This is a genomic window from Sulfurimonas sp. (assembly GCF_026988655.1).
In the GTDB taxonomy this organism is placed as follows: domain Bacteria; phylum Campylobacterota; class Campylobacteria; order Campylobacterales; family Sulfurimonadaceae; genus Sulfurimonas.
On record NZ_JALSKT010000054.1, the window covers coordinates 1 to 44,666 of the forward strand.

51 protein-coding genes are annotated in these 44,666 nt (G+C 35.2%); 13 read left to right on the forward strand and 38 right to left on the reverse strand.

The annotated features are described in order from the left end of the window. Window positions 1-1,014: Na+/H+ antiporter NhaC family protein (locus tag MV052_RS05515; RefSeq protein ID WP_297441747.1), on the reverse strand; the 1,014-nt coding region annotated here is incomplete at its 3' end. Window positions 1,015-1,056: 42 nt separating this feature from the next. Next, a complete protein-coding gene (locus MV052_RS05520) occupies window positions 1,057-1,680 on the reverse strand; it encodes an acyl-CoA acyltransferase (RefSeq protein ID WP_297441748.1) in 624 nt (207 codons plus the stop codon). 108 nt (window positions 1,681-1,788) lie between these two features. Here MV052_RS05520 and MV052_RS05525 point away from each other — a divergent pair, with 108 nt between their 5' ends. Further along, complete coding sequence (locus MV052_RS05525) at window positions 1,789-2,442, forward strand: L,D-transpeptidase family protein (RefSeq protein ID WP_297441750.1); 654 nt, start codon at window positions 1,789-1,791, stop codon at window positions 2,440-2,442. Here MV052_RS05525 and argS read toward each other — a convergent pair. From argS to MV052_RS05555, 6 genes are all read right to left on the reverse strand, one after another. Beyond that, the gene (gene argS, locus MV052_RS05530; protein WP_297441752.1) at window positions 2,439-4,034 is read right to left on the reverse strand and encodes an arginine--tRNA ligase; all 1,596 of its coding nucleotides are present in this window, start codon (window positions 4,032-4,034) and stop codon (window positions 2,439-2,441) included. The two genes, MV052_RS05525 and argS, sit on opposite strands and share 4 nt — an antisense overlap. 3 nt (window positions 4,035-4,037) lie before the next feature. Next, window positions 4,038-4,268 carry a twin-arginine translocase TatA/TatE family subunit gene (locus MV052_RS05535; protein ID WP_297441754.1) on the reverse strand — a complete coding sequence of 77 codons (231 nt, stop codon included), beginning with the start codon at window positions 4,266-4,268 and terminating at the stop codon, window positions 4,038-4,040. Between the two features lie 64 nt (window positions 4,269-4,332). After that, window positions 4,333-4,953 (reverse strand): guanylate kinase, encoded by a 621-nt coding sequence (gmk, locus tag MV052_RS05540; RefSeq protein WP_297441756.1) that lies wholly within the window; start codon window positions 4,951-4,953, stop codon window positions 4,333-4,335. Continuing rightward, entirely contained in the window at window positions 4,953-6,032 is a 1,080-nt protein-coding gene (locus MV052_RS05545; protein WP_297441758.1) for a hypothetical protein, read from the reverse strand. Before MV052_RS05545 ends, gmk begins: the two co-directional genes overlap by 1 nt. Window positions 6,033-6,086: 54 nt before the next feature. After that, window positions 6,087-6,851 carry a flagellar biosynthetic protein FliR gene (fliR, locus tag MV052_RS05550; protein WP_297441760.1) on the reverse strand — a complete coding sequence of 255 codons (765 nt, stop codon included), beginning with the start codon at window positions 6,849-6,851 and terminating at the stop codon, window positions 6,087-6,089. A 5-nt stretch (window positions 6,852-6,856) separates the two neighbouring features. After that, window positions 6,857-7,501 carry an ABC transporter ATP-binding protein gene (locus tag MV052_RS05555; protein ID WP_297441763.1) on the reverse strand — a complete coding sequence of 215 codons (645 nt, stop codon included), beginning with the start codon at window positions 7,499-7,501 and terminating at the stop codon, window positions 6,857-6,859. A 152-nt stretch (window positions 7,502-7,653) separates the two neighbouring features. Here MV052_RS05555 and MV052_RS05560 point away from each other — a divergent pair, with 152 nt between their 5' ends. Then, on the forward strand, window positions 7,654-8,085 hold the full coding sequence (locus tag MV052_RS05560) for a hypothetical protein (RefSeq protein ID WP_297441764.1): 432 nt from the start codon (window positions 7,654-7,656) through the stop codon (window positions 8,083-8,085). Window positions 8,086-8,154: 69 nt separating this feature from the next. Here MV052_RS05560 and tsf read toward each other — a convergent pair whose 3' ends face one another. Both tsf and rpsB read right to left on the reverse strand, forming a co-directional pair. Next, entirely contained in the window at window positions 8,155-9,207 is a 1,053-nt protein-coding gene (tsf, locus tag MV052_RS05565) for a translation elongation factor Ts (protein ID WP_297441766.1), read from the reverse strand. 2 nt (window positions 9,208-9,209) lie between these two features. Beyond that, window positions 9,210-9,989, reverse strand: coding sequence for a 30S ribosomal protein S2 (rpsB, locus tag MV052_RS05570; RefSeq protein ID WP_297441768.1), 780 nt, complete (start codon window positions 9,987-9,989; stop codon window positions 9,210-9,212). 234 nt (window positions 9,990-10,223) lie between these two features. Between rpsB and MV052_RS05575 the strand changes: the two genes are divergently transcribed. Continuing rightward, window positions 10,224-11,753, forward strand: a complete 1,530-nt coding sequence (locus MV052_RS05575) for a DUF3373 family protein (RefSeq protein WP_297441770.1) — start codon at window positions 10,224-10,226, stop codon at window positions 11,751-11,753. A gap of 43 nt (window positions 11,754-11,796) precedes the next feature. Here MV052_RS05575 and MV052_RS05580 read toward each other — a convergent pair whose 3' ends face one another. Genes MV052_RS05580 through mqnP form a run of 8 tightly spaced genes read right to left on the reverse strand, consistent with a single transcriptional unit; the run spans window position 11,797 to window position 17,476 of the window. Continuing rightward, window positions 11,797-12,267, reverse strand: a complete 471-nt coding sequence (locus MV052_RS05580; RefSeq protein WP_297441771.1) for a peroxiredoxin — start codon at window positions 12,265-12,267, stop codon at window positions 11,797-11,799. Window positions 12,268-12,287: 20 nt separating this feature from the next. After that, window positions 12,288-12,767: a DUF420 domain-containing protein gene (locus tag MV052_RS05585; protein ID WP_297441773.1), complete on the reverse strand. Its 480-nt coding sequence runs from the start codon at window positions 12,765-12,767 to the stop codon at window positions 12,288-12,290. Between the two features lie 4 nt (window positions 12,768-12,771). Beyond that, a complete protein-coding gene (locus MV052_RS05590) occupies window positions 12,772-13,371 on the reverse strand; it encodes a DedA family protein (protein WP_297441775.1) in 600 nt (199 codons plus the stop codon). After that, window positions 13,368-14,390, reverse strand: coding sequence for an undecaprenyldiphospho-muramoylpentapeptide beta-N-acetylglucosaminyltransferase (gene murG / locus MV052_RS05595; protein ID WP_297441777.1), 1,023 nt, complete (start codon window positions 14,388-14,390; stop codon window positions 13,368-13,370). Before murG ends, MV052_RS05590 begins: the two co-directional genes overlap by 4 nt. Before the next feature lie 10 nt (window positions 14,391-14,400). After that, the gene (locus MV052_RS05600; RefSeq protein WP_297441779.1) at window positions 14,401-15,567 is read right to left on the reverse strand and encodes an FtsW/RodA/SpoVE family cell cycle protein; all 1,167 of its coding nucleotides are present in this window, start codon (window positions 15,565-15,567) and stop codon (window positions 14,401-14,403) included. 6 nt (window positions 15,568-15,573) lie between these two features. Continuing rightward, on the reverse strand, window positions 15,574-16,098 hold the full coding sequence (locus tag MV052_RS05605; RefSeq protein WP_297441781.1) for a hypothetical protein: 525 nt from the start codon (window positions 16,096-16,098) through the stop codon (window positions 15,574-15,576). Beyond that, on the reverse strand, window positions 16,095-16,619 hold the full coding sequence (locus tag MV052_RS05610; protein WP_297441783.1) for a hypothetical protein: 525 nt from the start codon (window positions 16,617-16,619) through the stop codon (window positions 16,095-16,097). The genes MV052_RS05605 and MV052_RS05610 overlap by 4 nt, the downstream gene beginning before the upstream one ends. Next, on the reverse strand, window positions 16,616-17,476 hold the full coding sequence (mqnP, locus tag MV052_RS05615; RefSeq protein ID WP_297441785.1) for a menaquinone biosynthesis prenyltransferase MqnP: 861 nt from the start codon (window positions 17,474-17,476) through the stop codon (window positions 16,616-16,618). Before mqnP ends, MV052_RS05610 begins: the two co-directional genes overlap by 4 nt. Window positions 17,477-17,590: 114 nt before the next feature. On the opposite strand from mqnP, the gene MV052_RS05620 reads away from it, so the two are divergent. Together MV052_RS05620 and miaA are read left to right on the forward strand one after the other, a co-directional pair. Continuing rightward, window positions 17,591-18,262, forward strand: a complete 672-nt coding sequence (locus tag MV052_RS05620; protein ID WP_297441787.1) for a hypothetical protein — start codon at window positions 17,591-17,593, stop codon at window positions 18,260-18,262. Next, window positions 18,259-19,164, forward strand: coding sequence for a tRNA (adenosine(37)-N6)-dimethylallyltransferase MiaA (gene miaA / locus MV052_RS05625; RefSeq protein ID WP_297441789.1), 906 nt, complete (start codon window positions 18,259-18,261; stop codon window positions 19,162-19,164). The genes MV052_RS05620 and miaA overlap by 4 nt, the downstream gene beginning before the upstream one ends. Here miaA and aguB read toward each other — a convergent pair. Then, window positions 19,136-19,984 (reverse strand): N-carbamoylputrescine amidase, encoded by an 849-nt coding sequence (gene aguB / locus MV052_RS05630; RefSeq protein ID WP_297441790.1) that lies wholly within the window; start codon window positions 19,982-19,984, stop codon window positions 19,136-19,138. The two genes, miaA and aguB, sit on opposite strands and share 29 nt — an antisense overlap. A gap of 6 nt (window positions 19,985-19,990) precedes the next feature. Continuing rightward, on the reverse strand, window positions 19,991-20,269 hold the full coding sequence (locus MV052_RS05635) for a peptidylprolyl isomerase (protein WP_297441791.1): 279 nt from the start codon (window positions 20,267-20,269) through the stop codon (window positions 19,991-19,993). A gap of 122 nt (window positions 20,270-20,391) precedes the next feature. Here MV052_RS05635 and MV052_RS05640 point away from each other — a divergent pair, with 122 nt between their 5' ends. Beyond that, a complete protein-coding gene (locus MV052_RS05640) occupies window positions 20,392-20,952 on the forward strand; it encodes a hypothetical protein (RefSeq protein ID WP_297441792.1) in 561 nt (186 codons plus the stop codon). Window positions 20,953-21,002: 50 nt separating this feature from the next. Here MV052_RS05640 and MV052_RS05645 read toward each other — a convergent pair whose 3' ends face one another. The 8 genes from MV052_RS05645 to MV052_RS05680 form a co-directional block, all read right to left on the reverse strand. After that, window positions 21,003-23,246: an AAA family ATPase gene (locus MV052_RS05645; RefSeq protein WP_297441793.1), complete on the reverse strand. Its 2,244-nt coding sequence runs from the start codon at window positions 23,244-23,246 to the stop codon at window positions 21,003-21,005. Window positions 23,247-23,250: 4 nt separating this feature from the next. Further along, window positions 23,251-24,489 (reverse strand): pitrilysin family protein, encoded by a 1,239-nt coding sequence (locus MV052_RS05650; protein ID WP_297441794.1) that lies wholly within the window; start codon window positions 24,487-24,489, stop codon window positions 23,251-23,253. A gap of 42 nt (window positions 24,490-24,531) precedes the next feature. Next, entirely contained in the window at window positions 24,532-25,590 is a 1,059-nt protein-coding gene (locus MV052_RS05655; protein ID WP_297441796.1) for a dehypoxanthine futalosine cyclase, read from the reverse strand. Further along, entirely contained in the window at window positions 25,581-28,010 is a 2,430-nt protein-coding gene (locus tag MV052_RS05660) for a multiheme c-type cytochrome (RefSeq protein WP_297441798.1), read from the reverse strand. Before MV052_RS05660 ends, MV052_RS05655 begins: the two co-directional genes overlap by 10 nt. Window positions 28,011-28,016: 6 nt before the next feature. After that, entirely contained in the window at window positions 28,017-28,418 is a 402-nt protein-coding gene (nusB, locus tag MV052_RS05665; protein WP_297441800.1) for a transcription antitermination factor NusB, read from the reverse strand. Next, complete coding sequence (gene ribH / locus MV052_RS05670) at window positions 28,418-28,882, reverse strand: 6,7-dimethyl-8-ribityllumazine synthase (protein WP_297441802.1); 465 nt, start codon at window positions 28,880-28,882, stop codon at window positions 28,418-28,420. The genes nusB and ribH overlap by 1 nt, the downstream gene beginning before the upstream one ends. A gap of 17 nt (window positions 28,883-28,899) precedes the next feature. Continuing rightward, window positions 28,900-29,694 (reverse strand): 3-deoxy-8-phosphooctulonate synthase, encoded by a 795-nt coding sequence (gene kdsA, locus MV052_RS05675; RefSeq protein ID WP_297441804.1) that lies wholly within the window; start codon window positions 29,692-29,694, stop codon window positions 28,900-28,902. A 215-nt stretch (window positions 29,695-29,909) separates the two neighbouring features. Beyond that, the gene (locus tag MV052_RS05680) at window positions 29,910-30,797 is read right to left on the reverse strand and encodes a DMT family transporter (protein ID WP_297441805.1); all 888 of its coding nucleotides are present in this window, start codon (window positions 30,795-30,797) and stop codon (window positions 29,910-29,912) included. Window positions 30,798-30,879: 82 nt separating this feature from the next. On the opposite strand from MV052_RS05680, the gene MV052_RS05685 reads away from it, so the two are divergent. Further along, window positions 30,880-31,632, forward strand: coding sequence for a TerB family tellurite resistance protein (locus MV052_RS05685; protein WP_297441807.1), 753 nt, complete (start codon window positions 30,880-30,882; stop codon window positions 31,630-31,632). On the opposite strand, the gene MV052_RS05690 is transcribed toward MV052_RS05685, so the two are convergent. Further along, entirely contained in the window at window positions 31,613-32,071 is a 459-nt protein-coding gene (locus MV052_RS05690; protein ID WP_297441809.1) for a phosphoribosyltransferase family protein, read from the reverse strand. The genes MV052_RS05685 and MV052_RS05690 overlap by 20 nt on opposite strands. Window positions 32,072-32,131: 60 nt before the next feature. Here MV052_RS05690 and MV052_RS05695 point away from each other — a divergent pair, with 60 nt between their 5' ends. The 3 genes from MV052_RS05695 to MV052_RS05705 all read left to right on the forward strand — a co-directional run bounded on the left by MV052_RS05695 (window position 32,132) and on the right by MV052_RS05705 (window position 34,593). Further along, window positions 32,132-32,725, forward strand: a complete 594-nt coding sequence (locus tag MV052_RS05695) for an LPP20 family lipoprotein (RefSeq protein WP_297441811.1) — start codon at window positions 32,132-32,134, stop codon at window positions 32,723-32,725. Between the two features lie 266 nt (window positions 32,726-32,991). Further along, a complete protein-coding gene (gene der, locus MV052_RS05700) occupies window positions 32,992-34,470 on the forward strand; it encodes a ribosome biogenesis GTPase Der (protein ID WP_297441813.1) in 1,479 nt (492 codons plus the stop codon). Then, window positions 34,471-34,593 carry a hypothetical protein gene (locus MV052_RS05705; RefSeq protein WP_297441815.1) on the forward strand — a complete coding sequence of 41 codons (123 nt, stop codon included), beginning with the start codon at window positions 34,471-34,473 and terminating at the stop codon, window positions 34,591-34,593. A 17-nt stretch (window positions 34,594-34,610) separates the two neighbouring features. On the opposite strand, the gene hemJ is transcribed toward MV052_RS05705, so the two are convergent. Genes hemJ through raiA form a run of 3 tightly spaced genes read right to left on the reverse strand, consistent with a single transcriptional unit; the run spans window position 34,611 to window position 35,986 of the window. Next, complete coding sequence (gene hemJ, locus MV052_RS05710; protein ID WP_297441817.1) at window positions 34,611-35,030, reverse strand: protoporphyrinogen oxidase HemJ; 420 nt, start codon at window positions 35,028-35,030, stop codon at window positions 34,611-34,613. A gap of 11 nt (window positions 35,031-35,041) precedes the next feature. After that, a complete protein-coding gene (locus MV052_RS05715; RefSeq protein WP_297441819.1) occupies window positions 35,042-35,641 on the reverse strand; it encodes a hypothetical protein in 600 nt (199 codons plus the stop codon). 15 nt (window positions 35,642-35,656) lie between these two features. Further along, window positions 35,657-35,986 carry a ribosome-associated translation inhibitor RaiA gene (gene raiA / locus MV052_RS05720; protein ID WP_297441821.1) on the reverse strand — a complete coding sequence of 110 codons (330 nt, stop codon included), beginning with the start codon at window positions 35,984-35,986 and terminating at the stop codon, window positions 35,657-35,659. Between the two features lie 109 nt (window positions 35,987-36,095). On the opposite strand from raiA, the gene trpS reads away from it, so the two are divergent. Continuing rightward, window positions 36,096-37,061, forward strand: a complete 966-nt coding sequence (gene trpS, locus MV052_RS05725; protein WP_297441823.1) for a tryptophan--tRNA ligase — start codon at window positions 36,096-36,098, stop codon at window positions 37,059-37,061. Between the two features lie 17 nt (window positions 37,062-37,078). Here trpS and MV052_RS05730 read toward each other — a convergent pair whose 3' ends face one another. The 3 genes from MV052_RS05730 to hemB are packed head-to-tail and all read right to left on the reverse strand — an operon-like array spanning window position 37,079 to window position 40,217. Further along, window positions 37,079-38,263: a multiheme c-type cytochrome gene (locus MV052_RS05730; RefSeq protein ID WP_297441826.1), complete on the reverse strand. Its 1,185-nt coding sequence runs from the start codon at window positions 38,261-38,263 to the stop codon at window positions 37,079-37,081. 3 nt (window positions 38,264-38,266) lie between these two features. Further along, window positions 38,267-39,190: an ornithine carbamoyltransferase gene (gene argF, locus MV052_RS05735; RefSeq protein WP_297441828.1), complete on the reverse strand. Its 924-nt coding sequence runs from the start codon at window positions 39,188-39,190 to the stop codon at window positions 38,267-38,269. A 52-nt stretch (window positions 39,191-39,242) separates the two neighbouring features. Continuing rightward, on the reverse strand, window positions 39,243-40,217 hold the full coding sequence (hemB, locus tag MV052_RS05740) for a porphobilinogen synthase (RefSeq protein WP_297441830.1): 975 nt from the start codon (window positions 40,215-40,217) through the stop codon (window positions 39,243-39,245). Between the two features lie 77 nt (window positions 40,218-40,294). Between hemB and ribA the strand changes: the two genes are divergently transcribed. Continuing rightward, complete coding sequence (ribA, locus tag MV052_RS05745) at window positions 40,295-40,870, forward strand: GTP cyclohydrolase II (RefSeq protein ID WP_297441832.1); 576 nt, start codon at window positions 40,295-40,297, stop codon at window positions 40,868-40,870. Next, window positions 40,871-42,625, forward strand: a complete 1,755-nt coding sequence (locus MV052_RS05750; protein WP_297441834.1) for a GGDEF domain-containing phosphodiesterase — start codon at window positions 40,871-40,873, stop codon at window positions 42,623-42,625. It begins immediately after the preceding gene. A 5-nt stretch (window positions 42,626-42,630) separates the two neighbouring features. On the opposite strand, the gene MV052_RS05755 is transcribed toward MV052_RS05750, so the two are convergent. The 3 genes from MV052_RS05755 to MV052_RS05765 form a co-directional block, all read right to left on the reverse strand. Continuing rightward, window positions 42,631-43,746, reverse strand: coding sequence for an FAD-dependent oxidoreductase (locus tag MV052_RS05755; protein WP_297441836.1), 1,116 nt, complete (start codon window positions 43,744-43,746; stop codon window positions 42,631-42,633). A 12-nt stretch (window positions 43,747-43,758) separates the two neighbouring features. After that, window positions 43,759-44,124 (reverse strand): NifB/NifX family molybdenum-iron cluster-binding protein, encoded by a 366-nt coding sequence (locus MV052_RS05760; protein ID WP_297441838.1) that lies wholly within the window; start codon window positions 44,122-44,124, stop codon window positions 43,759-43,761. Between the two features lie 221 nt (window positions 44,125-44,345). Beyond that, window positions 44,346-44,666, reverse strand: a 321-nt coding sequence (locus MV052_RS05765; RefSeq protein WP_297441840.1) for a CZB domain-containing protein, incomplete at its 5' end; no start/stop codon positions are given.

A 44,666-nucleotide genomic window follows, 5' to 3' on the forward strand; every position in this document is an offset into this window, starting at 1 on the left:
ATTAAGATTTTCACTCGCTAAAGATGCAAGGTATTCTCCCGTATGAAGCTCATTAGTGACTTTGCCAATGGCAAAAGCAAACAATAAGATAAGAGCTATAGGAAAAAGTTTTTTTGCTCCAATTATTGTTGCTTTTGTATATGTGCTAAGACTCATATTTTTACTAAACACATAAAAGACAAACATAAAGCTGAGTGTGCTGAGCATCGTATAAAAGATGGCACTCGAACCACTTCCTTTTAAGATGTTACCATTACCACTCAAGTATAAAAAGAAAAATACAGAGACTATCATTACAAAGATGGGAAGAAGCATATAACTTGGAGCTGCGTTTAAACTCTTCGTACTTGCAAATTGACTGACACTTGGTTTCACCTTTTTCATAGCTCCAATGTTAATGTCAAACCAGACAGCAATAAAAGTCACAAATAAAGCACTCATTGCATAAAAATTATATAACACCGCATCAATCAAAATTGCTACGCTGTCACCTTGGATGCTTTTCTCCTCTATTTGTGTCACTATGAGCCCAAGAAGAAGCGCACCCCACCCGTTTAAAACAATTAAAGAACTAATAGGTGCTGACGTCGAGTCACACACAAAGGCTAGTTTTGCATGTGGCACTTGATACTTATCACACAACGGTCGTCCAACAGCTCCTGCTATCAAGGAAGTAATGGAAGATTCAATAAAAATAATCACACCTATAAGATAACTTACAAGAAGCGCTGAACGTGGAGAATCTACTAAAGTGGTTTTTTCACTCATATAAGTAACAAAACCGTTAATCCCACCACTTTTTTGTAAGAGTTCTATAACACTCCCTACAAGAATAGCAAAAGCTAAGTTTTTGAGTATCCAGCCCTCAGATAAAAGTGAGAAAAATAGTGACCATGTTGCTTCAAACGCAGTAAGTAAAGAAAAATCATGTAAGAGTAAAAGCCCTAAAAAGATACCTCCAAAAAGAGAAAGAAGAATATTTTTAGAGTACAGTGCAAGCCCAATGGCTAGCAAAGAAGGAAATAAAGATAAAACTGAAAGTTCTATGGGAAAAGCCTAAAATTCCATAGAAAACAACATAAGCCCCGAACGTCCAAAGACCTCTTTATACTCTGTACATTCATGGCTTGCTACTTTTGAAAAGCCCATCTTCTTGTAAAAAAGTTCAGATTCAAGAGAGCCTATCTCTATCATCGTTTGCGCAATTCTATACCCTTTGAGTCTTGCATTTAAAAGACTCTTTTGCATCAAGGCTTTGAGCACACCTACATCCACAAAACCTTCAAGCTCTTCTAAATAATCAAACATTAATGTTCTTTTATTTGTGTCAAAATTACATTCATATACTATGTCAAGTGTAGCTTCTACTTCATCTTTACAGCCTACTTCGTGTAAAGCTTCAATAAATGTCTCTTGTGTCGCAATCCTAGGCTCATAACTACAAAGCGTTCCTACAGGTTTTCCATCTAGTGTTGCAATTAAAAAATTTTTATAATGGCATTGACTTTTTGCTTGTGTTTGTGTAAGCTTTTCAAGCTTTTCCAAAAGCACAGCATCATCATTTGTTTCAAAGATTAAATCAAATAAGCTGTCTTTTTTTCCTGCACGAGAACTTTGCAAAATCATTTTTGCTAAAAATGGAGCATCCTCCACCTTCGCCTGTTGTATTTTTATACTCATTAGTTTATCCAAATTTTATTTTTAACTCTCTATTGACTTCATTCAGAAGTAATAGTACCATACTTTATGATAAAAAGTTTCTTAATTATAATAAGTTTTCCAATTTTATTGGTTTCTTCTCAACAAATTGTTTTAGTTGTTGCTAAAGATATGAACACTTCTCATGCAAAATTACAATGTTTTGAAGATGGGCAACAACTCTTTGACACGATAAATGTAAATCTAGGGAAAAATGGCTTAGGCTGGGGAATAGGCAAAGTGCCTTTAGTTGATGCTAGTAACAAAAATATCATAAAATACGAAGGTGATAAAAAAGCTCCTGCAGGTATATTTGAACTTCTTGCAATATTTGGTTACTCACAAAAAAGTAACTATAATCTACCCTATCTTTATGCTTCACAAGATTTAATCTGTGTAGATGATGGCAACTCTAGCTTTTACAATCAAATAATCACGCCTAAACATAAAGAAAAAAGCTTTGAGTATATGAGAAGAAAAGATAATCAATACAAAATAGGCATTGTAGTTGGACACAATCAAGAGGCAAAAAGAGGAAGAGGTTCTTGTATTTTTATGCATATTGAGCATAGCACGGATGTTCCAACAGTTGGTTGTACTTCTATGAAAGAGAGTGATATTAAAAAAATAGCACAATGGCTAGATAAAGATAAAAAACCTATCCTTATCCAAATACCAAAAAGTACAGCTAAAAAAGTACTCAAACTTTACCCAGAGCTAAAAAGCTCTAAGTTACTGTACTAATCTTCTTCTTTTACCATTCTATTTTTTGCTTCAATTCCCATCAAAGAGAGCCCAGTTTTAAGACTTAAAGCAACGACTAAAAGAAGTTTAAGCAGTTTTGCTTCATCTTCTGTTCCAATCATTCGAACATCATAATAAAACTTATGTAGTGATGCCGCAAGCGCTTTTAAGTAGTCTGGCAATTTTTGGACTTGACGAGAACTAAAGGCATCTTCAACGACTTCAGGCAACAAAAGTGCATCAAAAAGTAAACTATCCGCACTTTCACCAAGATTTTTTAGTGTTGCTGCGTTTATCTCTTCTTTAGAGACAGTTGCTTTAGAGAGCAAAGTCTGAATGCGAGCATGCGCATACTGAATGTAAAAGATAGGATTTGAGCTATCTTGCTTTTTAAACTCAGCAAGATCAAATTCTAAAGCAGTATCACTTTTCTTTGAAGCAAAAATGAAACGCAGTGCATCCGCACCTATCTCTTCTACAATGTCACTCATAAGTATAACGTTTCCAGCACGTTTACTCATTTTATAAGGCTCACCATCTTTAAGCAATGAAACCATTTGAGAAAGAAGTACTTCAAGCTTATTTGCATCATACCCTAGATATTCAATCGCTGCCTTTACACGAGGAATATACCCATGATGGTCAGCTCCCCAAATATTGATATAGTGCTCATACCCACGCTCAAATTTTTGGTTGTGATAAACAATGTCACCTGCAAGATACGTTGGTCGTCCATCTTCACGAACGACTACCCTATCATGATCATCACCCTTCGCTTCAGATGCAATCCAAATTTTACCCTCTTTTTCATAAATACCATCGCCCATTTTAGCCATGACTCTATCCCAGTCAGAGTATAAAGATGACTCATTTACAAAGGTATCAAAAAAGATATTTGTATCAGCTAAATCTTTTTTAATAATTTCCATGACTTTATCTTTGGCCCAAAGTGCTAACTCTTTTTGACGAGATGCATCACTAAATATTTCTACACCAAATTTCTCTTTCGCACCAAGAGCTAAATCTTTAAGATACTCACCTCTATAATATGACTCAGGATACGCAACATCTTCATGAAGAAGATGTTCTTGTGCATATAATTGAATAGAAAGCCCAAGTAAATCAATCTGATTTCCTGCATCATTAACATAATATTCAGCAGTGATATCATAGCCTAAATGCTTTGCTAATCTATAAAGAGTATCCCCATAAACAGCTCCACGAGCATGACCTATATGCAGTGGTCCAGTTGGATTTGCACTCACAAACTCTAAAAGTATTTTTTCATTTTTTTCTTGTTTGGCAAAATCTTTAGGATTATCTAATGCCCAAGAGGCATACTCTGCTAAGAAATTTTCACTCAAACGAAAGTTCAAGTACCCTTTTACTGCTTCAACGCTTGAAAAAACTTCACTCTCATTAAAAGAGGATGCAAGTTCATCTGCAATAATCATCGGAGATTTTCTTAACTCTTTGGCTAAAGAAAAAGCTATAGGCGTAGCAAAGTGACCAAAAGAACGGTTACGAGGCTTTTCTAAAATAACTTCACGACCTAACTGTTCGCGTAAAAGCGCTGATACTTTTTGTTTCAATGCTTACGCTTGTTTAGTGGATTTTGGAGTTTCAGCAGATGCTGTTTCTTCAGTAGTCTCAACTTTTTTAGGAGTCTCTTGAGCTATCTCTTCATCAACTTCTTTCATTTCTTGTTTGAAATTTTTAATCCCCTTACCAAAACCTTTTGCTAAATCAGGTATCTTTTTTGCACCGAATAATAAAACGATAATTCCAAAGATTATCAGTAGTTCTGTTCCACTAGGCATTCCCATATTTGTTTCCTTTTATAAAATTAAGTTGTGAAGTATATCTCACATTTGCTGTAAATTCTCTTACTTACAAATCTTCCCATTTTTGTACAAATTCATTTATCTCATCATTTGATATTTTATATCTTGCAGTTAGTGCAAGTAAACGCAGTTTATCTGCTGCTTTATCTAAATCATCATTGATTATGACATACTCATACTCTGAGATTCTTTGTATCTCTCGTTTTGCCATCTCCACTCTTCTATCTATCACTTCTTGGGCATCTGTAGAACGATGTTCAAGTCGACGTTTGAGTTCTGAGAGTGTTGGAGGGGTGATAAATACCGAAGTTGTAATATCTCCTAAACGATTCATCACAGAATGATTCCCTTGCACATCTATATCAAAAATAACCAACTTACCTTCTGAGAGTGCTTTTTTGACTGGTTTGAGTGAAGTACCATAATAATTTCCATGAACAAGTGCATATTCTAAAAATTGATCTTCTTCTATCTCTTTTTTAAATTCTTCCTCATCTACAAAGTAATAATGTACACCATCTACCTCTCCATCACGAATAGGACGAGTGGTAGTTGAAATGGAAAAATAACACTCCCCAATATCATTGATGATTTTATTAATAAGTGAACTTTTCCCTGCTCCGCTTGGGCCAGACAAAACTAAAACTGCACCGTTAATATGACTCATTAATTGTCTCCTAGAGAAATGCTTATAGTTATTTTAGCACCTTTGAGTGAAGCTGCAACATTCTTATCACTCAGTGCTACTAAAAGATTTTTTAGTGCTTCCACACCATCATTTTCTACAACTTCTTTCTCCTCTTGCTCTGCTACCTCTTCATCAACTTCTTCAAGTTCATCAAGTTCTTCACCAAGAGCCAGTTTCAAATCTTTACTGCTAAGTTCATCCAAAGAGTTTATTTCATTGCTTGCAATTTCTAAGAGTGCTTCATCATCCATTTCACTTTCAAGTTCAGAATCATCAAGATCAGCAACTGCCGTTTCTATCTGACTTTCTATTTCATCAAGCTCCAAGGCTTCTGAATCAAGTGCAACTTCATCATCAAAGCTAATCTCTTCTTCACTACTCTCTTGCAATTCTTCAAGATCTAGCATCTCTACATCTTCTTCAGAAGCTACTTCTGCTTCTATTTCAATTTCTTCTTTGGCTTGAGTCTCTTCAACGTCATCATCAATGCCAATATCCACATCAGCTTCATCTTCAAGGTCAAGTGCCATATCATACTCTTCATCAAGTAAATCTTTTACTTTTTGTGCTTCATCATTATCTAAGACACTTTCATTCATCTCTTCTTCCAAATTTTCATCCAAATCATCAAGTAAAAAATCATCATCTAAATCTTCTATCTCTTCTAATGTATCAAGATCTTCCAAATCCTCAAGTTCTGTGATTTCCTCTTCTTCTTCAAGCACTCCAGAATCCACGTCAAGATTTCTATCTATATTTGCAAAAAGCTCAACCAAATCTGTCGGCAAAAATGGTTTTTTTATAACTGAAGAAAACTCTTGTACACTCTCAGCATCTCTCGAACATATATAAAGAGACTTTTTATAGCTAACTTTATCTTTTAATTTATCAAAAAAATCATCACTATAAAGCACATCATCCACAGCAATCAAATCATACTCACCACTCCCAATATCAGCAAGATCATGAACTATTTCAACTTCATCGTCAGTCTTTTGAGCACTTAGTGTAACTAGTTTTGTTACAACCGGATTATCATTTACAAGTAAAATTTTCACATCTATCCCTTTGAGAAAGTATTGATTATTTTTATATATTGTATCAAAAAAAAACTAAAATAATGTCTCTAACATATTAAATGCTTCTTGCACTTGGCCCTTAAGAATTAACATAATAGCTGTCAGTGTTGCTATTAAAACTGAAAATGCCACCATTATTTTTATAGGAAACCCTATTACAAGTAGATTAAATTGAGGCATTGTTTTCATTAACATCCCAAAAATCACATCTGCAAGCCATGAAAGAGCAATTATTGGAAAAGCTATTACAAATCCAATAAGAAACATATTCGAAGCTGCATGCATAATATAATGAAATAAATCTTTACTCATAACAAACCCGCCTAAGGGTATAGTTTTTAAGGTACTATCTACAAACATCAATATCCAATGATGCAGATTTAATGCAAAAAGTACCATCAAGGCCATTAAAGACAAAAATTGAGAAATAATTGGCATAGATATACCAGATTGTGGATCAATGGCACTCGCCATTGAAAATCCCATCATGTAGGAGATTTGTCCACCAGCAAATGTTATAACATTATACGCCAATTGCAATACTATTCCAACGCAGAGACCTAGCATAAATTCACCCAAGATTGCAATAAGTATAGTAGGAACATCTATTGAAATATGCAAAGGAGGCATAGAAGGATAAAATATTACCGCAAAGAAAAATGCCATCACAGCTTTAATATTTATAGGGATGTTTTTATGATCAAAAATTGGTACCGCAATAAAAAGTGATGCAAAACGAAAAAATAGTAGCAAAAACCCCACCATATTCGCCTCATTAAATATACTTGCAAACTCCATTTTTTCTACTTAATACGTTTTAGCTCTTTATCCTCAAGCTTATAGACTTTTTTACACATATGCGCTAAATCATTATCATGTGTGACCAAAATCATGCCTGCATCGTTTGTTTCACAATATTCAAAAAAAAGGCTCATAACCTGTGTCGCTGTTTCATGATCAAGATTCCCCGTAGGCTCATCTGCAAAAATTATAGAGGGTTTTTTTGTTAATACTCGCGCTATCGATACACGTTGTTGTTGACCACCTGAGAGTTCTGTCACTTTTTGTCCAATACAATGCTCAATATCTAAACGCCTAAGAAGCTCTTCATCAATTGGTTCTTGAGAAAGGATTTCAGATACTTCAAGGTTTTCATATCCACTAAAACCTTTAAAAAGATAATGAGACTGAAATACCATTCCGAGTTTGTTACGTTTAATTAATGCTAATTCTTTCTTTTTCATCTTAGATATCTCTTTACCAAAAAGAACTATCTCTCCATAATTTGGTTTTAAAAGTGTTGATAAAGCATGTAAAAGAGTCGACTTTCCACTCCCACTGATACCAATAATAGCTATACTCTCTTTTTTATCCAAAGAGAGACAAACTCCCTCAAATAGGTCATAATCAAAAGAATGTGATAAGTTTTTTGCAGATAATAGATTCATAAAATGATTATAGCAAAGATAGTATAAAGAAAAGTTACATTATGTGACAAAAATATTGTTCTTTATTTGAAATATTTATTATTATAAATTATTTAGATAAAATATTAATAAATTACTTTAAGAAAAAGTATATTTTAATTCAAAGGATTTATATGTTAAAAAGAACATTTGCAAGTTTAGTTGTATCTGCAGGGCTAGTTTCAAGCTTAGGAGCGGAGACCTTAAAACATGATATGAATGTTTTAGCTACAAGTTTGGCATCAACACAAAGAGCTTTTTTACTTAACGATAGAGAAAAAGCTGTAAGACTATTAGCAGATTTAAAGAAAAATATTGACCACACTTTAGGTACAAAAGAAAAGGTAGTAGCTCTTTTACCTGAGGAATTAAAGTACAAATCAAGAATAGCAATCAATAGTGGAAAAATGATTAATCACTACATTGATCAAATCAACGAAACTTTTGCAGATAAAAAGTTGTCTGATATTCAAGTACAAATGGAATCTCAAGAGAGTCTGTTACACATACAAGCGCAATGTTATAAATGTCATAATCTTGTTCGTGATTGGGATAAAAACAGATAGTTTTGGTAAGATAGAAGCTTTTAAATAAGCTTCTATTTAATAGATAGTTTAAATAAGTTAAGCCAAAGCTTAACCCATTTGTGCTGCAACTTCTGCTGCGAAGTCGTCTTCTTTTTTCTCTATTCCTTCACCTACTTCAAGGCGAACAAATTCAGTAATCTCAGCAGTTCCACCACATGCTTTTGCTGCTTTTTCAACTGCTTTAGCCACAGTCAATTTATCATCTAAAACATATTGTTGGTCTAGTAATGCTTGCTCTTGATCAAGAAGTGTATTATCTAAAATAAAACGAGCAATTTTACCAGGAATGATTTTATCTAAAATTTTCTCAGGTTTCCCTTCTGCAATTAACTCTGCTTTGATGTCAGCTTCAGCTTGTTTCATCACTTCATCAGTCAGTTGCATCATTGAAACATACTGCGGTACGTTTTTAAGAGGTTTTTTAAGTCTTTTCAACTCTTCGTTCTCTTTTTTAAGTGCTTCAATACGACCTTGAGTTTCACCTGCAACATACTCAGGATCAAAATCTTTGTAACTTAAAGTTGATGGTTTCATTGCAGATGCGTGCATTGCAATTTGCTTGAGTGTATCTCTCATGCATTCAGCTGTTTTTTTACTGTCACATTTTGCTTTTACAATCACGGCAATTCTATTGTTTGAGTGAATGTAACCATTTAAAGCAGTCGTTTCATCAGCTTCTAAAGTGTTAAAACGTCTAACTTCAATTTTTTCACCAATCTTAATAACTGTTTCAGTGAATTTTGCACCAAAGTCACTTGCCATAAGGGCAGCAACGTCAGCTGGTTGATCATTGTAAATAGCTTCTGCAGTCTCTTTTACAAGGTTTTGGAAACCTTCATTTTGAGCAACAAAGTCAGTTTCAGAATTAATTTCTACAACTGTAGCTTTTGAAAAGTCATCAGCGATTTTAATACCACAAAGACCTTCAGCTGCAACACGATCAGCTTTTTTAGCTGCTTTAGCAATACCGCGTTCTTTAAGTAGTTCTTTCGCTTTTTCCATATCTCCATCAGCTTCAACTAAAACTTTTTTACAATCCATCATCGGTGCATCAGTTTCACTACGTAACTCTTTAACCATTGCTGCTGTAATTGCTGCCATAATTATGCTTCCTCTGTTTTTGCTGGTGCTTCAGTCGCCTCAGCTTTTGTTTCTACTTCTTGTGTTGCTGTTTCTTCTGCTTGTTCTTCTTGAGCAGGTGCATCTCTTAGAGCTTTACCTTCGTTAATTGCAGCAGTCATTTCACGACAAAAAAGTTGAATTGAACGAATCGCATCATCATTTCCTGGAATTGGGTAGTCGATTAAATCTGGATCACAGTTTGTATCTAGTGGAGCTACAACCGGAATATTAAGACATCTAGCTTCTAAAACAGCGATGTGCTCTTTTACTGCATCTACAACAAAAAGCATATCTGGAAGTTTTTTCATATTACGGATACCACCGAAATATTGCTCAAGTTTATCTTTTTTTCTTGAAAGCATTAATGCTTCTTTTTTTGTTAAAAGATCAATTTGACCATTTTCTTGCATTTCAGTAATAACATCAAGTTTGCGGATAGATTTTTGAATAGTTGGGAAGTTAGTAAGCATACCACCTAACCATCTGTTATCTACATAAGGCATATTACAAGCAATTGCTGCTTCTCTTACAGAGTTACGAGCTTGTTTTTTTGTACCAACAAAAAGAACAGTTTTCCCTTCTGCCGCTGCATCCATAACGATAGTATACGTATTACGGAAATAACGTAAAGTTTTTTGTAAATCGATAATATAGATATTTTTACGAACACCAAAGATGTATTTTTTCATTTTCGGGTTCCAACGACGTGTTTGATGTCCAAAGTGTACACCACATTCTAAGAGGTCTTTCATAGTTACCATAGGGTATCCTTAAAGGTTGTTTTTCAAACCAGAGATTTATCAGTTGGCTTTGGTAATGTCGAACAATTATCCATTAAAAAATGGGTTGCACTGATTTTTGACACATACCTGTTAATATTTTCATTCACATAAAGAAAGAAAAATCCGTGAATTATACTCAAAAAACATTTAAATAGAGCTTTTTAAAGATATATTTAGTATAGTATAACAATAATTATATAAAAAGGGAAATTTATGAAGAGACCTCTCCTGCTATCTTTAGCTACTATTGCTCTACTTAGCTCAAACCTAAACGCAGCTACAATGTATGATAAGTTCCAGACTATGGAACTTGAAATGAAAAAAATGAAACAAGAGTTAAAAACACTCAAAGAAGAACAAGCGGCAGTTGCAAAAGCCGTAGAAGCTGCGAAAGAGGAAGCACAAAATGCTTCTGAAGATGAGGATGAAGAAGAGAGTGTTACAGAACAGCTCGAAGAGTTACAAGAATCTGTTTCAGACCTTAATCGTGCTACAAATGGCAACCATGTGAAATTCGGTGTGGATTATAGATACACTGTTGAAAACTTACAATATAAAATGGCAGATGGCAGCGAACAAAACAATGATGCATTTATGACAAATCGCTTTTGGCTCAACATGAACTGGGCAACAACAAAACATATTAGTTTTTCTGGACAACTTGCATATAATAAAGCCTTTGGTGCTAGAAGTGGGGCACAAACAGGGCCATATGAAACTTTTGACTGGATTGCAAATGAAAATGCATATAATGATACTCTTCGTATTCGATCAGCGTATTTCTACTACAAAAATGACACATTTTTAGGAACTGATATACCATGGACTTTCAGCATAGGTCGTCGTCCATCTACAAATGGACATCTAGTAAACCTAAGGGATGATGATCATGCTGCTTCACCTATGGGACATAACATCAATGTAGAATTTGATGGTCTTAGTTCTAAATTTGCTCTTGAAGAGCTTACTGGTGTTGATGGAATGTACATAAAAGTTTGTGCTGGACGTGGGCTTAGTAATGCTAAACCAAGACTTAGTACGGCACCATATACAACAGAGGATACAACAACTCCGGATATTGATTTAGCAGGCTTAATTTTCACTCCTTACAGTGACGGACAGTACTCTTTCAATACGCAATACTATTATGCAAATAACTTAATCGATGCAATTGATCCAACAAATCCAAGCTTAGGATTTAAAGCTGTTGGAGGTTTACATGCCTTCACAGCCAATATTATTGCAAATGGTATAGGTGATGGTATAAGTGATTTTCTTGATGATACAACATTATTTGTTAGTGGTGCAGTAAGTATTACAGACCCTAGTAAAAATGGTGGTGGTATGCTTGGACGACTTGATCCTAAAACTGGATATTCTGCATGGGCTGGTTTACAAATTCCTTCATTGATTTCAGAAGAAGGAAGATGGGGCATAGAGTATAATTGGGGAAGTAAATTTTGGAGGAGTATGACTTATGGTGAAGATACAAATATAGGTTCAAAACTAGCAGTTCGTGGTGATGCCTATGAAGCTTACTTTACAGAACCATTACTGGATGATGTTCTTTCAATGCAAATTCGTTATACTTATATAGATTACAAATTTAGTGGTAGTAATGGATTTTTTGGAAATGCTACGGGAGAACCATTATCTATGGATCAAGCTGTTGCATCTGGCTTAGGAAGTTTTGTAGTTGATACAGCGCAAGATATCCGTTTTTATATAAGATACAGATACTAAACGCAGTTACTGTTCCTCCTTATGAGGAACGCTCTAGAAAGTATTAAGAAGCTTGTAGCTCAGCAAGTTTCTCTTTTACTGCTTCTACATGACCTTTAACACGGACTTTTTCCCATTTAGCTCCAACAATACCTTCGGGATCAATTATAAAAGTTGAACGAACAATTCCCATATACTCTTTTCCATAATTTTTCTTCAACTGCCATACGCCATACTCTTGCATCATCTGTGTACTTTCATCACTAAGTAGAGTAATACCTAAATCATGCTTTTGTATAAAATTTCTATGTTTTTTTGTACTATCTGCACTTACACCCAAAATAATAGCATCAAGTGAACTAAAATCAGGTGCGGCTTCTGTAAACTCACATGCTTCTGTTGTGCATCCTGGAGTATTATCTCGTGGATAAAAGTATAAAACTATCCACTTTCCTTTTAAGTCTCGTAAACACATCTCAACATCATCTTGATTTGGTAAGCAAAAATCAGGTGCTTTTTGTCCAATTTCTAACATATTTTCTCCTACTAATAAATTTAATATACAAATAGTAGTAAATATACCCAAATACCACTAAACGAAGTAAAAACAATACCCAAAAAAGTTTTCAAAGCCAAAAGCTTATGCGCACTTGATTTGATTCCTGGAATTTCTGCTTTTGCAAATTGTATATTTGCTTTAATTATTGTAGTTGCCCAGTATATAAGTGTAAGAAATGCTATAAAAATATGTACACCCAAAACAATTGAAACATAAGTATGTGACACTTCACTTCCTTGGATAAAAGCGTCAAAACCACCACCCACACGAACACCATATTCAAAATAACCAACAACTATAACGGACACTACAAAAATAATATTTTGACTCAAGCCATGTGCTTTATAGAGCTTTTTCTTTGCAAGTAAAATTGAACTATACACAATAAGTGGCAATACCGCCACTATCAACGTTACAAAATCCATAAATATTGGAGCTCTTGTTCCTAAAAACCCTTCTGTAAACATGTATTCCATAATTTTAAACCTTTTTCTTTTGATAGCGGAAGTATAGCCAAACCATTACAAATAAGAAAATTATAATCGCAATAGTTATCTCTTTTAAGTATTCATTTATCAAAGCTTCATTTTCGCCTAAAAAGTAACCCAAAAAAACTAAAATAAAAGCCCAAATACCTGCACCTAAAGCAGTAAAAAATGTAAACTCCATAATATTCATCTTTGCTAAACCCGCAGGAATAGAGATGAGTTGACGTACTCCAGGGATAAGCCTTCCAGTAAATGTAGAAATATGTCCATGCTTTTTAAAATAACTCTCCATCTTCTCTAGTGTTTCTTGTGAGATGAAAAAATATCTACCAAAACGTAAAAGAAACCTGCGTCCTAAAGTAAAAGCTAGATAATAATTTACCAAAGAGCCGACTAAAGAACCAGCAAGAGCACTCGACATAATGTATGCCACATTCATATCTCCCTTAGAAGCTAAATAGCCAGCAGGGATGAGTACTATTTCACTCGGGAAGGGAATAAAACTTGACTCTATTGCCATCATTATAAATATGCCTAAATATCCCCAGTCAAAGATTAAATCAACTAATTCTTGTGCTAATTCATGTATCATTTTATCTGTTCCTCAACATCTTTTATCATTTGCAGTGCTACATCTTTTACAGCATAATCCAAAAGTTTTTCACTTTTTTGTTTTAAATCTGGATGCTTTAGAATTTTTATGAGCACTGATTTTAAATTTTCATCCTCTCTTGCACACCAGCCAAGACTGTTTTTCACGATAAACTGCGCATTGTAGTACTGATGATCTCCTGCTGCATAGGGATAAGGGATAAAAAGTGCTGGGCAGCCATTTGCTGTAAGCTCCCACAGCGTTGATGCCCCAGCGCGTGAAACCGCTAAATCTGCTCTACTTATCAGCTCAGGAAGATTTTTTGTAAAACCATAAAGCTCAACTGCAACACCCATCTCTTTGTATGCCGCCTCTACTTCCTCAAAATTACGCTCACCTGCTTGATGAATAATCTTAATATTCATCTTTTGTAACTTATGTGCGACACTTAAAGCCAATTCATTTATCGCTTTTGCACCTTGTGAACCCCCAAGAAATACAACAGTCTCAAGTTTTTCTCTAACACGTGCATTTTTATAAAAAATTTCTTTTACAGGATAGCCTTGAATTGGCGATCTCTCATCATAAGCGGAGATAAATCTTTTTGCATATTTTTTCAGTAAAGAGTTCAATCTCCCCTGCACTGCATTTTGTTCATGAATAAAAAGTGGAATAAACAAAGAGAGAGTTCCAAACGCAGCAGGAGCAGCGGAAAAGCCACCCACACTGTACGTTGCTTGAATTTTATGTTTTTTAAGAATTTTTCTTGCCCGCACAAAAGCCCTAAAAACTTTATAAAGAGCTTTAAGTTTACCTATTCCTTTTTGGTTTACTACCCCTGTTGTTTGTAAAAAATAAACATGAGAAAAAGGACTGTTTTTAAGAAAATATTTTTTATCCTGTCCACTTGTTGAACCTATAAAAATAACTTCATGTCCTTCACAGACTGCAGCTTCAGCTAAAGCCTCTGCTATCATCAAGTGTCCACCAGTTCCACCACCTGTTATACATAATTTCATCGACCCTCTCCTATCGCATATCAGCTTTTTTTGAAGCCATCAAAACCATACCTACGCCAAACGCAGCGCCAAGCATGGATGAACCACCATAACTCAAGAAAGGCACAGATATTCCCTTGATAGGTGTAATTCCGCTAATACCGTAAGCATTCACCAAAAATGAAAAAGATAAAATCAATCCTATCCCAATACTAAAAAGATAAATACTTGTATCCTTTGAACGGTTTGCAACTTTAAAGATTCTTTGTATCATCCATAAAAAAATAATGACAACAAACAAAACACCAACAAAACCAAACTCTTCTGCAAGTCCTGCCAAAACAAAGTCAGTATGCACTTCACTTAAAAATCCCAGCTTAAATGTTCCATCCGCCAAACCCGTTCCAAAAAGCCCGCCATTGTGAATGGCATTAAGTGAATTTCCTATCTGATATGGTTCTACTTCAACAGGGACTCTAAGCTTATCAGCTAAAGCTGTTGGTAAAAGCTCAAGAACAGAGTTTTGAGCCAAGGCCCACCATGATTTTATACGCAAGATTCTATGTTCTGCTGTTACAATAAAAATCACAACTGCACTAAAAATAACTCCCAAAATAGTAAGGAAAAATCGAAAACTACTTCCTGCAAACATAAGCATAAACAACAGCGTAGCACCAAGAACGACAACCTGCCCAATGTCTTTTTGTAAAAAAGCAATGATAAACATAGAGGCTAAAAAAACAACGCCATAGGGTAAAAATCTTTTAAACTCATTTGAGATTCCCATACCATCATGATGCCCTAATTTACGAGAAAAGCTCCATGCTAAAAAGTAAATAAATCCTACTTTAAAAAACTCTACAGGTGCGAGTGAAAAGCCAGCAATTTTTATCCATCTTTTTGCTCCACCAACTTCGCTTACGATACTCTCAGGTAAAAAGGGCATTGCAATCATTAAGGTCAAAGAACCTAAAAAAAGCGTAAACCCAATAATCTTGAGCCATCTATCTGGATCAAGTAAAGAAAGCCCCCATATAAGAAATATGCTTCCTATTCCAAAAATTATTTGTCTTATAACAAAATGAAATTCATTTACGCCAAATAAAAGGGTAGTATAAGGAGTAAGGGTATAGGACAGTATAATACTTATACCAATTAAAATGCTAACAAGTGTAAAAAGTTTTCTATCTGCAGTCAAAAAATACTACTTAATCTTATTTATTTTCAAAACAAATTCAACTTCAGGCTTTGAAATATGTAACTCTTTAGAGATAGTTTCAACCCCAACACCTTGCTTAAACAGGGAGATAATTTTTTCATCATCATTTCCATGAACAGATGAGGGAATAGATATCTGTTTCACACCACTTTCAAGTTGCGTCATACGAGATTCTAACTCCACTTCTATCGTATTTATATTGTTTTGGAGTTGTTTTAAAGCTAAAGAGAGTGGTTGTACCATATCATACACACTCCGTTCAATCTCTTGATAAATCTCTTCATCATTCATACGTTGTGAGTTTGCTTTGATACTTGACTGCGTTTGGGCAAGCTCTTTTTTGAGATAATAGAGTTCACGGTTGAGATCTTCAACAACAGAAGCAACAGAACGAATGTTTTTAGAGTAACTTGCATCTTTTGTAAAGGCGTAATAGAGTAGATATAAAATTAATACTGCCATTGCAATAACAATATATTCAATACCAAAATTCATATTTTCAAAATTCACGATTTTTTCTCTCTTGCTTCACGAATAAGGACACGTTCACGTGCTGTCATATAGGCTGCCCACTCTTTTTCATCACGTTCATGCATTTTGACAATTTGCGCTAAACTCCCAGAGAGTGCCTTAAAAAACACACCAATATCTCTCTTTGGATGCACAGGCATTTCAATACGTCCATAATACTCTTTACCCTCTTCAAGCAAAGCATCCTTAAGCTCAAAATATTCAAAGCCTATCGCTTTTATCTCCGCTTCACAAGTTAATGAAACTCTTTTAGGTGTCTCATTTTTTATCAGCATTTCAAGTGCGTCTATTTTTCTATGCAGTTCAACCACTAAATTTAGCAGTACAGGATCACTCTCTGCTGTTTCACCTCTTGCCTTAGCAAGCTTGAGCCACTGGCTGATAGGATCATCATCACTTTCACTCAGTTTTTGGTACTCTCGCTCAAATAGCTCTCTATCTAAAGAGGCTTCACTAAACTGAAGGCTAATAGGTGCTGGAACTAAACGTGGTTTATTCATGATACAATCCTATCAAACACAATAAGAACAAAAAATGCAATGCCCAAATAACCATTCACTGTAAAAAATGCACGATCAATTTTTGTAAAATCTTTGCGAACTAAAGTTTGTTCATAATACAAAACAAAAGCACTGCCTATCGCTGCAATATAAGCAAAAAAGCCAAGCCCTGCAGCCCAAACAAAAAGCAACCAAAAAAGCACAGCAAGTCCATGAAAAAGTGATGAGATAAAAAGCGTAGCCTCTGCACCATACATAGAAGGAATAGAATGCAATCCTTTTTCTTTGTCAAACTCTATATCTTGTAAAGAGTAAAGCAAATCAAAACCTGCCACCCAAAAAATCACGCCAAGAGAGAGTAAAACTGACCAAAGAGGAATAGTCGCACTGACGGCTACAACACCAGCTACAGGGGCAAGTCCTAAAGATATACCAAGAATGATATGCGCAAGTGAAGAAAATCTTTTAAAGTAGGAGTAAGAGCCTAAAACAAGTAAAATAGGGATGCTTAAAGCAAATGCAAGAGAATTAATCATATACGCAACAAAAATAAAAACTACTGCGTTTACAGCGATAAATATCAAGATACTAACACTATCGAGCCGACCATCAACATTTGGCCGAGAAGCTGTTCTTGGGTTTAATACATCAATGTCACGATCCGCATAACGGTTCACGCCCATAGCCAAATTTCTCGCACTTACGGCTGCTAAAACTCCCATAATCAAGAGCCAAACTCCAAACCAACCATCAGCTGCAACAACCATTGAAATAAATATAAAAGGTAATGAAAATATAGAATGTTCAAACATTACAAGTTCATTAAAATCTTTTGCTTTTTGGATTATTCTTTGCACATTGTTCCCTAATTTGTTATTAAAAGTTATTTTATCCAAAAGTGATTTAAAGCTGGATGATATTAAAGAAATAATAGTGTAAAATATCTCAAATAAATGAGGAATAAAACAACTATGAAACTAATTTACCTACTTCTTCTCGTACTTCTCTTTAATGCCTGTGATCTTTTAGAGTCCCAAGCCGACAAGCAAGCCAAACTAGCCCAACAAAAAGCTGCGTTTGAGCTTAAGATCAAAGAAACAAAAGATGTGCAAATGAAACAAATCGATGCACAAACAACACAAGAACTTGAAAAAATCAAAGCACAAAAAGAGTTAGCGCAGATGCAAAAAGAGCAAATGATGGAAAAAATTCGTCTCCAAGCCCAACTCGAAAAACAAAAAGCCCAACTAGAGATACAAAAACAAGAAGCACTTTTAGAACAAAAGATGAAAGAGATCGCTCAGGCAAATGATATGGAACTTAAAAAATATCTGCTTGTAATTTTGTTTTTAGTCCTCATTATTGCAAGTTTTTTTACCTATTATTATTTTAAAAAACGACATGATGACAAGCTTAGAGCCTATCAAGACAATCTTGATAAATATTTTCATCAACAAGAAAATGCGACTAAGATGCGTATTGCTGAAAAAATCATAGACACCGTTGCTAGTGGAAAACTAGATAAAGCGCAAGAAACTGAGCTCATCAAAGCGCTCAGTGGAAATATCGCACCTACACAAGAACCAAAACTTTTAGAGGGTGAGATTAGTGAAGATATAGAGCTTATAGAAGAGAAAAAATGAGTTTCAAGCAGCTTGCTATCATAGGACCAACAGCTTCTGGTAAAAGTGACTTGGCAATTAAAATAGCGCAAAGGATGGATGCTTACATCCTCTCCATAGATTCTTTAAGTATCTATAAAGAGATAGATATAGTCTCTGCTAAACCCTCAAAAGAGGAGCTAAACGCAGTAAAGCATTTCGGTATAGATCTGCTCTATCCTGATGCATACTTTAGTGTTGATATTTTCATAGATTTATATAAAACAGTTCTTCATGAATGTAAAAAAGAAAATAAAAACCTTATCATAGTCGGGGGAACCTCGTTTTATCTCAAATCACTTACAGAAGGTCTCTCAGAGCTCCCAAGCATAGAGATTCAAACGCAGCAAAAGGTAGAAAAAAAACTCCAAAATTTACAAAAAGCTTATCGTTTCCTTTTAGATTTAGATAGTGTATATATGAGTAAAATTTCTCAAAATGATTCTTACCGTATTGAAAAGGCACTCCTCATTTTTGAAGCTTCCAAACTCACGCCAACGCAATGGTTTGAACAAAACCCTCCCCAAGCAATCATCAAAGAGTTAGATATTTATAACATTGATGTCTCACGCGATATACTACGTCAAAGAATCCACCAACGCACGCAAAAAATGTATGCAATGGGATTGATAGATGAAGTCTCTATGTTAGAGCATAAATATACAAGAAGCCCGCATGCTATGAACTCTATCGGTATCGTTGAAGTTTTGGAGTATCTTGATGCAAAAGCGAAAAAAGAAGAAATGCTAGAAAATATCTCAATACATACAGCACAGCTTGCCAAAAGACAACAAACTTTTAACCGTACACAATTTCAGAATATTATTAGTGCAAAACTTGAAGATTTAGAAGATATTATTCTTCGCAAAGTTTTGCATACATAGCGGCTCGTCTATCACGTAAAAGCCCCCAATATTCTCTTTGTCTAGCATTTTCTCTCAAGTCAAAATCAGCATAAATTATCTCTTCTTTGTCTCTTGAAGCTTCTGCAATTTTAGCTCCAGTATAGTCTGTAATAAAAGAAGAACCATAAAAAGTAATCTCACAACTCTCACCAACTTCTTTGCCTAGTCTGTTTGCCGCCACTACAGGCACGGTATTTGTCGCAGCATGACCCATCTGTACTCTTTGCCAATGTTCTTTTGAATCAAGCCCAATTTCAGGCTCACTTCCTATAGCTGTAGGATAAAAAATAATCTCTGCACCCATAAGAGTCAAAGCACGTGCAGTTTCACAAAACCATTGATCCCAACAAATCCCCACACCTATCCTGCCAAACGCAGTATCATAAACTTTAAAGCCTGTATCTCCAGGTGTAAAATAAAACTTCTCTTCATAGCCAGGACCATCAGGAATATGCGTCTTACGATAATTATCTAAAACCTCTCCATCGGCATCTATAACAACTAAAGAGTTAAAATACTCATCTTCTGCTTTTTCAAAATAACTAACTAAGACAACGACATTTAGCTCTTTAGCTAAGGCAGTAAAATGTTGTATTAGTTTGTTATTTTTCAGAGGAGCTGCCCATGAAAAATATTTTTCATCCATATCTTTACAAAAGTAAAGCCCCTCAAAAAGTTCTGGTAAAAGTATGATTTGTACGCCATTTTTTGCACTTTGGCGCACAAACTTTTCAGCTTTTTCTACGTTTTTGCTTTTATCTTCACACATATGCATTTGGATTGCTGCTACTTTTACCATCGTAGATTACCCTCTGCCAGTCACTTCAAGTAAATGATATCCGAACTGCGTTTGGATTGGTCCATAAACCACACCTACATCACCACTAAATACTGCTTTATCAAATTCTGGTACCATTTGACCTGGTCCAAATTTCCCTAAATCTCCACCACTTTGTGAAGATGGGCATGTTGAGTTTGCTTTTGCAACCTCAGCGAAATCTGCTCCATTTTCTATCTCTGTTTTTAATTCATTACATTTTGCTTCGTTATCTACGAGTATATGTCTTGCTGTTGCCCATGCCATTTTTTTTATTCCTTAATTTTGTTTATAAAATTTTACTCTATTTTTACTTATAATTATACTTTACTACTTTATTATTAACTACATTTGTCTATAATGCCAAAAAACCATGGAGAAATCATAAAATGAAAAACATAATACTTGCTTTTTTAGCTACTTTATTATTTATAGGATGTAGTTCAAATTCAGAAGAAAACAAAAATGTTGAGCCAAAACTCGTAGTTGGAAAAAGTCTTACAGAGTTAAGCCTTAAAGATCAGTTTGAAAAACCACATACGCTTAACGCAGATACTTATAAGCTCATCTTTGCTTTTGATAAAGAGCCTGCTCATATTTGTAATGACTTTTTTAACACACAAAAACCGACATACCTACAAGACCATCATGTACAGTTTATAGCTGATGTAAGTGCTGCGCCATCATTAATCCGCAGTATGTTTATATTACCTGGTTTAAAAGACTTTAAACATACTGTTTTACTTTTAGATGATAAAACTGTAGCTGCACCATTTAGAAAAGGGCTTGATACTACGAAGATAGTTGTTGTTACACTACTCAATAAAAAGATTACTGACGTGCAAACGATAAGCACAACACAAGAACTAAAGAAAAGCATAGAAGATGATTCAGCTATGTCTTACATCGCACCAGTCATTAACACTGTAATGGATAGCGTTAGTAAATAAGCTTTTCAGTATCAAGAACTTTCTTGATACTTTATCTTATAAATTTCTTTTTACAGGCTGTTTCCCAACTCTAAAAGTACGGTATCCCTTCTTGTCACATCCACTCGCCTGCAAGCATTCTCAAATGCTCCTCCCTCACCTACGAGTATACATTTGTGTTTAGCCCGTGTTATCGCTGTATATATTAGCTTTGTATTATGCATGATAAAATGTGTAAAACTCATAGGTATTACCACGATGTCGTACTCCATTCCTTGTACTTTATGTATAGTCAGAGCATAAGAAAGCATCAAATGAGATTTTAGTTCATCATATTCATAGCGAACTACAACATCTTCATTTGGGTAAAAAACATAGGCTTGGTCTTCTTCATCATCTATCTTAAAAAGTAGTCCACTCATACCATTAAATATTCTTCGCTCACAAGCTTCTTCACCCTCTTTAAAACCCTCAGAGCTCCAAGATGTCATATTTTCATTTTTTGTATGTACTACTTTATCCATTAAACGAAATTCTAAGTCACCTTTTTTGATGCACTTTTTGGGATTTGGATTAAAATACTCTTGCAATATTTTATTGAGATTTGTTGTACCAAGTATGCCACCTTTCATAGGAGTAATTACTTGAAAATAATTCAGATACTCTTTTATCTGCTTGTTGTTTAGTCTATACCTTGCTTTTTCAATCGACTCAACCACACGATGAACAATTTCAGTAATAATTTGCTTTGAATTTTCATCTCGTAGATTTTTTAATTCATCTTGCGAGAGTTGGTTTTTAAGCGCATAATAGTTACTAATACTTACATCTACAAACTCAAAATCTTCATATTTCTGTCTATATTCGGGAACTTCTCCCTGACGTATTTGATTGGCAATAAGCGTAATAGCCTGATCTTCACTTTGACGATAAATCTGTGTTAGTTTTACAGTTGGCGCAAGCTCTAATGTAAGGATATCACTCAGGACATTTCCAGCCCCGATGGGAGGAAGTTGGGCATCATCTCCAACTATGATAACGATGGCTTTTTGAGAAATTTTACTCATAAGTCGCGCAAATAAAGAAGAGTTTATCATAGAAGCTTCATCTATTAGCACAACGGAATAAGGAAATTTATCACTCTCTTCGTGTTTAACCAAAAGAGATTGAATTGTCGCACTTTCATACCCTGTAGTATCGCTAATGCGTTGTGAGGCTATACCACTTAATGCACAAGTTATTATCTCTTTTTTATCATAACGGGTATTTAGCAGTTCTAAAATCGTTTTTGAAGTTGTGCTTTTTCCTGTTCCTGCATATCCAACCAAGAAGAGTAATGAGGCTCCATTATTTATCATCTCAACAGCTCTTTTTTGCTGCTCACCTAGTTTTAAGGAACTCTCCTCTAAAAAGGCAGCTAAATCTTTTACAAAACCACCATTGTCAATTTTAGCACGTTTTGTAAAATCATCATACAAAAACTTCTCAGCATCATAGAGTCTTGCTGGAGAAACACGTTCATTTTTCATGATCACTATACTTTGTTCAGCCACACGTTCAATAAGAGCAGCCTCATAAAGGTTTTGTCTATTCACAAAACCAAGAAGTTCATCAAGCCCACCAAAGAGTACTTCTTTGGAGATACAGCTATTGCCTTGTGCTTCACAATAATTAAGCAATACATAATCCATAGCAGAGCTGATTCGCTGTTCATTTTCAGGTAAGACACCCATTTTTTTAGCTAGTTCATCTGCTCGTTTAAAGCCTATGGAGTTGATGTTCGTAAGGATATAAGGATTGTTTTTTATCTTTGTGCAAGGTTCATCTACATCTTTCATAGCCGTCGCAATTGTCGTAAGCAAAGCAGGTGTAACTTCATAAGGCGTTAAAAATTCTCCAAGTCTACGCATGGAACGAAACTGTTTCCAAGATGCCTGAATCTTTTTAAGACGCTTCTCTTTTATCCCTTTAAAGTCTAAAAGCTTTTCTATGTCATTATCTAAAATTTCGACTAACTTTTCTGCACCAAAATGTTCTATCAACTCAGCAGAGAGTTTTTTAGTGAAGCCTTTGATTATCTTGTTTAAAAAGAAAAAAATCTCGTTTTGATTAACTTTTATAGAATCAAATTTAAAAGTTTTTCCATACTTTTTATGCTCTTCCCAATGCCCTTCAAGAGTAATGGCAGAACCTTTAATATTTTCTACATCACTCTCAAAATATGTACCGCTTATTTTTTCACCACTTTTTAATACAGCAATAAAAAAACCTTCGGCTTCAAAGAGAATCCTATCTATCTGACCTATAAGTGTCACTTGACTACTTTGTAACTATGGCGAAACTCTGCTCTAAAATCTCTTTATGTTTTTTAATAAATGCATTTAAGTCTTTGAGTTTTAGTTTTTTAATCTTTTTCAATTCAACTTCGGAATGATTTAAATCAAATCCTTTGTAATAATCCATAAAAGTACGGTTAAGTCTTTGACTCATTGTCTCCACTCTCAGTGGCTCACTTCCAAGTAAAAACTTCTTCGTTTGTTCAAGCTCATCTTCTGTCACACCATTTTTGACAAACTTAGCAATCACATTAACTACTGTCTTTTTCGCTTCATCCATTGAATCGAGTTTTGTTTGTAAATATCCTGTCATATACGAGCTTGACTTACTCACATGCACTCTTGCATAAGCTGAGTAGGCTAGTCCTCTTTTTACACGTATCTCTTCCATCAAACGACTTCCAAAACCACCTGTTCCTAAAATAAAAGTAGCAACTCTCGCTTTATAATAATCTTCATCATTTACAGCCATATCATATGGTGAACCAAAATAGATATAGGCTTGTTGTGTGTCACGTTTGAGTATGCTCTCTTTTGGATTTCTACTAGCCTCATAATGCGCTAAAGGTTCACTTTTTCCTTTTGGAAGAAGTTTTAAAATTTTACTAATATTTTTCTTTACCTCTTCGATATCAACATCCCCACCTACAACAACAATCGCACGAGAGATAACTAAATGTTCTTTTACAAACCCTTTGACATCATCAAGTGTAATGCTCTTAACACTAGCAACTGTTCCTGCGCTTGGTTGTGCCAAAGGTGTACCTGGGAAAAGTAATCTTTTGAGTTCATTTGAAGCAATATAATCAAAATCATTCTCTTTACGACTCAGTGATCCAAGCGTCATTGTTTTGACTTTGCTCAAAGCTGCTTCACTGTAATTGGGATCTTTTAAGAGTTCTGCTGTGTATTTCACTGCGTTTGAAAATTCATCTTTTAGTGAACTACTCTCAAGTACAAAAGTCTCAGACCCTGTACTTGCAGATATATGGATAGCACGAGACTCTAGTTTCTCTGCAAAACCGTTCGAGCTCAGTTTTGCTGTCCCCTCATTTAAAATCTTTGCAGAAAATTTTGCCAAACCTGCTATTTTTGTGTCAGTGATGCTTCCACTATTTGTAAATACTATCTGTGTGTTCACAAGAGGGAGTCTCTTATCTTCTTCAAAAATCAAAGGTACCTTGATACCTTTTACTACTATACTATCTATTTTTGCTGCCATTAAAATCTGTCCTATTATTAAAAGTGTTAAAAGAAATTTCATCTATGCAAATATCTCTAAAGTCTCATATGCCGTATTTCTCACAGCAGCTGTCTCACCAATATCTTTTATAAGGTGTACCATCTCATCTTTTGCCATGTGATACGCTGCACCTGCAGAACTCACAACATTTTCTTCCATCATAGTCGAACCTAAATCATTTGCACCAAAACGCAGTGCCATTTGACCGATGTAAGGTCCTTGTGTAACCCATGAGCTTTGAATATTTGGTACATTATCAAGGTATAAACGAGCTACGGCAAGCAGACGCAAATAACGATTTGACGATGGTTTTTCCATATCAGGAATCAAACGCAGTAACTCTGTATTTTTCCCCTGAAAACTCCACATGATGAAGGCTCTAAAACCAGCTGTTTCATCTTGTAAATTACGTACCATATCTAAATGATTTATGATATCTTCATCACTCTCCACTGTTCCATACATCATCGTAGCTGTACTCATTATGCCAAGTTTATGTGCTTGACGGTGAACATCCACCCAAACTTCACTATCTATCTTTTTGGGAGCGATAATATCACGGACTTCATCTGAAAGTATCTCAGCACCCGCTCCTGGGATAGAAGCAAGACCTTTAGCTTTTAGGCGTGCTAGAACTTCTTGAATAGTGATACGAGAAACTTTAGCGATAAAATCAAGTTCGATAGAGCTAAATCCATGAATAGTAATAGTAGGATATTTTTGGTGGATATGTTCTACCAAATCCTCATACCACTCAATTTTTAGTTTTGGATGTACACCACCTTGAAAGAGTATCTGCGTACCACCTATTTCTAAGAGTTCATCTATCTTTGCATCTATTTCATCAAATGTAAGTACATAGGCATCTGCATCTTTTTCATGTCTATAAAAGGCACAAAACTTACAATCAACCCAACAAATATTTGTGTAGTTAATATTTCTATCAATCACAAAGGTTGTAATCCCATCAGGGTGTAGCTCTTTTTTGCGAGCACTCGCCATACGCCCAAGTTCTTTTAGATCAGCATTTTTTATCAGATCTAAAGCTTCTGCTTTTGTTAGTCTTTTCACTATTTCCATCCTCTATTTCTTGATCTAATTGATTTCCTTTTGATAAATATTTTGTAAAATATATACATCAAAAACATTCCAATAAATATACCAACTATAACTTGTACCCAAGCCGCAAGATTTAGTATCTTGCTTAATATATTCATATGCTCTTTTTTATCTATTTGAATATCAGCCATCTCTGCAATATGTGTCATTGCAGAAACTGCTAGATTACCATCAGGAATACTCTCATGACAAGCGATACAAGCACCTGCTCTATCTGTTTTATCAATTTGCTCTTTTGACAAAGGCTGTGAGAGTTTCCAGTGATGCCCTACAGTTTGGAGTTGTGTACCATTTTTATCCAAAAATTTCGAGTAATCAAAATGAAGATTAGGAATTGCTGGAATTTGCTTATCAATAATCGTTGGCATTATTTTTCCATCCGCACTCATAATGTCCACTATCGCATCAACCGAAGGATCAAAAGTTGTTCTTGACCCTGTTATACCATAGCCTAGTGCTTTTGGCGTTGCATGACAACTCTCACAACTTCTTGGCTCTTTTTGTATAGTATGTGGTTGAATTGGTGCCATATCTATAGCATTTTGTCCTTCTGCTCCAGCACCTTCAACATTTGGAATTTTAAAGATATGATTTTGCAGGAGTGCTTTTCCATCTTTTCCTATAACTGTAATCGTTGTTTGACATCCAGGAATGGTAGGAGAGATTCTTCCCTCACCATTTTGAGAGAGTGCAGGATCTTCCCAACGTAAAAAACTTCGCGTCTCTATGACTTTACCATCTACTAAATAATTTTGTAATGATTTACGCATCACTCCCGTCGTTCCATGTAAATCATGATCGTGAGAAGATTGTAAAAAATCGGGGTTTTGTTTCCCACCGCTATAGTCTATTTTTACATGACAGCCATAACATTGTGGCGCCCATGTTGCATGACAGGTATAACATTCAAGTCTATCATTATGTGCAGTAATTTTATCCATTGCTAAGAGCCCAACTTTGGATAATTTTTCTTGTTTTTTTAGTAGTTTTAATGGTTTTAAAATGACATCTTTACCACTTGCAAGATGCATTACAACTTCATTGCCTTTTTTTGTTGCATGAATAAGTGGATTTCCACGTGCAGAGAGAAGATACCCATCATCTGCTGCGTTTAGAGATCCTTGCTTGAGATATTTTGCCATTGTTTGGGTCACACCTCTGGCTTTTCCTCTCTTTGGTTTTGTTTGAAACTCATCCGAATAGCCTAAAGGTAATTCCCAAGGGTATTTTTTTGTCGTTCCATGACAATCTTGACACTCTATCTCAACAGCACCTGCATTGGCACCACTTAAAAATCCATCGCCATGCATATCATTTGAGGTATGACAATCCTGACACAACATCCCTTTTTTAAAATGCACATCACCTTGCATATGAATATATCTTTTTGTGTGAAGTTTTGGCTGAGGATTACCATGCTCATCAAAAGTCGCATTGTATGCAGTCTCCATAAGTCCTTGATATGAAACCCCTATACGCTTTCCACGGTTATGGCAAGTCGAGCATGTCTCTGTAGGGATACCTGAGTAACTTTGTCCATGTACAGTAACTTTAGTACCTCGAGAAGATTGAATCTGATGTACTAAAAGGTGCCCTTTTTCTTTATGGGAGATGCTTTTATCTCCACCTTCATAATAGCCCTCATTAGAGTAAGGAATATGACAAGCTGCACAACCAATACCGCGATAATCACCTCTTTTTTGACGTCCTTTACTTCCCGTATGACAACGTAAACACTCTTGACGAAGATAGGTATATACAGCCAATGATGGATCTTTTTCAACTTCTTCTGCTGTTGGTGCAGCTGGAAGTTCTTTCATCTCGCTTGGAAAAGCCTGCGGTTCCATTTTTGAGAGTTTTTGCATATATTCTCTATATGTTTTTGTTCCCAAACGCGTATGTATATCTTGTGGATTTTTTGTTACATAGTTCCCAACGTTGTGCTTATATCCCTCTTTAGCACCAAAGCTCCAAAGTGCTCCTTGAATTTTTCCCTGCTCTGTCATCATAAGAGAATTCATCTGTGCTGCCACTTCTTCTTTATGACACATACCACAAGTATTTTGGTTTATCCAAGTACTCCCAGGTGCTGGATAAAACTCTTTTGGACCCTCATGGGTTAAAAAGAATTTTATCGTTCCTTTATGTGCTTTAAATTTATGTCTTGTTGCCGGATTTCCCCCATGACAAACAATACAGCTGTTTTTTGGATACCCTGCCTCACTGGCTTTTTTTGCTATAGCTTTTGCCATGCCAGATTGCACATCTCGAATATGTTCAATTCCACCATGACATTTCAAACAATTGTTAGTTTTTGTAAAGCTAGATGCTCCAAACAAAAAAGTCGAAGCAAAAAGAGCAAGCAGAAGTATCTTTTTCATTTCATTTTACTTTTTGTCTTTTGATATTGCGTCTAAAACACCGTTGATAAATTTTGGAGACTGCTCTGTTCCAAATGCTTTTGTGATTTCCACTGCCTCATTAATAACAACAGCAGAATCTAGTTCACCATAAAGAATCTCAAACGCAGCTAAACGCAGTGTCGCTCTCTCAATCGCACCCAAACGTTCAAAATCCCAATCTTTCAAATGCTCAATGATGGCTTTATCAATAGCTTCAATATGTTCCATAACACCCTCATAAAGACCAAGAGCAAAATCCTTTTGTTTATTACGAATTTTTTTCTCTTCAAGTATCTCGTTTGAGTGCTCCGATGTGTTTCCGTTTCCTAAATCATATGCGTATAAAAGGCTTACAACAGCCATACGTGCTTGTTGACGAGTAGCCATTATAGTGCCTCGTATAGATCTAACATCTCTATCACAACCGTCATCGCTTCAAAGCCTTTGTTTCCTGCTTTTGTTCCAGCACGTTCAATTGATTGCTCGATAGTATCTGTTGTTAAAAGACCAAAAGATACTGGTTTTTGATACTTTAAGCTCATCGTAGCGATGCCTTTTGTAGCTTCAGCTGATACATAATCAAAATGAGGTGTAGCCCCACGGATCACTGCACCTAAAGCACAAACAGCGTCATATTTTCCACTCGCTAAGAGTTGATCTACAATCATTGGAAGCTCAAATGCACCAGGCACTAAAACATGAGTCAAGTCTGCTTCATCACCACCATGACGATCAAATGCATCTTTTGCACCTTCAACTAATCTGTCAACGATAAAATGATTCCATCTTGTACTCACTATTGCAATTTTTTTGCCGTTTACTACTTTTAACTTACCTTCTATCAAATTCATTTTACTTTTCCTTATTTTTAGTTTATTGCTTGAATTTTTTTGATTTTTTCTATGAGACTTTCTAGTTGTTCTAATCTTAGCATATTTGGACCATCGCTCAAAGCACAACTTGGGTCAAAATGTGTCTCAAAGAAAAATCCATCTACACCTATTGCTGCTGCTGCACTTGCAAGATAAGGTACCATGGAACTATCTCCACCTGTTTTTCCATTTTGAGCAGTTGGCATTTGTACCGAGTGTGTTGCATCAAAAATCACAGGAGCAAACTTTCGCATAAGCACGAGATTTCTCATATCTACGACTAAGTTTCCATACCCAAAAGTATTACCCCGCTCGCAAAGATATACTCCGTGTTTTACAGAGTTTTCATAACTTGCTTCGCTGCAACCTCTTGTTTGTAAAACTTTTAAAAGCGGATACTGCATCGCATTTGCATCCAAAAACTGACCTTTTTTGATGTTTATTTCACGGTCAGTTTTTGCACAAGCGACAAGTAAATCTGTTTGACGACACAAAAATGCGGGAATTTGCAATATATCTACAACTTCTGCCACAACTGGAACTTGAGTACTTTCATGCACATCAGTAACAATTTTATAGCCAAAGTCATCTTTGACCTTTTGTAAAATTCTTAAGCCTTCATCTATTCCAAGCCCACGAAAACTCTCTAAAGAAGTTCTATTTGCTTTATCAAAACTTGCTTTAAAATAAAAATCTATCGTTTCATCTTTTTGATATTTTTCTAAGCCTTTTGCTATTTTAAAAATATTCTCTTCACTTTCAATAACACAAGGTCCTGCTAAAAGTTTCATAATTTTTACCTAATTTGTATATTTTATCTGTTTTGTTGTATAATCTCAACAAGGCAAAGAGGGTTAAACCCTCTTTAGCTCCAAGCTGACTTTAAGTCGCCAAACTATGAAAGTCAACTTGAGGTGAAACTTTTTCATAAAGTTCCTCCTTTGTTGAGATTTTTGCCCCCAACTTTTGTTGGGAGCATATAATTATACCTTTTTCTTTTTAATCTCTACTTATCGCGCGCAACCATTACACCCGCAAAAACAATGAGTATAATGCCAAAAGTCGTGAGTAACGATGGTAATGCATCTCCTAAAAAAAGTCCAACTATAATGGAAAACAAAATATTTGTATAACTTACAGCCCCTACTATTCCTGCTTTTGTTTCTCCGTATGCTTTTGTCATAAGCACTTGAGAGAGCGTTGCAAAAAGACCCATAGCAAGGACATAAAACCAAACAATCCCTTCAGGCATAATAAACTTTCCAAGCATAAAATCAAGTTCAGGATAGTTTAAATATGGCGAAATTAAAAAGAGCAAAATCGGTCCTAGCGTTCCAACGCCCATAAAAGAAAGCACGATGGCTCTTGTGTCATAATAACTCTTGAGTTCTCGCACAGAAGTATATGCTAGTGCTGCACCGACACCACTGAATATACCCAATAAATCATACTTAGAAAAGCCTACACCACTCGGCTGAGTGATAAAAAGTATGCCCACAAAACCTACAAAAACTGCAAGCCAAGCTTTATAAGAGAGCTTTTCACTTAAAAACAACCAAGCAAAAATAGCTGTAAAAATTGGAGAGGTTTTAGAGTAAGTCATAGCATCACCTAAAGATATATGCGCGATATTGTAAAAAAAAGCAAGCAGAGCCACAAAGCCCATAAAACCTCTAAAAAAGAGCAAAAAAGGTTTGCCACCCTTATGTTTCATCGGCGTTTTAAGTACTGCTAACCCCACTAAAATTACACCTGCGATATTTCTAAAAAAAACAACTTCTAGTGAGCTCATACTCTCTGAAGCTAACTTAGCAAAAGCACCCATAATAGCGAATGTAAAGCTTGCAATAAGCATATACTGTACACCCTTGTTTAAATTCTTAAGTCTATTCATAAACGAATTGTATCATTTTTAACTCACCCTTATTTTCTTTAAGTCTGTATAATACAAAAATATTCAATTTTAAAGGAATTTTATGGGCAATCTCATAATACTCGGGCTCTTAGCCGCAGTTTTTTATTATGTATTTAAGAGCTACAATAAATATACACAATATTCACAAGAAGCATTTAAAAACTTTTCCGTCTCTTATGAGTCAATCAAGAGTAGTGATTTGGGACTTTTTGTTGCACTTGTTGCAAAAGTAGCCAAAGCTGATGGACATGTAGATGCACTTGAAGCACAACTTGTAGGCATCATGTTTGATGATATATCAAAAGTTTTTCCACAACCGCAAAAGACAAAAGATATCTTAAAACAAATATTTAATGAAGAAAAAGATAGAAGTGATGATGTGGAGCAAATCGCACATGCACTTGCCAATGCACTCAAACGCAATAAAGCACAACAAGAACAATTTATGGGATTTTTAATCCAACTAGCCTTTGCTGATGGGGAAGTAAGTCAAAGCGAAGAGGAGATTTTAGGTATTATAGCTGAAGCATTTGCATTTGATCCACAAAAATATCATGCTATTTTTGACCAGTTTGAACAGATGATGAAAAATGTCCAACCTAAAGCAACACTTGAAGATGCATACAAAGTGCTGGGTGTAACAAAAAATGATGATATGAATACTATCAAAAAAGCTTATCGTAAACTTGTTCGCGAGTATCACCCTGATATTATTAAGTCACAAAACAAAGGAGAAGCCTATATGAAAGAGGCAACAGCCAAAACACAAGAGATCAATCAAGCATATGAGATGATTAAGAAGGCGAGAGGCTAAAGTCTTTCTCCCAAAAAAATTCTATCCATGCATTTGCCTCATTGATCCAATAATCAGGTTCATACATGGAAGTTTTTTTATAAAACAATGCGCAAGACTGAAACTCAATCTCTTGAAAATTCTCTTTTAAATAGCGCATTATATACGCAAAAGTCTCACCACTATCAGCGATATCATCTACCACTAAAACTTTTTTTACCGAGTGGTGAAATGCACACTCTCCAAAAAGAAAGAGTTCACTGCGTTTACAATCATCATCATAAAGCTCTGTTCTTATACTCTGCACATCGCGAATATCTAAACCTTCTGCCATCGCATGAGAAAGGCTCATCCCACCTCTAGCAATTGCCAATATTGCATCTGCTTTGAATGCTTTTGTATTAACTATTAATTTATTCGTATCTTTTTTAAAATTTTCGTATGAATAATATTGTTTCAATTGGAACCCTGTTTTTTTATGCTATTATAATATAAACAAAAACAATTCAAGGTGAAAATAATGATAAAACTCATAAAAAACTTAGCACTCATAGCTGTTGTGACAGCCTCAATAACGGCATGTAGTGATAAAGAGCCTGAGAGTAAAAAATACAATCCTACATTTAGCTGTCAACAAGAAGGTGTAGATGCACCAAGATGGACCTGTATTCCTGAAGTTGAAGGCTATTATGCAGGCGTTGGTGTTGCTGAAAAAAGTGCTGCAGGTATCGCTCACATGAGAAAAGTAGCCCTTATGAACGGGCGTTCTGATTTAGCACAACAGATAGAAACAAAAGTCAAAGATAAAATGGAAGGTTTTACCCGAGCAACGGGTAATGGCTCAGCTGAAACAGTTGACAAAGTAACAACAGCGGTTACAAAACAGGTTGCAAAAGTTGACTTAAAAGGTTCAAAAGCTATGGATATGTGGAATGCACCATCTGGTGCTATTTACATGCTTGTCACAGTTCCTGAGGCCAATGTAAATGAAGCTGTAAAAAATGCTTACAATAAAGCAGTTGATTCAAGTTTCAATAATGATAATGCATTATGGCAACAATTTAAGTCCAAGCAAGCACTAGAGAGTTTAGATAAAGAGTTCCCTACAGAATAACTCTTTCTTTTATTAAAGTAATGGCACTCTAAACTCCCTCGAGCACGGTAAATCAAAACTCAAGTCATTCTCAGCTTGACTGGGAATCTAGCTTATAATTTCATATAAACTAGACCCTGAATCAAGTTCAGGGTGACTTTAGTTTTGAAGTTATCTTAGTTCTGATTTACCGTGTCCCTTGTGAGTGTCATTTAACTATCTCCGTTTATTTAGCTATAATTTCAAATAAATTCAATACTCTTTCATAAGTTATACAAGGTTCATAAATGAAAAAAATCGCCATTATTGGTCGTCCAAATGTTGGAAAAAGCTCTCTTTTTAATCGTCTTATCAAAAGACGTGACGCAATTACTTCTGATTTAGCGGGAACAACGCGTGACGTTAAACGTAAAACAGCTGTCATTATTGATAAAGAAGCAGAGCTTTTAGATACTGGTGGTCTCGACAAAGGCTGTGAGCTTTTTGACAAGATCAAAGAAATGTCTCTCAAAGCCGCTTACAAAGCAGATATCATACTTTATATGGTTGATGGAAAGGGTCTTCCTGAAGACGAAGATAAAAAACTTTTTTATGAACTTCAAGCAATGGGTAAAGATATCGCCCTAGTGGTCAATAAAATTGACAATGACAAAATGAAAGAAAAACTTTGGGAATTTTATGAATTTGGCACTGATGCTATCTTTGGAATCTCAGTATCTCATAATAGAAATACCGTTGAGCTACTTGATTGGATACATGATAAACTCCCAGATGCTGACCTCATTAAAGATGAAGAAGAAGATGTCCAAATCATTAGTGAACCAGAAGAAGAACTGGGTGATGAAGAGTTTTTTGCTCAATATAGTAGTGATGAAGAAGAGGATGACGGTTACATCTATTGGGATGAAGAAGAGGTAGAAGACAATTCTATTTTTGCACAAAATGACCGTATTAAAGAGTTCGATGAAAATGATATTAATCATATTAAAATAGCAATTATTGGTCGTACAAATGTCGGTAAAAGCTCACTACTCAATGCCCTTCTTGGAGAAGAACGCTCCGTTGTAAGTTCTGTAGCAGGAACAACAATCGACCCTATTGATGAGACGATAGACTACAAAGACAAACAACTAACATTTGTTGATACAGCAGGTCTCAGGCGTCGCGGAAAGATAGTGGGGATTGAAAAATTTGCACTTATGCGAACAAAAGAGATGCTTGAAAATGCAAATATGGCTTTAGTTGTTTTAGATGCAAGTGAGCCTTTTTTAGACCTTGATGAAAAAATTGCTGGGCTTGTAGATCAAAATAGGCTTGCTTGTATTATCGTTTTAAATAAATGGGATATTGCAAAAAGAGAAGATCACGATAAAATTCTTAAAGAAGTACGTGATAGATTCAAGTTTCTTGCCTATGCTCCCATCATTACACTCTCCGCACAAACACATCAAAGAGTTGATAAACTCCATGACATGATTTTAGAGATAAATGAAAACTACTCACAAAGAATTACAACTTCACAACTCAATGAAGTGCTTGAGCGTGCACTTCGCCGTCATACTCTTCCTAGTATGCATGGTCAAGTTATCCGTATCTATTATGCAACACAATATGAAACAAGACCTCCAAAGATAGCCATAGTAATGAACAAACCAAAAGGTCTTCACTTTACATACAGACGTTACCTCACCAACAAGCTTCGTGAAGCCTTTAACTTTGCAGGAACACCTTTACTTTTTAAAGCTAAAAAACGTGGAGACAAATAAATGACCTATGCTCTTGCTACAACATTTTTACTTGGTGGGATTGGACTTACAGCTCTGAGTCTTTATTTTTATAAGAAAATGAAAAAAGAAGAAGAAGAAGAAGAAAAAAATAATTCTAAATAAGATGAGCTAATCTCATCTTAAAATGGTTTAAAAACCACCATAGCCACAATGAAAAGCATAAGTATTGTTGGTACTTCATTATAGATTCTAAAAAACTTTCCACTTCTTGTAGATCTATCTTCTAAGAACTCTATTCTCAATTTATTTAATGAATAAAAATAAATAATTAAAAAAAATACAAACAAAAGTTTCGCATGTAACCAAGCACCATCAAAACCTATTTCATAAATAAGCCCTGAACCACTGAGTATCGTCGCCCACATTGCAGGAACTCCAATATATTTAAAAAGTTTCATCTCTTGAATCTTTGCAACTTCTACAAAACCGCTATTTCGAATATTTTCTGCGTGATAAACAAAAAGACGAGGAAGATAAAAGAGTACAGCAAACCAAGAGATAAACGAGATAACATGAAACCATAAAAGCCAATTATACATATATTAATTTCCTAAAAATTTGTTTCTACATAGACATTAAGATAGTTTGATCCACCATGCCTTACATTGTTGATGAGTCCAAAGATGCCTGAACGATGCTTAATCAACACACCAACATAAGTTTGATCCAATGTTTTAACTCCACTGAGAAGTCCAAAATTAAAATCTGCGCTAATGTCAAGATAGTTTAAAAAATGAGAATTGTTATCCCCATACGACACTGCGTCTTCACGTTCTACAGCTAAGACTCCACTTGTATATGAAAGACCTTCTCCAAAACCTATTCTTGCTCTATTGTCTAAAAAGTCTATATTCCAAAAAGCTTTAAGATAGATTGTCATCTCATATATATTATCTTTGCCCGCTCCTTGTGTAAAATTAGACAAACCAGAGCGTAAATAAATATCAAAAGAAGAACCTTTGAAAGATTCAGCCAAAAGATAACCAGCGTCAAGAGAATACACCTTATCTTCGTTCTTAAACTTCCCAATACTTCCCGTAAGAATTTCACCAAGATCATAATTGCTTGCTTTTCCTTGAGCTAAACGCAGTGAATACTTACTCGATGCTAGGAGGTTAAATGCTATCAACAGTAGTAAAATTACTTTCAACTCTATCCCTACTATTTATGCGTCTAAAGTTTCTAAATTTTTAATAGAAGTGTTATGATGATCCGTCACTTTATCATGCAAACGGCGTAGTGCTTTAGAAGCACGATCAACTGCTATATCAATAGCAGCATCAAGAACATCATCTTCTTGAGTGATAATGATAGGCTGTGCATGCGCAACATGAATCTCAAACTCTACCAAAACACCTTTTTTTTCTGCTGTAATCATACATTTTACACTTGTAATATCTAAACTATATTTTCTAAACACTTCAACAGCATTTTCAATGTGAGCTTTTGTAGCATCAGTTAACGTAATATCTTTTGAACGAATTTGTAAGTTCACAACAAGTCCTTTGTTTTAAAGCAAAATTTGCTTCGTATATTTAAGTTACATAATAACAAAATAAAGCTGAGATGGGTATAATACGCCAAAAAAAATAGGAAATAATTTCATGAGAGTATTAACTGGGATTCAACCTTCAGGTGACTTGCATATAGGAAACTACTTTGGCTCAATTAAACAAATGGTTGATGCACAAAAAGCAAATGATACTTTTGCATTTATTGCAAATTATCATGCAATGAGTAGTGGGAATGGTGGACCAAGACTTGCAGAGCTTACGATGCAAACAGCAACAGATTTTTTGGCACTTGGCATTGATCCTGACAAATCTACTTTTTGGGTACAATCAGATGTAAAAGATGTACTTGAACTCTACTGGGTACTCTCTGCCTTTACTCCGATGGGACTACTTGAGCGTGCCCATAGCTATAAAGATAAAACGGCTAAAGGCATCGCAGCCAACCATTCCCTCTTCTCCTATCCTGTTTTAATGGCAGCAGATATTTTACTCTATTCTCCTGATATTGTTCCAGTTGGAAAAGATCAAATTCAACATGTTGAAATTGCAAGAGATATTGCAATAAAATTCAACAATGAATATGGAGATATTTTTAAACTACCTGAATTTAAAATTGAAGAAAATGTTGCCACTGTTCCTGGAACTAATGGACAAAAAATGTCTAAAAGTTACAACAATACTGTAAATATCTTCGGTGAAGAGAAGAAGCAACTTAAAACAATTAAAAAAATTGTTACAGAAGCTATTCCACTTGAAGAGCCAAAAGAGTATGAAAATTGTAATGTTTACAATATGGCGAAACTCTTTTTAAATGAAAATGAATGCAGAGATTTACAAGAGCGTTACAAACGTGGAGGGGAAGGACATGGACACTTTAAGCTCTACTTACATGATGTAATTTGGGAATATTTCAAACCATATAGAGAAAAAAGAGAGTATTATGCATCTCACCAAGAAGAGGTTAGAGAAATTCTCAATGCAGGTGCTCAAAAAACTAAAGAGATAGCTTCCCCTATGATTGAAAAGATAAGAAGTGCAACTGGAATAAGCTACTAAGTAAGATATTTTATATCTTACTTGAGACTGATAGAACTTGTTGTGATAAAACTTTTTTTAGACCATATTTCATCTTTAAGATCCAAAAGTGTACGGACTTCTTTATTTACAAGACGATAATACAAACTTACCTCTACACTATTTGCATCCTTAAATAAGGCTACTTTTACCACTTTTTTTCCGTGTGCTCTTACACTTTCATCTTTACTTTGACTTGTAGCAAGATGTGGAATCGTCGGTTTATTTCTTTTTCGCATATAGCGTCTTGTCAATGAAATTGATTCCTCTTTTAAAATAGTAAAACCTTTTTTATAAGTCACGTCTAAAACCAGCTCCCTTGAACCAAATCCACTTGGTATATTATGAGGCTGAGGATTAAGAATAGTTATCTCTAGCTTATTATGTACTTTTTTCAGTTTTAGTGCAAGTGCATCTTTCCACATACGAGCAGTATGTCCACCTTTAAAACCATGATGACGCACCATACGCATTTTTTCTTTGCCATTAAATTGATACGTTGCAGCAACATCACGTCTTTTTTTACCCATATGACAATCTACGCAACTTTTTTTGCCAACAAATTCACTCTGCATATCTGTAAAAACTAGACCACCTAAAGCTCTATCATTTGCATGACATACAAAACAAAGTTTATTTGGATTTTCATTCATAAACTCGTGAGAGATTACTTTGTGATAAGGAGATTTTGCATCTCTGTAAGGACCTGTCATTACACCTGAAGCTGTCCATTCTACTCTGTTGATACCACGTTTTGTTTTATCATATTCATCATGAATCTTAGCGATACTATGACAAACAACACAGTTTATCCCCTCACTAATGGCCTTAGAATTAACCGCTTGTTCAACTTCATCGCCTTTTGTAAGTCCCATAACCGCGGCAATGTCATAATCTTCATCTGTTGTTGTGACACTTATACGCGGATTATGGCAAGTTGCACACTGTACTTTTACTGCGTTTAGACTTTTTCTACTTTTACGGCTAACATACTTAAGACTCTTTGCAAAGTACTCATCTTTAGCAAAATGACTTTTAGAGTGCCAAGAGTTTTCCCACTCTTCTACTATTCGTTTATGACAAACCTTACATTTAGTAGAACTCTCAAATCGCTCTCCTACTTTTACAACTTCTGCTCCAAAGAGCATATTAAACGCAATGATAAAAAGTAAGAAGAGTTTCATCACTTAGTCCTTGTGTTGATTAAGCCAAACCATCAAACCTTTTTGGGCATGGAGTCTATTTTCTGCTTCACTAAAAACAATATCTGCATTGTCTTCAAATAACTCTTCACTCACTTCTTGTCCACGATAGGCTGGAAGACAGTGCAAAAATTTTGCATCTTTTCGTGCTAAGCACATCGTAAGTCCATCCACCATAAAACCATCAAAATCTTTTATACGTTGTTCTTTTTCTTCTTCTTGTCCCATAGAAGCCCAAGTATCTGTTGTAACAACTGTGGCACTGCATACTGCTTCTTTAGGATCATTCATCACTTTAATGATAGCCCCGCTTTCTTTAGCAATATCTAGGGCATCACGTAAAACAGCTTCATCAACTTCATAACCTTTTGGTGTTGCTATACGAAGTTCAAATCCAAGTTTAGCAGCAAGCATCAACCAAGAATTTGTCATATTATTTCCATCACCAATGTAAGCGACAATAGCATCCTCTGCTATACCATACTCTATCATTGTCATATAGTCAGCTAAAAGCTGTACAGGATGATACGTATCTGTCAGTCCATTAATCACAGGAACTTTTGAATACGATGCAAACTCTTCTATCATAGAGTGTTCATAGGTACGTATCATCACCATATCACACATACTTGAGATAACTCTTGCTGTATCTTTTACAGGTTCACCTCTACCTAAATGAATATCACGGTTTGAGAGAAAAAGTGCATGCCCTCCAAGCTGAAACATACCCGTTTCAAAACTAACACGCGTTCTTGTCGAACTCTTTTCAAATATCATAGCAAGCGTCTGCATCTCAAGCTCTTTCTTAAAAACACCTGCTTTTAAATCTTTTTTTATTTCTAAACCAATATCAATAATTTCTAAAATCTCTTCTTTTGTAAAATCTTTGAGTGTTAAAAAATGTCTCACTGTAAATCCCTAGTTTTTGTTTATAAGCTATTTTAATATACTTTTCTTTAAATTAGCTATTATTTAGCATTTTGGCAACTTCTTTTGCATGGTATGAGATGATTATGTCTGCACCTGCGCGTTTAAAGCCTATCATAGTCTCCATAACAACTCTATCATAATCTATTAAGTCATTCATTCCAGCAAATTTCAACATCGCATATTCGCCACTTACATTATAAACAGCCATAGGAAGCGTAGTCGCATCTTTAATCTCCCGCACAATATCAAGATAGGCAAGAGCAGGTTTCACCATCAAGATATCTGCGCCTTGTGCTTCATCACTAATACTTTCAGCAATGGCTTCACGACGATTTGCAGGGTCCATTTGATATGATGCACGATCTCCAAAACTAGGGCTTGATTCAGCCACATCACGAAATGGCCCATAATATCCACTAGAAAATTTTGTAGAGTACGCCATAATCGGAAGATTTTCATATCCTGCTCCATCAAGTGCAGTTCTGAGTGTTTGGATGATACCATCCATCATTCCAGAAGGTGCTATCATATCTGCACCAGCTTTTGCATGAATAATCGCTTGTTGTCCTGAGATATCTAGGGTCGCATCATTATCGACTGTTTCATGCTCTTCATCAATAATACCGCAATGCCCATGGTCCGTATACTCACAAAAACATAAATCTGTTACAACAAACATATCAGGATGTGCTTGTTTGATCGCTCTAATAGCAGAGGCAATAATCCCATGTTCACACAAAGCATCACTCCCAATAGAATCTTTCACATCAGGAATCCCAAAAAGGATAACAGAGTAGATACCAAGCTCTTTTAAATCAGCACACTCTTTGATAACCTCATCTATACTCATTTGAAAAACACCTGGCATAGAAGCTACTTCTGTTTTAATCCCCTCTCCACTACGCACGAACAATGGGTATATGAAATCATCTGTACTTACATGAGTCTCACGAACTAAAGCACGAAGATGCTTATTTAAACGAGTTCTACGAAATCTTTGAAACATTTTTAAACCTTTACTTTATTAATCTTTTGTATAATAAACTTTTTAGACAAATATTTTACCATTTAAAGATTAAATTAATGAATATAAACATTTCTGAAGTAGCAAATTTACCATCAAGGTTTGGTAATTTTAATGTACAATCCTTTAAAGAAGGGCAAAAAGAACACCTTGTTATCTCTGCAAAAGAGCTAAGTGATGTACCCATAGTACGTGTACACTCTGAATGTCTTACAGGCGATGCCATTGGGAGCTTGAAGTGTGACTGTCGTGACCAGTTAGAGTATGGGCTAAAGATGGCAAATGAGACCGGAGGTATGGTTATCTACCTTCGTCAAGAAGGGCGTGATATCGGGCTTTTAAATAAAATAAACGCGTATGCCCTACAAGACAAAGGTTTCAATACAGTCGAAGCAAATCACCAACTCGGATTCGCAGCAGATGAGAGAACTTATGAAATTGTTACTTTTATACTCAATCACTACAATATTAAAAAGATAAAACTTTTAACAAATAATCCAGACAAGATTAATTCTATCAGTGATATCGAGATTATCGAACGTGTACCAATAGTAATGGAGTCAAATATACATAATGAAAACTATCTTGATGTCAAACGTGATGAAATGGGTCATATGCTACCAAAGGACAGATAGATGCCTATAAACATCAAAGATGATGACTTAGAGACTGCTCTTAAAAAATTAAAAGTAAGAGAGAACAATTTTCAAATTCTTGAAAAATTAAATAATTTAGGCAGTTGGGAAGTTGATCTAAAAACACATAAGTCTATCTGGTCTAAAAATAGTTACCTTCTGTATGGCTATGAACCTTTTTCTTTTGAACCTACAATGGATATATTTTTTATGCATCTTATTCCAGAAGATGTTGAACGTGCAAAAATGAAACTCCAAGAACTTATCAAAAGTAAAGAACCTGGAACTTTTGAAGGAAAAATGAAACTTAACTCAGGAAAAATTTTAGATATTGTTGTAAATGCACAAATACTTTATGATGAAAATGGTGAAGCATCCAAGCTTATAGGAACTACCCAAGACGTCACTCAAAGAGTGAAAAATGAAAAACTTTTACATGAGAGTTCTTTAGAGCTCAAGCATCAAGCACATCATGATGTTCTAACGGAGCTTCCAAACAGAGCACTTTTTAAAGATAGGCTTGAGCGTTCCATTCTTGCACATAAACGCAGTCAGGGGAAGTTTGCTCTTTTATTTATTGATCTTGATCATTTTAAAGACATCAATGATTCTTTAGGTCATCATATCGGTGATGAAGTTCTCAAAGAAGCAAGTATCAGGCTCAAAAAATCTATTCGTGAAAATGACACACTTGCCCGTTTGGGTGGTGATGAGTTTACCATCATTCTCAACGATATAAAAACAGTACAAAGTGCTGAAAAAGTTGCTAAAAAAATTATCAATAAAATGCATAAACCTTTTTCTATTTCAACCCTGCATTTACATATCACCGCAAGCATTGGTATAGCCATCTATCCAGATGATGCCACCGATGAGAACAGTCTCATCAAATATGCCGATGCTGCAATGTACAAAGCAAAAGAAAATGGTCGTAACTCTTACATGCTTTACAAAAGAAATATGACAGCCTCTGTATACAAAAGAGTGATACTAGAAAACAGCCTAAGAATTGCCATAAAAGAGGAACAGTTTGTTGTCTATTTTCAACCCCAATACTTAGGAGAGACAGACACTCTCATAGGTACTGAAGCACTTGTAAGATGGAAGCATAGTGAACTAGGTCTCATCCCCCCAAATGATTTTATACCACTTGCAGAAGATTTAAATCTTATTGTTGAGATTGATAGGATTGTCATGAAAAAAGCCATCAAGCAATATGCGAGATGGTATAAAGCAGGCTTCAATCCAGGGAAGCTTTCACTCAATCTTTCAATGAAACAACTTAATGAAGCTGACTTTATTAACTACCTATTGCTCATACTCCAAAGATATAAATTTGACAAAAACAAACTTGAACTTGAAGTCACCGAAACACAAGTAATGCAAAACCCTGAACTCTCTATAAAAAAACTGCAACTCATAAGTGATTTGGGAATTGACATTGTTATGGATGATTTTGGAACGGGCTACTCTTCACTCTCTTATCTTAAAAAATTACCACTGAACAAACTAAAGATAGACCAATCATTTGTGCGTGACATACCAAATGATGAAGATGATATGACCATTACAAAAACCATCATCGCTATGGGAAAAGCTTTTAATCTCAAACTCATCGCAGAAGGCGTTGAGACACTTGAACAAAAAGAGTTTTTGCTCCAAAATGGTTGTGAAGCCATACAAGGGTATTTGTATTCTAAACCAATTCCTCCAGAGGAAATGACTACCTTGTTAGAAACAATCAAAAAGACTTAGACTTATTAAATTTTCAACTTTAAGGAAATCTTATAATACTGCTCAATTGCTTTTTTTCCTAAATAACCAAGAAGTCCATCTACTTTTATAAAAGATGCGGTTGCAATGGCAAACTTTCCACCAAGAGCTATTGCCAAACCATATATTTTTATATCGGCCTTTATTAAGGGTTTGTTATTAATACAACGCATGATATTTTCTGCTGCGACAACACCACTCTGTTCTGCTGTTTGTGCTGTTTGTGGTAAAGATTTTCCATCTCTATCTTCTAACAAAGCACAATCTCCAGCAGCAAAAATATTTTTGTATAGGCGTAAGTACGCATCTACTTTAAGAAGGTTTTTCTCTTTTGGAAAATAAAGCTTTTCTATGAAATCGTGTGCTGACAAACCAACTGCTACAACTCCAAAATCAAATGCTATTGTTTCATTTTCAAAATATACTTTATTGTTTTGCACCTTTGTAACCATTTTTTTTATGATATGTATCCCCATATCTTGTAGTGTATCAAGTGCTTTTTCTCGAGATGTTTCATCGAGTTCTGTTAAAAAGAGATCGGCTATCAAAGAGATCTTCACCTCTTCCTTTAAATTTGACTCATTGATATAGTTTTGCATCTCCGCTGCAATCTCTACACCACTAGAACCTCCACCAATAACAATAATGTTACTTAATTGTTGCTCTTTTTGAAAATGTTTGACAATTGTATTTTCAAAATGCTGTTTCAAATACAAGGCATTTGATAAATTTTTCACTTCATAAAGCTTTTCATGCTTCAAAAGAGATGGCAAAAATGTTTGCACTCCTACTGCTACAAGAAGATAATCAAAACAGTACTCTCCTCCTCTGCAGATTACTTTTGTCTCTTGTATATTTATTATTTCATCTTGAATAAATTGAAACCTTTTATCTATCCCTTGCACAAGTCTATCCAAAGGAATAATAATATCCTCAAGTGAAAGCTGTAAAGCAACAAGGTTGTAACTCTCAGTTTGTAAATAGTGGTAGCGATTTTTATCTATAAGTGTAACATCCAAAAAATCATTATGAGCAAAAGTCTCTAAAGCTTTAATGCCACCATATCCACCACCAAGAACAAGAACCTGTTTTTTACTCTTCATTATAGACCCTCTTTAATGTGCCGAGCATGTACCTTCATCAGCAATTTTTTTGAGCTGCTTAGAAGAAAATTCTACTATACTCTGCTCAACTGTCGGTGATTCAGCATCGAAGTAGACATCGAGTCCAGCCTCAGCAAACTTTGCAGCAGGAGAAGTCCCTATGCCTGAAACAACTAAGGCGTCGGGTTGTAAATCCATTATATTGGCAACTGCATTACCACATGCACCACCAGAATGACCTGGGTTTTCAATAACTTCAACATCTTTAATACTATTATCTTCCAAAGTTACAACCGTATAAAACTTTGCTTTACCAAAGTGCGCACCTCTTTTGGAAAGATAACCCATATTTTCATCTGTTGGATACACTACTTTCATATTTTTTCCCTTTTATTGGTTTCTACTGCACTCTTGTGCATGTTACAACCATGCTTTCATAAGAAGGTCTAAAGAAAAGACACTTCCTAAAAAAACCGACTATCCAAATGTTTCACTCAAATCAACAGCACCTTCATCTGAATAATACTCTCTATATCTTGAATAGTACATTAAAAACAGTGGCAAAATATATCACAAAAGTTGCTATACGGTAAACTCTATCAAGAAAATTTAGATTCATTTAAAGCGCTGAGTCTTCTTTGTGATTTCTCTAGAATACAGAGAAGTTTTTGAGTGGTTTCGTTTAGCTCCGCATAATACAGCTTTGCTTTATCAAGTTCAAGAGGATCTATTTTAGAAGAAGCAAATAATTTAGAAAACAATCCCTTCTCTTTTTTTTCGCTAAAAAATATTTTGTATATTCTTGCATATTCTAGATGCCAAGTCTCGTGAATTGCATCAAGTTCACTATAAAACTGTGAACCTAAAAGAGACTCAAGATGATACTTTTCATCATAAAGCCACTGACCAACATCACACTG

Coding starts and splice junctions, on each gene's coding strand:
- MV052_RS05520 (WP_297441748.1), bottom strand. CDS start 1,680: ATGAGTATAAAAATACAACAGGCGAAGGTGGAGGATGCTCCATTTTTA.
- MV052_RS05535 (WP_297441754.1), bottom strand. CDS start 4,268: ATGGGAATGCCTAGTGGAACAGAACTACTGATAATCTTTGGAATTATC.
- gmk (WP_297441756.1), bottom strand. CDS start 4,953: ATGAGTCATATTAACGGTGCAGTTTTAGTTTTGTCTGGCCCAAGCGGA.
- fliR (WP_297441760.1), bottom strand. CDS start 6,851: ATGGAGTTTGCAAGTATATTTAATGAGGCGAATATGGTGGGGTTTTTG.
- MV052_RS05555 (WP_297441763.1), bottom strand. CDS start 7,501: ATGAATCTATTATCTGCAAAAAACTTATCACATTCTTTTGATTATGAC.
- MV052_RS05560 (WP_297441764.1), top strand. CDS start 7,654: ATGTTAAAAAGAACATTTGCAAGTTTAGTTGTATCTGCAGGGCTAGTT.
- tsf (WP_297441766.1), bottom strand. CDS start 9,207: ATGGCAGCAATTACAGCAGCAATGGTTAAAGAGTTACGTAGTGAAACT.
- rpsB (WP_297441768.1), bottom strand. CDS start 9,989: ATGGTAACTATGAAAGACCTCTTAGAATGTGGTGTACACTTTGGACAT.
- MV052_RS05575 (WP_297441770.1), top strand. CDS start 10,224: ATGAAGAGACCTCTCCTGCTATCTTTAGCTACTATTGCTCTACTTAGC.
- MV052_RS05580 (WP_297441771.1), bottom strand. CDS start 12,267: ATGTTAGAAATTGGACAAAAAGCACCTGATTTTTGCTTACCAAATCAA.
- MV052_RS05585 (WP_297441773.1), bottom strand. CDS start 12,767: ATGGAATACATGTTTACAGAAGGGTTTTTAGGAACAAGAGCTCCAATA.
- MV052_RS05590 (WP_297441775.1), bottom strand. CDS start 13,371: ATGATACATGAATTAGCACAAGAATTAGTTGATTTAATCTTTGACTGG.
- murG (WP_297441777.1), bottom strand. CDS start 14,390: ATGAAATTATGTATAACAGGTGGTGGAACTGGTGGACACTTGATGATA.
- MV052_RS05610 (WP_297441783.1), bottom strand. CDS start 16,619: ATGAATAAACCACGTTTAGTTCCAGCACCTATTAGCCTTCAGTTTAGT.
- MV052_RS05620 (WP_297441787.1), top strand. CDS start 17,591: ATGAAACTAATTTACCTACTTCTTCTCGTACTTCTCTTTAATGCCTGT.
- miaA (WP_297441789.1), top strand. CDS start 18,259: ATGAGTTTCAAGCAGCTTGCTATCATAGGACCAACAGCTTCTGGTAAA.
- aguB (WP_297441790.1), bottom strand. CDS start 19,984: ATGGTAAAAGTAGCAGCAATCCAAATGCATATGTGTGAAGATAAAAGC.
- MV052_RS05635 (WP_297441791.1), bottom strand. CDS start 20,269: ATGGCATGGGCAACAGCAAGACATATACTCGTAGATAACGAAGCAAAA.
- MV052_RS05640 (WP_297441792.1), top strand. CDS start 20,392: ATGAAAAACATAATACTTGCTTTTTTAGCTACTTTATTATTTATAGGA.
- MV052_RS05650 (WP_297441794.1), bottom strand. CDS start 24,489: ATGGCAGCAAAAATAGATAGTATAGTAGTAAAAGGTATCAAGGTACCT.
- MV052_RS05655 (WP_297441796.1), bottom strand. CDS start 25,590: ATGGAAATAGTGAAAAGACTAACAAAAGCAGAAGCTTTAGATCTGATA.
- MV052_RS05660 (WP_297441798.1), bottom strand. CDS start 28,010: ATGAAAAAGATACTTCTGCTTGCTCTTTTTGCTTCGACTTTTTTGTTT.
- nusB (WP_297441800.1), bottom strand. CDS start 28,418: ATGGCTACTCGTCAACAAGCACGTATGGCTGTTGTAAGCCTTTTATAC.
- ribH (WP_297441802.1), bottom strand. CDS start 28,882: ATGAATTTGATAGAAGGTAAGTTAAAAGTAGTAAACGGCAAAAAAATT.
- kdsA (WP_297441804.1), bottom strand. CDS start 29,694: ATGAAACTTTTAGCAGGACCTTGTGTTATTGAAAGTGAAGAGAATATT.
- MV052_RS05680 (WP_297441805.1), bottom strand. CDS start 30,797: ATGAATAGACTTAAGAATTTAAACAAGGGTGTACAGTATATGCTTATT.
- MV052_RS05685 (WP_297441807.1), top strand. CDS start 30,880: ATGGGCAATCTCATAATACTCGGGCTCTTAGCCGCAGTTTTTTATTAT.
- MV052_RS05695 (WP_297441811.1), top strand. CDS start 32,132: ATGATAAAACTCATAAAAAACTTAGCACTCATAGCTGTTGTGACAGCC.
- der (WP_297441813.1), top strand. CDS start 32,992: ATGAAAAAAATCGCCATTATTGGTCGTCCAAATGTTGGAAAAAGCTCT.
- MV052_RS05705 (WP_297441815.1), top strand. CDS start 34,471: ATGACCTATGCTCTTGCTACAACATTTTTACTTGGTGGGATTGGACTT.
- hemJ (WP_297441817.1), bottom strand. CDS start 35,030: ATGTATAATTGGCTTTTATGGTTTCATGTTATCTCGTTTATCTCTTGG.
- trpS (WP_297441823.1), top strand. CDS start 36,096: ATGAGAGTATTAACTGGGATTCAACCTTCAGGTGACTTGCATATAGGA.
- MV052_RS05730 (WP_297441826.1), bottom strand. CDS start 38,263: ATGAAACTCTTCTTACTTTTTATCATTGCGTTTAATATGCTCTTTGGA.
- hemB (WP_297441830.1), bottom strand. CDS start 40,217: ATGTTTCAAAGATTTCGTAGAACTCGTTTAAATAAGCATCTTCGTGCT.
- ribA (WP_297441832.1), top strand. CDS start 40,295: ATGAATATAAACATTTCTGAAGTAGCAAATTTACCATCAAGGTTTGGT.
- MV052_RS05750 (WP_297441834.1), top strand. CDS start 40,871: ATGCCTATAAACATCAAAGATGATGACTTAGAGACTGCTCTTAAAAAA.
- MV052_RS05755 (WP_297441836.1), bottom strand. CDS start 43,746: ATGAAGAGTAAAAAACAGGTTCTTGTTCTTGGTGGTGGATATGGTGGC.
- MV052_RS05760 (WP_297441838.1), bottom strand. CDS start 44,124: ATGAAAGTAGTGTATCCAACAGATGAAAATATGGGTTATCTTTCCAAA.